Origin of the sequence: Fictibacillus sp. NRS-1165 (assembly GCF_050468105.1) — a bacterium.
GTDB lineage: Bacteria > Bacillota > Bacilli > Bacillales > Fictibacillaceae > Fictibacillus_C > Fictibacillus_C terrinigri.
This window is the reverse complement of sequence record NZ_JBDPNU010000060.1, coordinates 1-57,671: the sequence shown is the minus strand read 5'-3', so window position 1 is coordinate 57,671 and position 57,671 is coordinate 1. Positions and strand designations below refer to the sequence as shown.

At 44.1% G+C, this 57,671-nt stretch carries 51 protein-coding genes, 1 other RNA gene, 2 pseudogenes and 2 riboswitches (1 of these 56 running past the window's edge); of the genes and pseudogenes, 9 read left to right on the top strand and 45 right to left on the bottom strand.

What is annotated here, in order from left to right; translation table 11 throughout:
* From ABHN01_RS22125 to ABHN01_RS22090, 8 genes are all read right to left on the bottom strand, one after another.
* On the bottom strand, window positions 1–132 hold the beginning of the coding sequence (locus ABHN01_RS22125; protein ID WP_429877322.1) for a nitrilase-related carbon-nitrogen hydrolase. Its footprint begins 759 nt before the window's first position; only the first 132 of its 891 coding nucleotides appear in the window; it begins with the start codon at window positions 130–132; its stop codon lies off the left edge, out of view.
* A gap of 313 nt (window positions 133–445) precedes the next feature.
* Window positions 446–1,789: an aspartate aminotransferase family protein gene (locus ABHN01_RS22120; protein ID WP_429877321.1), complete on the bottom strand. Its 1,344-nt coding sequence runs from the start codon at window positions 1,787–1,789 to the stop codon at window positions 446–448.
* Between the two features lie 19 nt (window positions 1,790–1,808).
* Window positions 1,809–3,272, bottom strand: coding sequence for a CoA-acylating methylmalonate-semialdehyde dehydrogenase (locus tag ABHN01_RS22115; RefSeq protein WP_429877320.1), 1,464 nt, complete (start codon window positions 3,270–3,272; stop codon window positions 1,809–1,811).
* Window positions 3,273–3,448: 176 nt separating this feature from the next.
* Window positions 3,449–5,014: a PucR family transcriptional regulator gene (locus tag ABHN01_RS22110; protein WP_429877319.1), complete on the bottom strand. Its 1,566-nt coding sequence runs from the start codon at window positions 5,012–5,014 to the stop codon at window positions 3,449–3,451.
* Between the two features lie 136 nt (window positions 5,015–5,150).
* The gene (locus ABHN01_RS22105) at window positions 5,151–6,830 is read right to left on the bottom strand and encodes a NucA/NucB deoxyribonuclease domain-containing protein (protein ID WP_429877318.1); all 1,680 of its coding nucleotides are present in this window, start codon (window positions 6,828–6,830) and stop codon (window positions 5,151–5,153) included.
* A 265-nt stretch (window positions 6,831–7,095) separates the two neighbouring features.
* Window positions 7,096–7,404: a DUF4870 domain-containing protein gene (locus ABHN01_RS22100; protein ID WP_429877317.1), complete on the bottom strand. Its 309-nt coding sequence runs from the start codon at window positions 7,402–7,404 to the stop codon at window positions 7,096–7,098.
* A gap of 99 nt (window positions 7,405–7,503) precedes the next feature.
* Window positions 7,504–8,556 (bottom strand): anthranilate phosphoribosyltransferase, encoded by a 1,053-nt coding sequence (locus tag ABHN01_RS22095; protein WP_429877316.1) that lies wholly within the window; start codon window positions 8,554–8,556, stop codon window positions 7,504–7,506.
* A 143-nt stretch (window positions 8,557–8,699) separates the two neighbouring features.
* Window positions 8,700–9,434 (bottom strand): L,D-transpeptidase family protein, encoded by a 735-nt coding sequence (locus ABHN01_RS22090; RefSeq protein WP_429877315.1) that lies wholly within the window; start codon window positions 9,432–9,434, stop codon window positions 8,700–8,702.
* Between the two features lie 208 nt (window positions 9,435–9,642).
* On the opposite strand from ABHN01_RS22090, the gene ABHN01_RS22085 reads away from it, so the two are divergent.
* Window positions 9,643–11,730, top strand: coding sequence for a molybdopterin oxidoreductase family protein (locus ABHN01_RS22085; RefSeq protein ID WP_429877314.1), 2,088 nt, complete (start codon window positions 9,643–9,645; stop codon window positions 11,728–11,730).
* Window positions 11,699–11,884, top strand: a complete 186-nt coding sequence (locus tag ABHN01_RS22080) for a ribbon-helix-helix domain-containing protein (protein WP_290400599.1) — start codon at window positions 11,699–11,701, stop codon at window positions 11,882–11,884. Before ABHN01_RS22085 ends, ABHN01_RS22080 begins: the two co-directional genes overlap by 32 nt.
* Before the next feature lie 115 nt (window positions 11,885–11,999).
* On the opposite strand, the gene ABHN01_RS22075 is transcribed toward ABHN01_RS22080, so the two are convergent.
* From ABHN01_RS22075 to ABHN01_RS22065, 3 genes are all read right to left on the bottom strand, one after another.
* Complete coding sequence (locus ABHN01_RS22075) at window positions 12,000–13,793, bottom strand: ABC transporter ATP-binding protein (protein ID WP_429877313.1); 1,794 nt, start codon at window positions 13,791–13,793, stop codon at window positions 12,000–12,002.
* 215 nt (window positions 13,794–14,008) lie between these two features.
* Window positions 14,009–14,971 carry a bile acid:sodium symporter family protein gene (locus ABHN01_RS22070; RefSeq protein ID WP_429877312.1) on the bottom strand — a complete coding sequence of 321 codons (963 nt, stop codon included), beginning with the start codon at window positions 14,969–14,971 and terminating at the stop codon, window positions 14,009–14,011.
* Between the two features lie 177 nt (window positions 14,972–15,148).
* A riboswitch (SAM riboswitch) is annotated at window positions 15,149–15,249 on the bottom strand.
* A 283-nt stretch (window positions 15,250–15,532) separates the two neighbouring features.
* Window positions 15,533–16,018, bottom strand: coding sequence for a DinB family protein (locus ABHN01_RS22065; protein WP_429877311.1), 486 nt, complete (start codon window positions 16,016–16,018; stop codon window positions 15,533–15,535).
* 151 nt (window positions 16,019–16,169) lie between these two features.
* On the opposite strand from ABHN01_RS22065, the gene ABHN01_RS22060 reads away from it, so the two are divergent.
* Window positions 16,170–16,454: a WYL domain-containing protein gene (locus ABHN01_RS22060; RefSeq protein WP_429877310.1), complete on the top strand. Its 285-nt coding sequence runs from the start codon at window positions 16,170–16,172 to the stop codon at window positions 16,452–16,454.
* Between the two features lie 38 nt (window positions 16,455–16,492).
* Here ABHN01_RS22060 and splB read toward each other — a convergent pair.
* The 4 genes and pseudogenes from splB to ABHN01_RS22040 form a co-directional block, all read right to left on the bottom strand.
* Window positions 16,493–17,520 (bottom strand): annotated as a pseudogene (gene splB / locus ABHN01_RS22055) (spore photoproduct lyase).
* A gap of 15 nt (window positions 17,521–17,535) precedes the next feature.
* Window positions 17,536–17,778 (bottom strand): transcriptional regulator SplA domain-containing protein, encoded by a 243-nt coding sequence (locus ABHN01_RS22050; protein ID WP_290400603.1) that lies wholly within the window; start codon window positions 17,776–17,778, stop codon window positions 17,536–17,538.
* Window positions 17,779–17,885: 107 nt separating this feature from the next.
* Window positions 17,886–18,392 (bottom strand): annotated as a pseudogene (locus ABHN01_RS22045) (GNAT family N-acetyltransferase).
* A gap of 67 nt (window positions 18,393–18,459) precedes the next feature.
* The gene (locus ABHN01_RS22040; RefSeq protein ID WP_429877309.1) at window positions 18,460–18,741 is read right to left on the bottom strand and encodes a hypothetical protein; all 282 of its coding nucleotides are present in this window, start codon (window positions 18,739–18,741) and stop codon (window positions 18,460–18,462) included.
* A 137-nt stretch (window positions 18,742–18,878) separates the two neighbouring features.
* On the opposite strand from ABHN01_RS22040, the gene ABHN01_RS22035 reads away from it, so the two are divergent.
* Window positions 18,879–19,307 carry a DUF4395 domain-containing protein gene (locus tag ABHN01_RS22035; RefSeq protein WP_429877308.1) on the top strand — a complete coding sequence of 143 codons (429 nt, stop codon included), beginning with the start codon at window positions 18,879–18,881 and terminating at the stop codon, window positions 19,305–19,307.
* 39 nt (window positions 19,308–19,346) lie between these two features.
* Here ABHN01_RS22035 and ABHN01_RS22030 read toward each other — a convergent pair whose 3' ends face one another.
* The 13 genes from ABHN01_RS22030 to ABHN01_RS21970 form a co-directional block, all read right to left on the bottom strand.
* A complete protein-coding gene (locus ABHN01_RS22030; RefSeq protein ID WP_429877307.1) occupies window positions 19,347–19,847 on the bottom strand; it encodes a metal-dependent hydrolase in 501 nt (166 codons plus the stop codon).
* A gap of 77 nt (window positions 19,848–19,924) precedes the next feature.
* Window positions 19,925–22,363 carry a DNA topoisomerase IV subunit A gene (gene parC / locus ABHN01_RS22025; RefSeq protein ID WP_429877306.1) on the bottom strand — a complete coding sequence of 813 codons (2,439 nt, stop codon included), beginning with the start codon at window positions 22,361–22,363 and terminating at the stop codon, window positions 19,925–19,927.
* Between the two features lie 3 nt (window positions 22,364–22,366).
* Entirely contained in the window at window positions 22,367–24,343 is a 1,977-nt protein-coding gene (gene parE, locus ABHN01_RS22020) for a DNA topoisomerase IV subunit B (RefSeq protein ID WP_290400608.1), read from the bottom strand.
* 177 nt (window positions 24,344–24,520) lie between these two features.
* On the bottom strand, window positions 24,521–24,937 hold the full coding sequence (locus ABHN01_RS22015; RefSeq protein ID WP_429877305.1) for a CoA-binding protein: 417 nt from the start codon (window positions 24,935–24,937) through the stop codon (window positions 24,521–24,523).
* 107 nt (window positions 24,938–25,044) lie between these two features.
* Window positions 25,045–26,562 carry a carboxypeptidase M32 gene (locus ABHN01_RS22010; protein ID WP_429877304.1) on the bottom strand — a complete coding sequence of 506 codons (1,518 nt, stop codon included), beginning with the start codon at window positions 26,560–26,562 and terminating at the stop codon, window positions 25,045–25,047.
* Window positions 26,563–26,664: 102 nt separating this feature from the next.
* Complete coding sequence (locus ABHN01_RS22005) at window positions 26,665–26,859, bottom strand: hypothetical protein (protein ID WP_429877303.1); 195 nt, start codon at window positions 26,857–26,859, stop codon at window positions 26,665–26,667.
* 98 nt (window positions 26,860–26,957) lie between these two features.
* Window positions 26,958–28,094: a THUMP domain-containing class I SAM-dependent RNA methyltransferase gene (locus ABHN01_RS22000; protein ID WP_429877302.1), complete on the bottom strand. Its 1,137-nt coding sequence runs from the start codon at window positions 28,092–28,094 to the stop codon at window positions 26,958–26,960.
* Between the two features lie 110 nt (window positions 28,095–28,204).
* Window positions 28,205–28,594: RNase P RNA component class B (gene rnpB / locus ABHN01_RS21995), an RNA gene on the bottom strand.
* A gap of 79 nt (window positions 28,595–28,673) precedes the next feature.
* A complete protein-coding gene (gene gpsB / locus ABHN01_RS21990) occupies window positions 28,674–28,982 on the bottom strand; it encodes a cell division regulator GpsB (protein ID WP_290400613.1) in 309 nt (102 codons plus the stop codon).
* Window positions 28,983–29,133: 151 nt separating this feature from the next.
* Window positions 29,134–29,706, bottom strand: coding sequence for a DUF1273 domain-containing protein (locus ABHN01_RS21985; RefSeq protein WP_429877301.1), 573 nt, complete (start codon window positions 29,704–29,706; stop codon window positions 29,134–29,136).
* Between the two features lie 376 nt (window positions 29,707–30,082).
* Window positions 30,083–31,342: a ribonuclease H-like domain-containing protein gene (locus ABHN01_RS21980; RefSeq protein WP_429877300.1), complete on the bottom strand. Its 1,260-nt coding sequence runs from the start codon at window positions 31,340–31,342 to the stop codon at window positions 30,083–30,085.
* Window positions 31,311–33,617 carry a DEAD/DEAH box helicase gene (locus ABHN01_RS21975; RefSeq protein WP_429877299.1) on the bottom strand — a complete coding sequence of 769 codons (2,307 nt, stop codon included), beginning with the start codon at window positions 33,615–33,617 and terminating at the stop codon, window positions 31,311–31,313. Before ABHN01_RS21975 ends, ABHN01_RS21980 begins: the two co-directional genes overlap by 32 nt.
* A 179-nt stretch (window positions 33,618–33,796) precedes the next feature.
* Window positions 33,797–34,483 carry a carbonate dehydratase gene (locus tag ABHN01_RS21970; protein WP_429877298.1) on the bottom strand — a complete coding sequence of 229 codons (687 nt, stop codon included), beginning with the start codon at window positions 34,481–34,483 and terminating at the stop codon, window positions 33,797–33,799.
* Window positions 34,484–34,670: 187 nt separating this feature from the next.
* On the opposite strand from ABHN01_RS21970, the gene ABHN01_RS21965 reads away from it, so the two are divergent.
* Window positions 34,671–35,234 (top strand): glycerol-3-phosphate responsive antiterminator, encoded by a 564-nt coding sequence (locus ABHN01_RS21965; RefSeq protein ID WP_429877297.1) that lies wholly within the window; start codon window positions 34,671–34,673, stop codon window positions 35,232–35,234.
* 42 nt (window positions 35,235–35,276) lie between these two features.
* On the opposite strand, the gene ABHN01_RS21960 is transcribed toward ABHN01_RS21965, so the two are convergent.
* The 4 genes from ABHN01_RS21960 to ABHN01_RS21945 all read right to left on the bottom strand — a co-directional run bounded on the left by ABHN01_RS21960 (window position 35,277) and on the right by ABHN01_RS21945 (window position 39,079).
* The gene (locus tag ABHN01_RS21960; protein WP_429877329.1) at window positions 35,277–35,978 is read right to left on the bottom strand and encodes an MgtC/SapB family protein; all 702 of its coding nucleotides are present in this window, start codon (window positions 35,976–35,978) and stop codon (window positions 35,277–35,279) included.
* A 23-nt stretch (window positions 35,979–36,001) separates the two neighbouring features.
* Window positions 36,002–36,814, bottom strand: coding sequence for an HAD-IIA family hydrolase (locus ABHN01_RS21955; protein ID WP_429877296.1), 813 nt, complete (start codon window positions 36,812–36,814; stop codon window positions 36,002–36,004).
* Window positions 36,815–36,954: 140 nt separating this feature from the next.
* Window positions 36,955–37,731, bottom strand: coding sequence for a sugar phosphate isomerase/epimerase family protein (locus ABHN01_RS21950; protein WP_429877295.1), 777 nt, complete (start codon window positions 37,729–37,731; stop codon window positions 36,955–36,957).
* A complete protein-coding gene (locus ABHN01_RS21945; RefSeq protein ID WP_429877294.1) occupies window positions 37,715–39,079 on the bottom strand; it encodes an MFS transporter in 1,365 nt (454 codons plus the stop codon). The genes ABHN01_RS21950 and ABHN01_RS21945 overlap by 17 nt, the downstream gene beginning before the upstream one ends.
* Window positions 39,080–39,594: 515 nt before the next feature.
* Here ABHN01_RS21945 and ABHN01_RS21940 point away from each other — a divergent pair.
* Window positions 39,595–41,535 (top strand): lamin tail domain-containing protein, encoded by a 1,941-nt coding sequence (locus tag ABHN01_RS21940; RefSeq protein WP_429877293.1) that lies wholly within the window; start codon window positions 39,595–39,597, stop codon window positions 41,533–41,535.
* Between the two features lie 46 nt (window positions 41,536–41,581).
* Here ABHN01_RS21940 and ABHN01_RS21935 read toward each other — a convergent pair whose 3' ends face one another.
* The 7 genes from ABHN01_RS21935 to mutM all read right to left on the bottom strand — a co-directional run bounded on the left by ABHN01_RS21935 (window position 41,582) and on the right by mutM (window position 49,247).
* A complete protein-coding gene (locus ABHN01_RS21935; RefSeq protein ID WP_429877292.1) occupies window positions 41,582–42,715 on the bottom strand; it encodes a Gfo/Idh/MocA family protein in 1,134 nt (377 codons plus the stop codon).
* A 19-nt stretch (window positions 42,716–42,734) separates the two neighbouring features.
* A complete protein-coding gene (locus tag ABHN01_RS21930; protein ID WP_429877291.1) occupies window positions 42,735–43,757 on the bottom strand; it encodes a Gfo/Idh/MocA family protein in 1,023 nt (340 codons plus the stop codon).
* A gap of 23 nt (window positions 43,758–43,780) precedes the next feature.
* On the bottom strand, window positions 43,781–44,905 hold the full coding sequence (locus ABHN01_RS21925; RefSeq protein ID WP_429877290.1) for a GntR family transcriptional regulator: 1,125 nt from the start codon (window positions 44,903–44,905) through the stop codon (window positions 43,781–43,783).
* A 103-nt stretch (window positions 44,906–45,008) separates the two neighbouring features.
* On the bottom strand, window positions 45,009–45,839 hold the full coding sequence (locus ABHN01_RS21920) for a carbohydrate ABC transporter permease (protein ID WP_290400627.1): 831 nt from the start codon (window positions 45,837–45,839) through the stop codon (window positions 45,009–45,011).
* 11 nt (window positions 45,840–45,850) lie between these two features.
* The gene (locus ABHN01_RS21915) at window positions 45,851–46,705 is read right to left on the bottom strand and encodes a carbohydrate ABC transporter permease (protein WP_429877328.1); all 855 of its coding nucleotides are present in this window, start codon (window positions 46,703–46,705) and stop codon (window positions 45,851–45,853) included.
* A 102-nt stretch (window positions 46,706–46,807) separates the two neighbouring features.
* Window positions 46,808–48,190, bottom strand: a complete 1,383-nt coding sequence (locus ABHN01_RS21910; RefSeq protein WP_429877289.1) for an extracellular solute-binding protein — start codon at window positions 48,188–48,190, stop codon at window positions 46,808–46,810.
* A gap of 247 nt (window positions 48,191–48,437) precedes the next feature.
* Entirely contained in the window at window positions 48,438–49,247 is an 810-nt protein-coding gene (gene mutM, locus ABHN01_RS21905; protein ID WP_429877288.1) for a bifunctional DNA-formamidopyrimidine glycosylase/DNA-(apurinic or apyrimidinic site) lyase, read from the bottom strand.
* A 104-nt stretch (window positions 49,248–49,351) separates the two neighbouring features.
* Between mutM and ABHN01_RS21900 the strand changes: the two genes are divergently transcribed.
* Window positions 49,352–49,708, top strand: coding sequence for a DUF2512 family protein (locus ABHN01_RS21900; protein WP_429877287.1), 357 nt, complete (start codon window positions 49,352–49,354; stop codon window positions 49,706–49,708).
* 67 nt (window positions 49,709–49,775) lie between these two features.
* On the opposite strand, the gene ABHN01_RS21895 is transcribed toward ABHN01_RS21900, so the two are convergent.
* From ABHN01_RS21895 to fdhF, 5 genes are all read right to left on the bottom strand, one after another.
* Window positions 49,776–50,975 carry a phosphoglycerate dehydrogenase gene (locus ABHN01_RS21895; protein ID WP_429877286.1) on the bottom strand — a complete coding sequence of 400 codons (1,200 nt, stop codon included), beginning with the start codon at window positions 50,973–50,975 and terminating at the stop codon, window positions 49,776–49,778.
* 101 nt (window positions 50,976–51,076) lie between these two features.
* Window positions 51,077–51,155: riboswitch (ZMP/ZTP riboswitch) on the bottom strand.
* An 86-nt stretch (window positions 51,156–51,241) separates the two neighbouring features.
* Window positions 51,242–51,364 (bottom strand): hypothetical protein, encoded by a 123-nt coding sequence (locus ABHN01_RS21890; protein ID WP_429877285.1) that lies wholly within the window; start codon window positions 51,362–51,364, stop codon window positions 51,242–51,244.
* Window positions 51,351–51,608, bottom strand: coding sequence for a heavy-metal-associated domain-containing protein (locus tag ABHN01_RS21885; protein ID WP_290400633.1), 258 nt, complete (start codon window positions 51,606–51,608; stop codon window positions 51,351–51,353). The genes ABHN01_RS21890 and ABHN01_RS21885 overlap by 14 nt, the downstream gene beginning before the upstream one ends.
* A gap of 16 nt (window positions 51,609–51,624) precedes the next feature.
* Window positions 51,625–52,122, bottom strand: coding sequence for a DUF1641 domain-containing protein (locus ABHN01_RS21880; protein ID WP_429877284.1), 498 nt, complete (start codon window positions 52,120–52,122; stop codon window positions 51,625–51,627).
* The gene (gene fdhF / locus ABHN01_RS21875; protein WP_429877283.1) at window positions 52,097–55,072 is read right to left on the bottom strand and encodes a formate dehydrogenase subunit alpha; all 2,976 of its coding nucleotides are present in this window, start codon (window positions 55,070–55,072) and stop codon (window positions 52,097–52,099) included. Before fdhF ends, ABHN01_RS21880 begins: the two co-directional genes overlap by 26 nt.
* Window positions 55,073–55,220: 148 nt before the next feature.
* Here fdhF and ABHN01_RS21870 point away from each other — a divergent pair, with 148 nt between their 5' ends.
* Entirely contained in the window at window positions 55,221–55,439 is a 219-nt protein-coding gene (locus ABHN01_RS21870) for a hypothetical protein (RefSeq protein ID WP_429877282.1), read from the top strand.
* Window positions 55,440–55,535: 96 nt separating this feature from the next.
* On the opposite strand, the gene ABHN01_RS21865 is transcribed toward ABHN01_RS21870, so the two are convergent.
* Window positions 55,536–56,033: a metallophosphoesterase family protein gene (locus ABHN01_RS21865; RefSeq protein WP_429877281.1), complete on the bottom strand. Its 498-nt coding sequence runs from the start codon at window positions 56,031–56,033 to the stop codon at window positions 55,536–55,538.
* A 201-nt stretch (window positions 56,034–56,234) separates the two neighbouring features.
* Here ABHN01_RS21865 and ABHN01_RS21860 point away from each other — a divergent pair, with 201 nt between their 5' ends.
* Window positions 56,235–57,623, top strand: coding sequence for a peptide MFS transporter (locus ABHN01_RS21860; protein WP_429877280.1), 1,389 nt, complete (start codon window positions 56,235–56,237; stop codon window positions 57,621–57,623).
* Window positions 57,624–57,671: the final 48 nt, after the last annotated feature.

The following is a 57,671-nucleotide window of genomic DNA, read 5'->3' as shown; positions in this document are numbered from 1 at the left end:
TCCTTTTTCTGCGGCTTCCTTTACGAGTCTGATGTGCTTCTCAATCGCCTGTTCTTTGTGTACCGAAACGGATTCATTTCCATCTGCTTCGTTGGAAGCTTGAATGAGACCAATCTTAACCACGTTTGACATCATATCTCCCCTTTATTAAATTGGATGGTGAACTGGAAATACAAATCGAATGTGAAAGCTTAATCGATGCAAAGTGAGGCATGAAACAAAAATTTCATGTAAGTGGAAGGGTAGTTCGTCTTACTTACTATCATTCGCCATGAGCACTATGTAATCATTCTAAATTTTTGAATATTTTTACTATACATGCATTAAAATAATTTTTCATCATACATACCGTCAAATTGTAAAGCGGCGATTTTGTTACACCTCGTTAAATTCAGTATGAGGGAAACATCATGGCTCCTGTGAAGTGGGAGCCATGATGTTCGCTCTAAAGGGTATAAATAGCTTCTTTCAACGTTTTTACAAGAAAAGCTGCATCCTCATCTGTTATATTCAGAGGCGGCGCAAGAGTCAGCACATTATTAAATCCTGAGACTGTATCGCCATTTTTGCCGATCAGCAGCCCTTTCGCTTTGCACGCGCCGATTACTGCATTCACTTGGTCAGCAGGCAACGGCTCTTTCGTTTTTTTATCTTGAACAAGCTCAATGCCGAACAACAACCCTTTTCCACGGACGTTTCCAACAAGAGGATGTGCTTCCAGATCAATGAGCGCTTTTAAAAGGTCTTCTCCCTTCTCTCGAGAGCGCTCAATCAAGTTTTCCTTCTCCATGATCTCCAAGTTCTTCAGTGCAACTGCACAACAAGCGGGGTTGCCGCCGAATGTATTCACATGTCGAAAGTGATCATACTCCCCTTCTCCTTTAAATGATTCATAAATCTCACGTTTTACGGCTGTTGCTGACAGCGGAAGGTAGGAACTTGTAATCCCTTTTGCCATAGTGACGATATCAGGCTGTACGCCATAGTTCATAAAACCGAACGCTTTACCCGTTCGCCCAAACCCGTTGATGACTTCATCAGAGATCAGCAGCGCCCCGTGTTTTTCACAGATGTTTTTTACTTTTTTCATATAGGAATCATGCGGTATGAGAACACCGCCTCCTGTGATGATCGGTTCCATGATAACACCGGCAATGGTCTCAGAAAGCTCCCATGTCATCACACGGTCAATTTCTGAAGCACAATGTTCACTGTAAGACTCCGCATTATGGTAATCCGGAAACCGGTAACTGTCAGGCGGAGCAACATGAATAAACCCCTGTCCGAGCGGTTCATATTTGTATTTTCGCTGAGCCTGCCCGGTCGCGGCGAGAGCTCCCATCGAGTTTCCATGGTATCCCCGGTAGCGCGCGATGAATTTATATCTACCTTGCTCGCCTTTCTGCTGATGGTACTGCCTGGCGATCTTAAAAGCGGCCTCATTTGCTTCTGAACCGCTGTTTGAGAAGAAAATAACATAATCTCCACCAAGCCACTGGTTCAGTTTTTCACCAAGTTCAATGGCTGGCTGATGGCTTTGGGTCAGGGGATAATACGGCAGCTCTTTTAATTGGGCGTAGGCTGCTTCCGCAAGTTCTTTTCTGCCATAGCCAACATTCACAGACCATAGCCCAGCCATACCGTCCAGGTATTTTTTCCCTTCATTATCGACGATCCACGATCCGTCAGCGGATTTTACGACCATGGTTGAAGGATTATACCGTTTCATCGAATGCCAGATGTACTGTTCATCTTTTTGCTGCAGTTGATCCTTCTGCTCAATTTGCATCACAGTCTCTCCTTTCAGATTATACAAAACGGGAGGTGATCATCTTTTTTCTAGTGAAAAAGTTAAGTCCGTCCTTGCCGTTTGCATGAAGATCTCCATAGAACGAATCCTTTGCACCGGAGAACGGAAAGAATGCCATTGGTGCCGGCACCCCGACATTCACGCCGAGCATGCCCGGCTCTGCCTCCTCACGGAACTGCCGAACGGCCTTTGCATCCTGTGAATATAGGGTCGCAGAGTTTCCAAACCTTGATTTGTTGACGATCTCCAAAGCTTCCTCCAAATCCGCAGCACGAAGAATACTCAGAACGGGAGCAAACAGTTCTTCCCTTGCAATCGTCATGTCTGCTGTTACTCTGTCGAAAATCGTTGCTCCAAGGAAGGTTCCATCTGCATGATTTCCCATATCCTCCCTTCCATCCCGAACTAAAACAGCACCTTCTTCCTTGCCCTTTTCAATCAATCCTAATACTTTTTCACGATGGCTATGGCGGATAACCGGAGTCAGCAACACATCATCGTCTAAACCGGACCCCATCTTCATTTCGTCGGCTTTTTCCTTTAACGCCTGAACAAAAGTATCCTGATGTCCGACTAAAACGACAGCACTGCACGCCATACAGCGCTGGCCCGCACTCCCGAACGAGGAACTGAGTATATTTTGGACAGCTTTGTCGAGTTCAGCATCCGGCATGACGATGTGATGATTCTTTGCCCCTGATAATGCCTGAACACGTTTCCCTTGAGCTGCTGCTTTTTCATAGACATACTTCGCCACCGGCTGGGATCCAACAAATGAAACCGCTTTCACATCTTCGTGCTCGATCAGTCCATTAACGACATCATGGGCCCCGTGGACAATATTAAAAACTCCTTCCGGCAATCCTGCCTCAGAAAGCAGCTCTGCCAGACGGTTAGCCAGAATTGGAGTACGTTCTGAAGGCTTCAGCACAAACGTATTTCCGCATGCGATCGCCAGCGGGAACATCCAGCATGGAACCATCATCGGGAAGTTAAACGGAGTGATCCCTCCTACAACCCCGAGCGGGTAACGGAACATCTCAGAATCAATATCTTCAGCAATGCTTCCAAGGGATTCACCCATCATCAGAGAAGGTGCCCCACAGGCGAACTCAACACATTCAATGCCGCGAAGCACTTCGCCATGTGCTTCTTTAAAGCTTTTCCCGTTTTCCATCACAACGAGTTGAGCCAGCTTCTCATGATTTTCTGTTAACAGCTGCTGATATTTAAACAATATTCTGGCGCGCTTCGGCACGGGAACCTTCTTCCAGGTTTTGAACGCTTCTTTTGCGGCCTGAACCGCCTGTCCTACCTCTTCATTTGTTGAGATTGGGACACTCGCCAGCACTTCTCCAGTAGCCGGGTTAGGGACATCAAGGAATTCAGAGGCTGAGGAATCCACCCACTTGCCCTTTACAAAATTTTTGAGCGTTTGGGCTTTATTCGTCGTCACTGTCACAATAAAAACCTCCCGTATCCATTTTTTAAATATTCTAAACTTTCTCTATTCCATTATAACCCGATAACTGCGGACATTCATTAGACATATCGTAAAATCATTTACCTGATACGTATACATAACGGTAAATAAAAGAGGCTGAGCCCCAATCTCTATGTGGAATTGGGGTTCAGCCTCTAAGGCAGTTCCAGGTATTCATGTGCCATTGCGGCAAATTCCACAGCCTGGCGCTTTCCGGGTTCCATAAAATCTTTGCCGAGCAGCTCCTCCAGCTGCTTAATCCTGTGGTACAAGGTCTGCCTGACAATATATAGCTGACCTGCTGTTTCTTGTTTGGATCCACCGCACATCAGAAAGACCTTCAGTGTGGTCAGAAGCCTTGTATTATTTTTTGCGTCGTACTCAATCACCGGTCTGAGATAATCTTGAATAAAATCTTCGAGCTCGTGCTTGTCCTGAATCATGGAAATCAGGCGGTACATATGGAGGTCATCGTATAGCGGACTGATTTTCCCGTTCGGCAGTTTGGTTTGAACCATTAAAGCCTTCAGGGCTGTATTATAGCTTTTATCGAGTGATCCGAGCCTGTTTATCCGTTTGCCGACCGCCATAAAGAGGGATGGTAGCTTTTGATTTTCCCTTGCCAGAAGAATCCCTTGGCGCACCCTTTCTTTGTAAGACATGACTTCCCTTAAGTTGATGAGGATAAAAATGAGATGGTCGCTTTTTACATAGGGGAGAATATAAAAACCGAGCGGTTCGAAAATGGACCTGATAACAATCTGTATATATGGATATTGTGTTTCAGAGACACCTGCCTCTCTATTTTCCATTTCTACACAAAAAACAGATGCTCCTTGATGCCGGCCCTTCATCCCCAAGTAACTGAGATGCTTTTCGATCTCATCGTCACGATGGCGGCCTTCCAGCCACTCTTGCATCCAGGTGTTTTCTTCCGCCCTCTTTTTTTCAGCAGCATACATCTCCCGCAGAAGCTGGTTGGCCAATGCGGTAGCTGTCCTGTCTGCCAACAGGACGTGCAGATCAGTCATGGGCCGATCTTTCGAACAGAGAATCAACTCTGCAAATGGATGGTCCAGCACCTGAACGGGCTGCCTTACTACAAAAGAGGTTTCCTGTTCCTGTTCAATAAAAACAAGCAAATTTTCCTGTTCTGAGGAATCCAGGGCAGGGACTAGTGTCACATTTTTCTGGCTATGTATAAAAACCACCTGCATGTTAGTGGAATTGTGAAGAAGATTCAGTATGTTTTCCTGAGGATTTGGGCTCAGCAGAATCTGATTCAACGCTTGTGAAAAACTCTCAAGCTTTGTGATCATCTCATAATGCTGCTGGATGAGATAGGTATGCAGGTCTTGGGTAATATCAATGAAACGGACTTCTTCTTCAAACAGGATAATGGGAAACCCGTGCTTTTCAGCTGTTTCAAGAATGCATGAAGGCACAGCCGAGAGCTGGGTTCCAAGTTCGATGCACAAACCAGAAACATTTAATTCAATAAGCTCCAGCACAAAAGAAAGAAAGACTTGCTCGTTGTCTTTCCATGCCATGCCCGTCGAAAGAATCAGCTCATTTCCGTTCAGGAGATTTCCGATCTGTGTGACCTCCATCACATGAACCCATTTGACCAGACGGTTCAGTCCCTTGCTGCCGGCAGCTATTTTCGCCTTGGAAAAGGTGTTTCTCTTCAAAACATCATTCATCGTAATATTCAGATGCAAAACGATACCGGCACCCCATTTCTGTCGGAATTTACTTATTATTCATTCTTTTATTTTACAACAGTCCTTGCCGGGAGGCACTTTCTTTTCAAAAAGAAAAGACCTCTTGTTCTAAAAGAGGCCCTTAGGCTTTGCTTTAGGGAATGGCATAGATTTCTACGGTAAATTCTTGATCGTTTGTTTTTTCCGGGTTTGCAAGGTAGATGTCGTCCACAGTTTTTATATCCGTTGTAGATCCGTCTCTCAGATCATTAAAAATGGTCTCATCGAAGCCGAATTTGTCATCATGCATTACATCAAACTGTGCGCCTGCCGGACCTGAGGTGACTTTCCATTGGAGTTTGCTGGCATAGGCAGGAATGTTTTTCAGTGAAAAATTATCGCTGGATCTATGATCCTGTCCGGGCTTGGGAGTACCATAGGATGAAATGGTCCCCACTTTTACAGGAGCTTTTACTTGTACGTAAAACGGATCATTGTCCAAAATCCGGTCATACGCATACCATGCCGCCAGCCATCTTCCTGTCGCATTATTGGATTCCTTTGGAATAAGTCTTACCGAAAACCAATCCTGCCCATTGGTCGATGACCCTTCCCAAGTTGAAGCAAAAGGAAATTCATCGCACTCCTTTCCCGTCCGATCTTCATCCTTAAATTCCTTGTTGCAGACGGATCTCGTCTTTGCCCGGTTTTGTGCATATTCCTCAGGATGCCTTTTCGTATACATACGTGTCAGCGGGCGGTCCCCCAATGCTCCAGGTATTTTTTTCCCCAGCTTATAAGGTTTCGTCTTCTCTGGTTGATCCATGGCAAACTTCCAATGTTCACCCGCTTCTTTTAATGGAGCGAACCCTGGCTGGGTGACGGGTACATTCAATACCGCATCTGTTTTACTGAATATAGCCCCCTGCCAAAAATGCTGGTCGGGAAAAGCAAACATGTATTTTGCTGAATCAAACCGGACTCTCTGTTTGATTCCATCGATCGTTTTAGTAAATTTCCTGGGTGCATGCTTTATAGTGAGTTTGGGCCAGAAATCCATGTATCCGATTTGATCCGGGTTATTATCAGTGGCCGGGGGAGCGTCTGAAAGGAAAGTTTTCAAACCATAGTTTGTGTTTTTCCACTGGGCGATCGTACGTTCTATGGCTGGGGTCTTTGAATCGGGTTTGCAATCACCTGGATTGATTTTAGCCTGACAAACGAGGTCGATTTTCAGTTTTGCACCGTTTAATGAAGGGTTGGTAACAAGAATATCATCAATGCTGTAATAGACTCTCATTTTCCGGCTCTGATTAGATCCGTATCCGATTTCAGTAAACTGAATTTGCACACCGTCATACGTACAAATACCAAAGCGGCATGACCTTGGTATCTGGTATGTAGCCACATGGGACCAGCAGAAAGAGTAATGATTTTTAATATAACCTGTTTCTGATCCGCTGGATGGGTTGTTTCTGCACTCTTCCACGGTACTGATATGATCATAATCGAATGCCGGCGGCTCCCAGCCCAATGCAGTGAACCTTGGCGGTCCCATCTTTGATTCATAAACAGAACTGCTTTGCTTGTCTTCGTTTCTAAGATCCTCTAACGTCTGAACCTCTTTTTCTGTTTTTTCCTTTATTGATTTCTCGCTGTACCTTTCAACAGATTTCCCTTCCTTCATGAGCTTTGTTGCCTTTTCCATGTTTGCTCCTCGAAGCCAATAACCGCCTCCTTCTGGATTGGATTGTGCCTCTGCTGGTGTAATAAGGCCCATGATCAAAAATAACATGAGTGAAGCGGAAACGATCAGCCTGTACGATCTGGACATTTCATAACCTCCTCTATTATTTTGATTTGGAAATTAGGATTTAATAGTTCCTCCACATATCGGCCTATTGTTTCCTTTTTTACATCTCCCAAATCGGAGACATGTTACTATACAAATCTATCATTTACAATACATCCCATAGAAAATACTTCCAAAATACTAATGGAGTTTTTTAAGATATAAGGAACTGGGTAGATAGGTGAACGGCAAATGTCATACTTAAAAAGCATTCTCCAATAGAAAGGGAGAATGCTTTGCTGAAAAATTATTTGACCCATGAACCGACAATGGGGTATCGGTATGCCCGCTCATTTAAAGCTCGCACAATGCCCATTAAAGGCGCAATGATAGCCATTAATCCAAAAACAATAAGGAATGGCAAGCCGATGAGCACCCATGAGAAAAACGCCGAGATACCGATTAACAACCCGATAACAATGTGGAAGAGCGCAGCTTGCAGTGCCAGGCTTTTAACCTCCCGATCGGATATGAGCAGGTAAACGATGAGCGGAACCAGCAACGGCGCAAACCAAGTACTGGCGTGAATAAGAATTCGAAGTCCTTTATGTTCCAATTATCAAAATCTCCCTTTTCAACAGTAATAGAGTATATGGTTAGTTTATAAGAATTTTTCCCTTTTGCAACTCGCCTCGAGTCCAATTTTACGTACGCCTCAAGACCTAGGGCTATAAGCAGCATTAGCCTGCTGCTGCCAGGACTGCAGCTGCTCCAACCCTTTGCGGTCGTTCAAAAGCTGTTCCGCAAGAGCTGTTCCTTTGGCTACGGACTGGGTATGCCCAAGTATATAGAAACGGAGCCCGGCGTTAAGAACGACCTGATTACGATATGGAATAAGCTTCTCTGACCTTTCGCCTGCCAGTACACTTTCGATGATTGTAGTTTGCTCAGCTGGAGTAAGTCTCTCTTTGTTTATTTCCTTTGCATGCTTTATTCCATAGTCTTCCGGATTAATAATGATCGATTCACTTTTCTCCTTGGTTACTTCATATATAAAGCTGCTTCTGTGTACAGGAAGATCTTCTGAACCTTCCGCCCCTTGTACGATAAAGGCTTTTTCATAGTTTAACTGCTGAAGACTCGGTATGATTTTATTGACTGCGGTTCGATGAAAGACACCAAGGATAATGTATGCTGCACTCGAAATATCCAGGAGCTTCTCAACCGTATTCATAATTGTCCTCACGCCGATTTCTTTGCGTATATCCCTTAATGAACTGAGCGGTGGACAAAGCTTTTCCGTCCATCCAAACCCGATCGCTGTTCGATCAAGCGAAGACTCTATTTCTTTTAAATTCTGAGCGACCGGAACTTTTAGATGCTCCAGTATGGTTTTTAATGAAGTTCCGTGTTTGGGAGGAAGCGATTCATCAGCATGCAAAAATACCGGCAAACCCTGCTGCGATAAAAGAATGCTCACAGGAATTGTCGCCGCAAATGAGTTTCTGCCGTTATAAGGTCCTGCACAGTCAAGTATCTTTCGGGTATTCCGAGTCAAATGCCCGGTATGGTTTCGGAACTCGTGAATAAAAGCGAGAAGTTCATCCGGAGTTTCCATTTTTATGCGTTCAGCCATGAAAAATGCGGCGATTTGGGCATCTGTTGCCTCCCCTTCAGTAATACAGGCAGCCGCTTTCAGCGCTTCTTCATACGTCAGGTCTTTAGCCCCCCGCTTGCCTCGTCCAACTTCTTTAATCCATTGCTGCATATCCGACACCTCTCATATCTGTTAATTTTAGAATTATCTCATTTTTCACCGTGAAAATAAACCCTAATAAATCTCCAATGAATTTGGCTGATCAGGGTTAAATATAAAAGAGATTCTTATAAAGAATCTCTTTTGTGTTTCCTTTATAGCATTCCGAGCATCTTTTTGGTTGCCGGACCCACAATCCCGTCAACTTTCAGTTTCTTTGCTTTCTGGAACTTGCGGACAGCCGTATCGGTATTCTTCCCGAAGATGCCGTCGATTCCCTTCGTGCTGTATTCTTTATTGGTAAGAGTTCTCTGCAGCTCTTTCACTTCAGTTCCTTTGCTGCCTAGCTTGAGGTTTACAGAAGAGTTCGCAGGAAGTGACGATGATTTCAGACCGTATGCAGCGGCGATGAAGTCATAAGATTTGCTCGAACTTACGATAACAACAGGTGTATTGACTTTCACTTTGCTGAAAAGCCACTGTACTTCGTTGTTGTACATTCGGATGCATCCGGCACTCGCATAGGTTCCAATGGAGCCCGGGTTGTTGTTTCCGTGAATAGCATAAGTGGTCCCCCATGTCCCTCTGGCATTCAGTCCGAGCCAGCGGTTTCCAAGCGGGTTCCTCGGATCTCCACCAGGAATATGGCCCGAATAGTATGGCCTGTTGACGATTTTGTTTACAATTTTAAACTTACCTTCAGGCGTAAATGATTTTTGCCGGCCTGTAGCTACTTTGAACACACTGTTCAGCCTGCTGTTTTCATAGTATGCCAGCTGATTCTTCGATTTGTTGATGATAATGAATTGGCTTGCTCCGGCTGCACGGGCAGGCTGGGCAAAAAAAAGCACAAAACTGAACGTTAAGAGGAGCACTAAAAGTTTCTTCATCTGTTCCCTTCCTTACTTTAAATTTACGTTTGTCGCCAAACAATAAATCATATGCTCCTCAGCAGGAATAAGATTACATTTTTTACAATTTTATTTCATTTTAATTAAATTCAAATGGCCGTCACTTATTTCATTTGGAAAGAAGTCATTGATAATCTGGGGAAATGAACTTATCCTTAGATAAACAAGAGGTTGAAAGGAGAAAATGATGAGCACCTATACGAAACAGCAGAACGGCATCTTCCCCTCCGTCTGCCCTCTGGATTGTCCGGATCAATGCGGTCTGATTCTCCATAAAACAGATGGAAAAATAATAAAAGTTCAGGGAGATCCAAACCATCCGGTTACAAAAGGGAACATTTGCAACAAGGTAAGAAATATGCCGGAACGAATCTATGATTCTAACCGGCTTACCACTCCTTTAAAACGGAGCGGCCCTAAAGGTTCCGGGCAATTTGAGCCCATTACCTGGGAAGAGGCGATTGGCTCCATCACTTCCAAATGGAAGAATCTGATAGCAACTGAAGGCGCTGAAAGCATCCTGCCCTACAGTTTTTATGGCAACATGGGAATTTTGAGCGCTGAAGGTATGGACAGGCGTTTTTTTCACCGGCTGGGTGCCAGCCGTCTGGACCAGACCATCTGTTCTGTCGCAGGTTCTGTCGGCTACAATTACACCATGGGCGGCAGTTTTGGAATGGATCCTGAAGACACCATTCATTCCAAGTTAATCATCTTTTGGGGAATCAATGCGGTCAGTACCAACATGCATCAGGTCGCGTTGGCACAGAAGGCACGAAAAAAAGGTGCAAAAATTGTCGTGATCGATGTGCATAAAAACCGGACCGGTATTCTGGCAGACTGGTTTATTCCCATCCTTCCGGGCACCGACAGTGCACTCGCCCTAGGCTTAATGAACATTCTTTTCGAAAAGCGGTTTGCCGACCTCGAATTTTTGCGTAAATATACAGTAGGCTATGAAGAGCTTCAGGAGCATGTTAAACAGTATGATCCCCATACCGTATCTGCCATCACCGGTGTCTCTGTGGAAGAGCTCCAAGAACTTGCAGCATTGTATGGCGGAATTTCACCGTCATTCATACGCATCGGAAACGGTCTGCAGCATCATGACAACGGAGGCATGGCTGTGCGTACCATCGCATGCCTTCCAGCCATAACGGGGCAATGGCTAAAAAAAGGAGGAGGCGCGATAAAAGGAAACTCAGGCTACCTTGCTCATAATAAAGCTGCGGTTCAACGGCCAGATCTGCTAAAAGATAAAGAGACACGCGTCATCAACATGAACCAGATCGGAAATGCTCTGCTTGACGCAAAGCCTCCCATATCCTCGATGTTTGTATACAATTGCAATCCGGCGGTTGTAGCTCCGGAAGGCCAGAAAGTACGCAAAGGGCTGGAAAGGGAAGATCTTTTTTTAGTGGTTCACGATCTCTTTCTGACCGAAACGGCAGCTTATGCAGACATCGTACTGCCTGCTACCTCATCGTTCGAGAACACGGATTTTTACACGTCCTACTGGCACAAATATACACAGATTCAGCTGCCGGTGATCGAACCCTTCGGAGAAAGTAAATCCAATCCCGATGTCTTCCGCCTTCTGGCCGGAGCGATGGGCTTTGAGGAGGATGTGTTCAAGGATTCGGATGAGGATATGATTGATCAGGCATTCAACCATCCAGCCAATCCTTGCCTTGCGGACATCGATCTCCAAATGTTAAAGACAAATCAGTATGCTAAAGCAAAGGACTCATCCCTATTTTCAGGGCCATTACCGACACCGAGCGGTAAAATAGAGCTTTTATCCAAAAGGATGGAGGAAGATGGCTATCCGGCACTGCCGACATATATCCCGCTGATATCCGACGGTGATCATCCCTTCTTGTTCGTACCGGGGCCAAACCATAATTTCTTAAATTCGACGTTCAACAATAACGAAAAACATATACACCTAGAAAGAACACCTCAACTTCATCTTAATTCAATGGATGCCCAAGAGTTGAAGGTTGAAAATGGAGAAATGGTTCGGATTTGGAATGACCGCGGAGAATGTTTCCTTCAGGCAGCCGTTGGTGACAATGTATTGCCTGGTGTGGCCGTTACCCAGGGCCTGTGGGCCGATCTGCCGGGGACAAAACAACTCGTCAACACGCTGACCCCGGACCGAATTGCGGATATGGGCGGCGGGGCAACCTTCTTCTCTGGTCGCATCAGCATTGAAAAAATGAGACTAATAGGAGGAAACGATGTATCAGAGCAGCATCCGGCCAAAAAATGATGACCGAAAGAACGTCAATACGACCTTGAGCCAGTCACTGTATAAAGAATTAAAAGCATTGGCAGCAAAGCTTGACAGACCTGCAAACGACCTTTTAGAAGAAGGCATGCGGCATGTACTTGAAAAATATAAAAGTCAAAGGATTCCAAAGTAAGATAAAAAGGATGTACGCCCCAGGTGAGGTGTACATCCTTTACTTGCTTTTGACCGATGAAATATATAATGAGAGGTTGAATTCCTGAATTCCTCGTGTATTTTTGCTCGTGATTCTACACTGTCTGCGTCTGCAGGAGCTGATAATAATCTCCTTCACCGGCGACCAGCATTTCATGGCTGCCTTCTTCCTGAATTTTTCCTTCTTTCACCACAATAATTTTATCGGCGTTTCGAATAGTCGATAAACGATGAGCGATGATGATGGTTGTGCGGTCTGTTGATAACTTATCCAGTGCAGCTTGTATGGCGTACTCAGTTTTAGTGTCCAAAGCGGATGTCGCTTCATCCAAAATTAAAATCGCCGGGTCCTTTAAGAACATGCGGGCAATGGAGATTCGCTGCTTTTGCCCTCCGGATAACTTCACACCCCGTTCCCCAATCATCGTATCAAGCCCTTCCGGAAGGCTCTCAATCAATTCTTCAAGCTGCGCACTTATGATCGCATCAAAAAGCACCTCTTCACTTGCTTCAAAGTCACCATACATGATGTTGTCTCGAATGGTTCCATCAAATAAGTAAATATCCTGCTGCACGATTCCGATATGGCTCCGCAAAGATTGTAACGTTAAATCGCGGACATCCATCCCATCGATGGTGATCTTTCCTTCTGTTACATCATAAAAGCGGGGGATTAAACTGCACAGCGTCGTTTTTCCCCCTCCTGAAGGACCGACCAGTGCCAGTGTTTCTCCAGCTCGTACATTGAAAGAAATATCTTGAAGTACATGCTGATCTGTTTCGTAATCAAAGCATACATCTTTAAAGGTAATATCTCCACGGAGGCTTTCCACTTCAATTGCATTTTTCCTATCTTTGATCGACGGCTCCAGATCAAGCACTTCAATATAACGCTTAAACCCGGCATAGCCTTTCGGCAGTAATTCCAAAATCTGGTTGATATGCTTGATCGGCGCGATGAAGACATTCGACAGCATCACAAACGCCACGAATTCTCCGTATGTCATTTGGTTGTTAATGACATACCAGGAGCCGCACCCTAGGACGAGTATAAGGATCACTTTCATCAAGGCAAAGTTGATCGAACTGCTCCAAGCCATAATTTTATATGCCACCAGTTTGGCACTCCGGAAACCTGCGTTTGTATTTTTGAATAAATTAATTTCGTGCTCTTCTTTGGTAAACGATTGCACAATACGGATTCCGCCGATATTGTTTTCAATCCGGGCATTGTAGCCTGCAATCTTTTCATACATCGTGTGGAAGGATTGCGACATCTTTTTGCTGTAAAACAAAGAAACAAAAATGATAATCGGGATCGCTACGGCTAAAAGAAGCGCAAGCTGCCAATTGATGTTGAACATAATGGCAAACGAACCAAGAATCGTCATCATCGCGATGAAGAGATCTTCCGGTCCATGGTGGGCTACCTCACCAATGTCCATCAAGTCATTCGTCAGACCGGAGACAAGGTGACCGGTTTTATTATTGTCAAAAAACGAGAAAGACTGCCTTTGCAGCTTGGCAAACAAATCTCTTCGCATATCCGTCTCTATACCAACACCGAGCTTATGGCCGAAGTAGGTAACCACATAGTTCATAAATGTACTGAGGATAAAAACAAACAGCAGTACAATACACGCAATCGAAATCCATTTCCAATTATTGGTCGGCAAAAGGTCGTCAATGACGCGGTTCATCGCTAGCGGAAAGGCCAGCTCCAGCAAGGCCACAAAGACCGCACAACTAAAATCTAAAACAAACAGCCCTTTATATGGCTTATAGTACGAGGCAAATCGTTTAATCGTATCGATGGATGCCCCCTCCTTCTTGCTGAAAATAGGAATCTCAAAAAATTGAGAAGGAGAAAATTCTGCTTCTACTATCATCCTATCCTGATTGAGAATAATAATCAATTATAAGATACAAAAACAACCTTTACAAAAGTCCGCCTTCTCTTGAAGTATAGATTCTCACGCTGCAAACCCCTCCTTCTGGCTAAGGGAGGGGTTTACGATATTTATACCTACTAAGCAGTACATCTATGGTAAGGGGCTAGGGGCAAATAAACAGCCTCCATGCCTTCCCCACCTTGCATAGAAGATCATTTGTTAATTGTAAAGTTTGATATTTTCTCTTTTTTGTCTCCCAGACGGCTGAAAATAAATGCGAGAATAGAACCAGAAATATTGTGCCATACACTAAAAATCGCACTCGGTACAGCAGCTAATGGCGAGAAATTAGCTGTTGCAATGGCTACACCCAATCCGGAGTTCTGCATCCCTACTTCCATTGCCACAGCCTTTTGTTTTGCTAAATTCATTCCAAAAAGACGGGAGAGGAAAAAACCAAGCAAAAAGCCCAATACATTATGCAGGATAACGACAGCAAAAATAAGCGGCCCTGTGGTGGCTAGCTTAGCCTGACTGCCTGCTACTACACCAGCAACAATCAAAACAATAGCGACGGTAGATACAAGGGGCAATACCTTTACACTCGCTTCCGCCTGTCTGCCAAAGAATTTCTTAATGAGAAACCCGAGGGCTAACGGAATGATGACCACTTGAAGAATAGAAACAAGTAATGACCACATATTGATGTCCACCCACTTACTTGCTAGCAGCAATATAAGCAGCGGAGTCACAATGGGTGCAAGAATGGTTGAAACCGATGCAATGGACACAGCAAGGGCCACATCCCCTCTTGCCAGAAAAACCATAACATTCGATGCCGTTCCACTTGGACAGCATCCTACCAGGATGACGCCAACAGCCACTTCCGGCGGCAGGTCCAGCCCCCAAGCCAATAAGAACGCCAATCCCGGCATGATGATATAGTGACAGACCACACCTATCGCTACATCCTTTGGCCGGCGGAAAACTTCTTTAAAATCTCCCGCGGACAATGTAAGTCCCATCCCAAACATTACAATTCCTAACAAGGGAACTACATAGCCTCCAATCCAATTGAAATTGGCGGGGAACATATAGGCAATAATTGAAAAAAGAATAACCCAAAACGTAAATGTTTTCCCTGCAAAAGAACTGATCTTTTCGATAATCATCATAAAGCCCCCTCACTATTATGTTCTGTTCTTCCCTGTTCGTTGGATGGAGCTGTCATCAATACTGTCATTCAAAATACACCCTTTTCCCACGTTTTAAATGTGTCGTCTATTCCATAAAAAAACTCTTCCTCAAAGGAAAGAGTAAATGATTTTTTTCATAAAAGATCATGTGATTCTTTCCTATCTTTGCTTTCAAGCCTCAGCTTGCTGGATTAGGCAAAATAAAATGTGTTGCCAAGGCTTCAAACGGCCAGTCCCTCCACCTCTCTTGATAGATAAATCAAACATATGGAATTTTCTTAACATTTTAAATATAGCAATCATACTAAAGAACTTAAAACCTGTTGTCAATACACATATTCATACGTTTTTATGAGGATTTGGTAATAAAGCCAGACATAACAAAGGCAACCCTCCCTTACCAACAGGGGTGTGGTTGCCTCTTGTTATGACTATATAAAGATTGTATGCCACCTGTTGCTCAGCGGGGCAGCTGATCGCTTCAAGGTCCATTCGCTTGGTATCGCGGGCCGCCAGTCGATAGATAACGGCACAGCTCAATCAATACAGATCGAACATATTGACTTCATATCCCTGCTCCTTTAAATAGTTAAACAGCTGCGCCCTGTGATGCTGAGCGTGCGTAACGATCTCGATCAGCCATTTGGCCTGCACCGTTCCATGATCTAAATAAAACGGCTTTGTTTTTTTTTGCAGAAATTGTTCATCCGGCAGCTGTTCCATATAGCTTCTTACATCTTGCAGCCCACTTTTCATCCTCTCGATCCATTGATCCGGCTCTTGATCGTTGGCAACCTCAGCTTCGAGTTTCCCAACCTCTTCCTCGCCTTTCTCCTGCAGGATGAGAAGGTCAGCAGAAGGGACGGAAACGAGGTGCAGCACCAGTTCATGCAATGACCTCATGTTTTCTCTTGGCCTGTAATCCAAGTGGTTGGTTGATATTTTACCGATTAAATTTGTAGAAGTTCTTACTATCAGCTCCAACTCTTCCAGAAGCAACTCTTTCATTTCTTTTATTCCCTGCATTTTGCCCACTCCCATTCAGTTATTTGATTTCTAGCTGCGCTTATGTACTTGCTGTCGTTTTATTGTAGCTAATAAGAGTGACAGATAAATAAAATAAATAAAAATTCGGGAAAAATAAGATGTCAAAATCGAAACGTATCCTGGAACTAAGATGACTGTCAACCGAAACCAGCCTGGGGAAAAACTGGTCAGGCTCTATGGTGAACTGAGCAAAGAAGGTGTCCAGCATTGTGAATCTGAGATTTGGACGGCGCCCGAGCTAAAGACACGAAACGATGGCACTGGATGGCTGGAGTGCTCCATTCCTAACACCGACCTAGACTACTTTACGGAGTTTTTTATAGGAATGGGCAGAAAAGCGACGGTTAAACGGCCTCATGAGCTGTTGGATCTCAAAAGGAAACGGCTGACAGAATTATCGGACGTTTACAGATGAAAAAAACCAGGGTCACAAAGGGAGCCCGGTTTTTGGCTTTACGTAAAATATTCAATTTTAGCGTTAGGAAAGAATCGGTCGATATCAGACTCCAAGCTCTCCCGCAGTGCATGTTCCTCTTCCTTGCTGTAGATATATTTTCCGATTCCGTAACGCCCCCATTTATACCTCCGCTCTTCTTCGTTCATCTCAAGCTTTGTTTTTGGGTAGTTTTTCTCGATTACGCGTTTGGCAGGCTTTGTGAAGCGGTGCTGAATCATCTCGAATGTAATATCATCCCTGGCGCTTTGCGGAAGTGCCGCATCAAGCTTTTCAAACAGCTCGCGATAGCCTTCCTGCCAGCCTTCATGAATATAGATGGGGCGACAATAAAACCTAGCGGATATCCGGCCTCGGCGACCTTTTTCGCAGCCTCGATCCGCATGTCGAGGGGTGATGTTCCCGGTTCAAAATATTTGATCACATAATCCGCATTCACACTAAAACGGAACCGTGTGCGGCCGTTATGCTCTGCATCGAGCAGATGATCGACATGATGAAATTTTGTAACAAACCTTAGCCGGCCGAGATCGGACTGTCCGAAATATTCAATCGCGTGCTTCAATGTATGAGTCAGATGGTCGATCCCAACAATATCAGATGTACAGGAAGCTTCAAAACGTGTGATCTGGGGGGCACGTTCTTCCATGTAATTTTGAGCCTGATCCAATATTTCTTCGACGTTTACATAGGTGCGGATATATGGTTTGCTTCCCATCGTTGTCTGCAGATAACAGTAGTGGCAATGCCCCATGCAGCCAGTGGCAAACGGAATGGCATATTCCGCAGATGGTTTGGACGAGTCAAATTTCAAAGTCTTCCGGACGCCGACCACAAGGGTTGATTTGGCGTTCCTGTATTTTTGCAGGTCGTTATCTCCCGGAATATTTCGTACCTGATTATGTGAAGTTGTTTCCCGGATCTCGAGTCCCATATTTTCAAATTTCTGTTTCAGCTGGACTCCTAGACGGTACTCCAGCGCCCTGGGTTCAATGTAAACCAGCTGCGGGACAAAAGGTTTTATCAAAAGTACACTCTCCTTTTACTGGTATTGGTCATAATCAAAGATTTTTTTATAGTGCTGTTCCGCTTCTTCAAATGTGTCATAGACGGCATCATCATCAGCCAGAAGATGATAGGACTCGTGCAAAAACAGAGCCACCTGATTTTCATGTTCAGGGTGCTCTACGATTTCAGCCTCTGTGATATTAGCTACATTTGGAGTATGCGGGTTTCTATAAATAACAAAGACTTGATCCCCCGCTTGATATTCCCTTTTTCCCATGTTGGCCCATTCCTTCCTGATAAATTGCACTCCGTTACTATCCTTGCCTCTGCCTCCTCATTTTATGTTAAGAGGCCCATTAAAAAAGACTCTCCCATTGGAAAGCCTTATTCATCGTGAGGGTTTATGATGGCCAGTACCTGGTGATCCTCCCACTTCTTTATGAAAACCTGCCTTTTCCAAAACTCTGATCGATCCAATGTTATGCGGCATAACACCCGCTTCGATGCGGTGAAGTTTAAGTTCGGCAAAAGCATACTGTACGATCAGCTTGGCCGCTTCTGTCGTGTAGCCTTTCCCGTTATGCTCCTGATCCAGAAAATAGCCGATGAACGCACTTTGAAGGGAGCCTCGCAAAACTTGAAAGAGATTAATGGTGCCGATTAACTCATGCTTGTCCATGGTAAATATCCCAAATTGATAGTCGGAATCATTTTTTTCCATTTCTCATAATCGCTGATCCTCTTCTTCTGGCCTTCTAAACTGTAAAAATCGTCCGGGCGCCCCATTGAAAATTCTTCGAAAAAAGCTCGGTTCTTCTCCTGCAATTGAAGAAGCACCTCTGAATCCTTTAACTCGAACGGCCTGATGTATACTCTCTTACCTGTCAACATTGATCTCCCCTTTTACTGCTTTACCTCTATTAACAACCACTAAATATTACCACGAAAGGATATTTTTTCACACTGGAGCTTGTTTCCTCCTTTTCCTGAACACTGTGGCTCCTATGAACCCGATGCAGCAGACGGCCGATGCCGACACCAAGATACCTGCCCAGATTCCAAACGGTGGAACGGCGTGAATCGATTTATATAAAAGCAGTACACTGAAAGAAAAAATAAATAAGGTCATTGAAAACAGAAAGAGGAAGACATAATGCACGATATAAAAGACCGTGAACCGGCTTGCAGGCAGATGTTGAAGCGTCAGCCCCTCCCAAACAAAATCAATTAATCTTTTCATTTTGATCCTCCTTTATAACCATCATAGACGTTCATAGGATTAGTTATTCGTCTATTTCGTATATTCTTACTTTCAGTGTCTTTTACTTAACAATTTCGCTATAATAGGTTTATTCCAATCAGAAAGGTCGGATAAACATGCGCAAGCCTCAGTTTTCTGTCCCTCGTCCATTAGTCCGGCTTAATCAGTGGTTTATCGTATTGTCAGTGGCAGCCGAATGGATCACAAGCGCCGAGTGGCTCCTTCTTCTCCCGTTAGCTGCTGGACTGTCTGGACTTTTGTTCAGGTTTAATCCTGTCATGCAGTTTGGGAAGCTGTTTCTTCAGAAGCCGTCTTCTTCTTATATTCCGGAAGAATGGAAACAGCAGCAGTTTAACCAAGTGATTGCTGTAGCGTGCCTTTTCCTGGCTTATCTTTCGTACCTTTTTCATTACTCAATCGCTGCGTATGTTTTTTCAATCATTGTTTTCTCCGCAGCGCTTGTCGCGATCCTCGGATTTTGCGTCGGTTGTTTTATCCGATTTCAGTGGCAGCAGTTCCAATACCGCAGATCATCCAGCCGTTAAAAAAGCAGTGCTCCTATGAAGGGAACACTGCTTTTTTTGTTATATGTTAAAGATATGCTGTTTCGCCAATAAAAGGAGAGCTGCAATCATTAAGATACCTGAAACAGCGGTTTCTGTACTTGATCCCGTCTTGGTGTACAGCGGAGACCGAAACCGCAAAGGAACGGGATACAAAAATTGTATGCCTCTTGATGTACAGGCATCCAGTATGAGATGGCTGATCGCACCAGACAGCAATCCATACTTTAGATTCAAACTGTATGCTGAATGAAGAGAATTGGTCAGCCAGATCACAGCTGCGATGAACAGCCAACTGTGAGTAACTGTCCGGTGCCCGAATGCTTTGCTAACAAACTTTGAAAATAGCTTTGTTTTCCGCCCCGCCCAAGAATTTGGATGGCACAGGTCTGGAAGCAGGCTGCCTAATAGTCCAGCTCCATAAAAAACGAGTTGGTGGTCAAGCGATGCCGGTCCATCCACCCATTCGTTTACGAGGGCAGCCGCAGCCAATCCTCCCATTAAATGTGTGTTTCCTTTCATCGTTCACCTTTTCCCTTGATGTTAGTTTACATAATGTTATGTAGGTTAACTAGTTTGAAAACAAAGAGCAGCCAGTGCTACTCCTTGTTTTCTTCCGTGCGGATGTGTTCCCAAACTTCCGTCACTTCTCCAGTATCACTGATATCTACCACATACGAACCGTTATTATACCTATCTGCATTTTTCAGCTTTGCTGGATCAACAAGTACGATACTGTTGTTCTTTGTCTTCACTTCATAAGTTACACCGGTGCTTGCCAGCTCCAGATCAATAATCCGGTGAGGATTGCTCTTCAGTTCCCTAAGCATCACTAGCCCCCGCTTCGCTCTTGAGGATTTGTCAAACTCAGTAATCTTCATCTTCTTTACGGAACCTCGATGGGTGATTAAGACGAGCTGGCTGGCCTCTTTGTCATGCAGTGCTTTTCCGCTTACTACATAATCCCCGTCTTTCAGGTTGATCCCTTTCACTCCTGCAGCTCGCTGTCCGACCACGTTGATTTCTTCCTCGCTGAACCAGAGGCCATATCCGTAGTGAGTAGCAATGAATACATCCCCACCGCCATTCGTCAGGTGAACATCGACAACTTCATCGTCACCTTTAAGTTTAAGAGCCATGAGCATCTTGTTATACCGCTGTGCTTTATACTGCATTAATTCGGTTTTCTTTACCATCCCCTGCTTCGTGAAGAAGAGGAGGAATTGATTCTCTTGAAATTCTTTCACAGGTATCACTTTAATCAGTTCTTCGTCCCGGTCCAATCCTACCAAACTCGCCAAGTGCTGGCCCGAATCCTTCCAGCGGGCTTCTGGAAGTTCGTACACCGGCATGAAGATGTAGTTCCCTTTGCTCGTGAAAATCAGGATGGTATCCGTTGTGTTCAGCTGAGAAGCCATGAGCAGCCGGTCTGACTCCTTCATACCAGGCGCTTCACCGTTCGAAGCAGAATAAGAACGAATGGAGGAACGCTTGGAATATCCATCCTTCGTAACTGTAACCATTACGTCCTCTGATGGGATCATAACTTCCATATTGATCTTAATTTCTTCAATTTCATCTTCAATTTTCGTTCGCCGTTCATCACTGTATTTCTTTTTGATCTCGGCCAATTCTTTCTTGATGACATTGAAGAGCTTAGCCTCACTGTTCAGGATGCCCGATAAATGGGAAATTTTCTTTTCAAGCTCAGAAGCTTCGTTTTCAAGAGTCGTTACGTCTGTATTCGTCAGCCTGTATAGCTGCAAGGTAACGATTGCCTCCGCTTGTGCTTCTGTGAATGAATACTGCTGGATCAGATTGTCTTTGGCATTGCGTTTGTCTTTCGAACCTCGGATGATCGCAATGACTTCATCAAGGATCGAGATCGCTTTAGTGAGCCCTTCCACCACGTGCTGCCGTTCTTTCGCTTTGTTCAAATCATATTGCGAACGCTTCGTGACAACTTCTTTCTGATGCTCGATATAAGCCGAGATGATCTGCTTAAGTCCCATTAACTTTGGCGTTTTATTGTGAATAGCGACCATGTTGTAGTTGAATGAAATTTGAAGATCTGTGTTCTTGAACAAGTAGGCCAATACTCCTTCAGCATGGCCATCCTTTTTCAGTTCAATGACAATGCGCAAACCCGTACGGTCGGTCTCATCCCTGACCTCGGAAATTCCCTCGACCTTCCTATCCAGACGAAGCTCATCAATTCGCTTGACCAGGTTGGCTTTGTTTACCTCATACGGGATCTCGGTAATGACGATCTGCTGCCTTCCGACCTTTAGATCTTCAATCTGAGTCTTTGCACGTACGATCACGCGTCCCTTTCCTGTTTCAAACGCTTTTCGAATACCTTCTTTACCTTGAACAATCCCACCTGTAGGAAAATCAGGTCCTTTCATCACTGTCATCAAATCATCAAGGCTTACATCAGGATCCACGATCTGCATCGTGACCGCATCAATGACTTCTCCAAGGTGATGCGGAGGAATATCTGTTGCATAACCCGCGGAGATGCCTGTAGAACCGTTCACTAGAAGATTCGGATACCTCGCTGGCAGAACAACGGGTTCATCAATCGTATCATCAAAGTTTGGCGCAAACTCCACGGTATTCTTTTCAATATCACGCAGCAATTCAGAAGCAATGGAAGCAAGCCTTGCCTCGGTATAACGCATCGCAGCTGCCGGGTCCCCATCAACACTGCCGTTATTGCCGTGCATCTGAATAAGGACATTTCTTACTTTCCAGTCCTGGCTCATCCGCACCATTGCTTCATAAACCGAGGAATCACCATGCGGATGGTAGTTACCGATTACGTTACCGACGGTCTTTGCCGATTTTCGGTACGGTTTATCCGAGGTGTTTCCTTCCTGAAACATTGCATACAGAATTCGGCGTTGAACCGGCTTCAATCCGTCCCTTGCGTCAGGCAGTGCACGGTCCTGAATAATGTATTTACTATACCTCCCAAAGCGGTCTCCGATGACCTCCTCGAGCGGCAGATCCATAAATCGTTCTAATAATGACAAAATCTAAACCTCCTCGGAATACTGCTGATCTGATAAATTTTCATTATCCAGAATGTTCGTATCCTCGTTTAACCCAAACTCAACATGCTCTTCGATCCATTTTCTGCGGGGCTCTACTTTATCTCCCATCAGGACGGAAACCCTCTTTTCCGCTCGAGCAGCATCATCAATTTTCACACGGATCAAGGTTCGTGTCTCAGGATCCATCGTTGTTTCCCACAGCTGGTCGGCATTCATCTCTCCCAGACCTTTATAGCGCTGGATCACGTAACCTTTGCCGACTTTTTTCATTGCCGTTTTCAGTTCATCATCATCCCAAGCGTATTCGATAATTTCTTTCTTTCCGCTGCCTTTGCTGACTTTATAGAGCGGCGGAAGAGCGATATAGACTTTTCCGTTCTCGATCAGCGGTTTCATATATCGGTAAAAGAACGTCAGCAGCAGAACTTGAATGTGGGCGCCATCCGTATCCGCATCAGTCATGATGATCACTTTTTCGTAGTTAAGGTCTGCAACCGCAAAATCAGAACCTACTCCTGCTCCCAGAGCATGGATGATCGTATTGATCTCTTCATTCTTGAAGATGTCTGCAAGCTTCGCTTTTTCCGTATTTATCACCTTACCCCTGAGCGGCAGGATCGCCTGAAAACGCCGGTCGCGCCCCTGTTTGGCCGAACCGCCAGCAGAATCACCCTCTACGAGATACAATTCGTTCTTGGCGGGGTTCTTTGAAGTTGCCGGGGTTAATTTTCCACTCAGCATCGTGTCTTTTCGTTTGTTCTTCTTGCCGTTTCGCGCATCCTCCCTCGCCTTGCGTGCCGCTTCGCGCGCCTGGGCGGCTTTTATGGCCTTCCTTATCAGCATTTCACTGATCTGAGGGTTTTCCTCCAGGAAGTACGAGAGATTGCCTGAAACGACGCTGTCGACGCTTGATCGTGCATCACTGCTGCCCAGCTTGCTTTTCGTTTGGCCTTCAAATTGAAGCTTTTCTTCCGGAATACGGACCGAGATTATGGCAGTCAATCCTTCACGGATGTCGGATCCGTCAAGGTTTTTATCGCGCTCTTTTAAAAGAGATACCTTGCGGGCGTAATCATTCATGATCCGTGTAATCGCGGTTCTTGCTCCTGATTCATGTGTGCCTCCGTCCTTTGTCCGGACGTTATTAACGAATGAAAGAACATTTTCTGCGTATCCGTCATTAAACTGAAACGCAAAGTCGACTTCGATGTCATTCTGTGAACCTTCAAAGCTGACGACAGGATGCAGTACATCTTTATCCTCGTTCAAGTAAGTCACAAAGGCTTCAATGCCTGACTCATACTGATACGTATCGCTCTGTCCGCTCCTTTTGTCTGTCAGTTCTATCTTTACGCCTTTTAGGAGGAATGCCGCTTCTCTTAACCGCTCGCTCAGCGTTTCATAGTTATAACTCGTCGTGCTGAAGATCGAGGCATCCGGTTTGAAATGGATGATTGTTCCGGTCTTTCTGGTCGTACCGATCTCCTCGAGCGTTGTTACCGGCTTCCCTCCGAATTCAAAACGCTGCTGATAAACGGTTCCGTGCCTGTGGATGGTTACTTCGAGCCATTCAGACAACGCGTTGACGACTGATGCGCCTACCCCATGGAGTCCGCCGGACGTCTTGTATCCGCCCTGTCCGAACTTACCTCCCGCATGGAGAACTGTCAGGATAACTTCCGGTGTGGGCTTGCCCATTCTGTGCATACCCGTCGGCATCCCCCGTCCTTCGTCCCTGACGCTTACACTGTTGTCTTTATGTATCGTGACATATATATTATTGCCGTGGCCCGCCAGCGCTTCATCTACGGCATTATCTACGATTTCATAAACAAGATGATGCAATCCCCGGCTATCGGTGCTGCCGATATACATACCAGGACGTTTTCTGACCGCTTCAAGGCCTTCTAATACCTGTATGGCATCATCGTTATAATCTAATTGTGGTTTACTAGCCAAAACACTTTCTCCCTTCAAAAAACTTGCAGTATAACTAATCATATCAGAACATTTGTTTCTATTCCACAAAACAAAAAAAGAGTAGACCGCTTTCTATTTTATCTTTTCTGCTTCAATCGTGCAAAAACCTTTTGACTCTACACAAAAAACCACCCCCTGAGAGCGGGTGGTCCAAGCTTATCTGACTAACCTTGCGTACTCGACTTTGATGCATTTGTCCATGATGGAAACCGTATCATGCGCCTTAAGATAATCGTATGCTTCATCGTTCGCAAGTCCCAGCTGTGCCCAGAAAACATCAGCTCCAATCGCAACAGCATCCTTCGCGACTTCAGGAAGATACTCGCTTCTGCGGAAAACATTCACAATATCCACATGCCCGTCGATATCCTGCAAGGTCTTTACCGCTTTCACTCCGAGGACTTCATCAGCTGACGGATTTACCGGAATGATCTCAAAGCCGGCATCCTGCATAACAGCGGAAACCATGTAAGATGTTTTCATCGGGTTGTCTGAAAGCCCTACAACTGCGATTCTTTTTTTTGAGATAAGAATTTCTTTGATTTCTTCATCCGTCGGATTTTTAAAATGCATGTTGATTTCCCCCTTAAGATATCGTCTACTACTCTATATATGGACCTAAAATCGGATTTTCAAACACCTGAAAATGCCAGCCGTTATCCGGCTGGCACGTTAAACGACTAATTCAGCTGGTAGATGGAGGAATACTTCTCTTCAAAATATTGGATCAGATAGTCCGGATTTAAGCCCTCGCCTGTCACATCTTGAAGAATTTCCATCGGTTTTTTCATTTTTCCATATTGGTGAATATTTTTGCTGAGCCACTCCTGAACCGGTTTAAGATTCCCTATTTCAACAAGCTGATCAAATTCAGGAAGTGCACGCACAAGAGCTTGTTTGAGCTGGGCAGCATAGATATAACCCAGTGCATAGGAAGGGAAATAACCAAAGCTTCCTCCTGACCAGTGAACATCCTGAAGGACACCTTCGCTGTCTTTCTCAGGTGTTACTCCCAAGTACTCCTGCATTTTCTCATTCCATATGCGTGGCAGGTCTTTTACTTCTATTTCGTCATTGAACAAGCCTTTTTCAATTTCATACCGAACAATCACATGAAGGGGATATGTCATCTCGTCCGCCTCAATACGGATCAAGGAAGGTTCTACAATATTGATCGCCTTATAGAAGCTTTCAAGGTCTACACTTTCAAACTGGCATCCAGCACATTGTTTGAGCGAAGCATAATGATGGTTCCAGAACCCTATATGGCGTCCCACAAAGTTTTCCCAGAACAGGGACTGTGACTCATGGATACCCATGGAGGTACCTGTGCAAAGAGGCGTACCTACAAGATCTTCTGACAGGTTTTGTTCATAAAGAGCATGTCCGCCCTCATGGATGGTGCCAAAAACCGCAGTGCGGAAATCATTTTCCACATAGCGGGTCGTCACACGGACATCTCTGGGGTTTAATCCGATAGCGAACGGATGAACCGTTTCATCCAGACGACCGGATTCAAAATCATAACCCATCTCTTTTAAAACGTGAAGGCTGAACTCTTTCTGTTTCTCTTTAGGGAACGGCTCAAACAAGAATGACGTCTCGGGCTTGCCTGCGTCCGTCACCTTCTGAAGAAGAGGTACGATGCGGTCCCGGAGTTTAGCGAACGTTTCATCCAGGATTTCTACTGTTACTCCCGGCTCATACATATCTAAGAGGGTGTTGTACTTGTTGCCTTCATACCCCCAGTACTCAATGAAACGTTTATTGAACTCTACAAGCTTTTCCAAGCAGGGCTGGAACATCGCAAAGTCTGACTTCGCTCTCGCTTCTTCCCAGATGCTTTCTGCTTTGGACTGCAGGATCACGTATTCCTTAAATTCATCAGCCGGAATCTTTGTATTGCGGTCATATTCTTTTTTAACCTCTTCCAGCGTTTTTTTCGTTACTTCCGCAAGTGAATCGAAAACGGACGGTTCAGAAAGTTCTTCTATGTATTTTTTCATTTCTTCCGATGTGGACATGGCGAATACGTCTGCAGACAGAGTGCCGATGACTTCGGAACGCTGGCTGACACCCTTTTTAGGCGCACCTGTACGGAGATCCCAATACATTAATCCGATGGCTTCATTCAAATGCGCCATTTTTTTCAAATAATCAAGAAATTTCTTTTCTACCGATTGCAAGGTTTGTGACATTATGTTCTTCCTCTCTAACTTAAGTAATTTAACCATACCACCTCACTATTCGGCAGAAAACAGAAAACTCCTTCAAAGGAAGAAAAGCCCGCAACAATGCCCTTAATGCAGCCGGTCCAGAAAAGAGCAGGTTCCATGTTCTCCACTGATGCCAAATTCGTAAGACAGCGCCTGTTTTAATGCATGATCCGCTTCTACTAAAGCGTGTTGATACCGTTCGCCGTATTGTTCATTCAATGCCTTTATCGTTTCATATGCATGTTTCAGCTGCAGGATATATTCCGTTTTTTGATCCATTGTCCTTCACCTCTGCTCACAGTATGGCCGGTTCACACGTTCCTCATTACTTGCCGAACAAAAAAAGGATCTCCCTCATCTGGAGGGAGATCCTTAGTTTAGCTCCGTGGCGGTTTTTTTCCGAAGTACTGGTAATAATCGGTCTTAATATGCCCATTATACAGTTTTCTTTTTTTTGTTGCTGCTTTGCCGTAGAGCTGCTCAAATTGCTCATTGGAGGTAATGACATATACCGACCAAGTATCGAGCGGGCGGAAGACCTCACCCATGTCTTTATATAGCTGTTTTACTTCTTCTTTTTCACCAAGCCGTTCCCCGTAAGGCGGGTTGCTGACCACATAGCCGTACTCTTTTCTTGTGGTAAAGTCTCTGACCTGCATCTGTTTAAACGTAATAAAATCGCCAAAACCCGCTTCTTCAGCATTATTGATCGAAAGGTCGATCATTTTATGGTCAATATCAGAGCCCTGTATATCAAGCGGTGTATCATATTTTGCGAGATCATTCGCTTCTTCTACAGCCCCGTACCATACTTTTTTATCGATCCAGTTCCAATTTTCAGAAGCAAATTCCCGGTTTAGTCCCGGTGCCACATTCTGCCCGATCATCGCTGCCTCGATCGGTATGGTTCCCGATCCGCAGAACGGGTCGACCAAAGGCTTGTCCGGCGTCCAGTTCGTTAATTTGATCAAAGCGGAAGCCATCGTTTCTTTTAAAGGCGCTTCACTGTGGAGGGCACGGTAACCGCGTTTATGGAGGCCTGTCCCGCTTGTATCGATCGTCAAAGTAGCCACGTCTTTCAATAGAGCGACTTCAATACGGTAAAGAGCACCGTCTTCCGGAAACCACGTTTCTCTTTGATAAGCGTTCTTCATTTGGTCAACTACCGCTTTTTTTACGATGGCCTGACAGTCGGATACACTGAATAATTTGGACTTCACCGATTTTCCGATAACAGGGAATTCCCCATCTTCAGGGATAAAATCTGACCAAGGCAAAGCTTTTGTCTCTTCAAACAGTTCATCAAAAGTTTCTGCTTTAAATTCACCGACCAGCAGTTTTACACGGTCTGCAGTCCTCAGCCAAAGATTGGAGCGGCAGAGAGCAGATTCATCACCCTTAAAAATAATCTTGCCGTTTTCAACTTTTACATCCTCATAGCCGAGCTCCCGTACTTCCTGAGCGACGATGGATTCCAGGCCCATGGCCGCTGTTGCAATATACGTCAGATTCATAAGTGATCTCCTTATGTTTGTTTTCCAGTATTAATATACCCAAAATAACTTATGTAAAAAGAAAAAAGGCCACTAGGGCCCTCTCACATTCTCAAGTGTCACCAATAACGTTCTGTAAGCCATGTTCTGTTCCATTGTACTGCATTCGGCTTCCGCCTCGTACTCCGGTGGTAATCATCTATCTACAGATGAATGATCATCTGTTCTTCTTCGCGTTCAATTCCGCTCAGAAAACTCCCCTACCATAATTTGGGTTTCTCGCTCGTGGGGTTTACCGCGTTCCACTCTTGCCGTTTCCGGAAAGACTACGTCACTGTGGCACTTTAAAGGTAGTGTCACCATATCCGAAGACTTAGGTGAGTTCCCTGCCGTTAATCCAGTCGAAACCGGAATACCCTGGCTTATCTTTTCGCCAGGCACGAACACTACGGCCATCTCAGACCGTGCGAGCATGGACTTTCCTCAACATCCTTAAAAAGATGCCGCGATTACCCGAACGTTATTAGTTTTTAATTTGTCAAAGCAAAATTCAGTATAACAGGAAGCTGTTTAAAAATCAAATGGATAATAATGACTAAATCAGTCGTACAGCTTGCTTCCGAATACGTGCTTTTCGAGATTGGACAAACGCTGAAGAATGTCGGAATTAATGTTCATAGAAGAAGCAGGAACTCTTCTTGTTTGTTCAGATGTGTTTTGAACTTCTTTGCGGAGCCTGTTGTTCTCCTGAATCACTTTGTCAAATTCCTTCTGGAAGTTCTCATAATCTTTGATGATTAAATCAAGGAATTTATCTACTTCATCCTGATCATAACCTCGAAAACCCTGTTTAAAATCTTTTTCAAGAATTTCTTTTGCAGTCAGATTCAATCGTTTTTCTCCATTCATCCGGCTCACCTCAATGTTTAACTTCTTTTTTACTGCATTCGCTGCACGGTTAAAACCAAAACACCGTTCTTCATTTTACTTGATAACTTTTAACTTAAATCTAGCCTATATTTTTTCAAATTCAATAGAAAAAGTCAATTTCTTATCCTTTTTATTCCCAAAATTCCCCGTTGGCTTCCTGCTCATCCTGATAGATCAGTTCAAGGTCATACGGTGTGATATGTATTACTTCGTATGAAGGGTCTTTTTCTTGCCTTAATTGAGCAGGGTCAAGATAAAAACGCGGGGTTCCCGGCGTATCTTCATCATATACAATGAGCATTCCGTCCGTTTTCTGCACAAGGAACCCATTTTTGGCAGCGAGCTGCTTGGGGCTGAAATAAGGCCTATCGGAGATCGATTGTACAAAGTCCGCCTGTGCCAGCAGTTCATGATACTGCTCTTGCCGTGCCTCGTTCCAATTCGCCTCCTGATCCAAAAACGGCGTAAGCACAGCCAGTTTCAGCTCCGGGAACCTTTCTTCTCTCATCTCAACCGCTACTTCTCCTGCCCAAATTTCAACACCGGGCTGACCGCTGATGATCACCCATTCCAATCCTTCTTCCAGGAGGGCCGTCAGCTGCTTCTCGATGGCTTTTTTTATATAGTGTACCCCCGGATCCTTCTCTCTAAAAATCCCGAGTTCATGGGATTTATATCCAGTAACCAGCAAGTTTTTCACCATGAACATCGCTCCCAGCTTTTCGATTACTTCGAAAAAAGGAACCAATCAAAATGATCAGTTCCCTTACGTCACATGACTAAATTCATTTGCAATAAAAAACGTCAGACCCAAAACAAGAAAAAATGCAAATACTACCCATTGCCTCACGGTTACATCTCTCCATCGCTTAATATACTAGCATATTTTTACAGGAAAATGGCCAATTCCCCAAATTTCTACAGCACGTGTAACCTAATAGCGACTATCGTCAAAGCGGCGCACATTTTGCGCTTGCCTGGGGAATAAATTATGATTTTCCTATGAAAAATCTCCTTTTTCATTCTACACAAAAAGTGTCCAAAATTAAATACATTTATCGGCCAAAATTTATATTTTTTTAGGTGATTTCACATTTTTTTCTTAATCTCTGAATTCTCTTGTCAAACGCGGCATTTTCCTTAACCTCCGTCCTTTTCAAAAGCCTTTTTTTCCTCTTCCAGATCCCATAAGCGGCTTCCGCATAATAAAGTGCTCTTTCAAAATCTTTTTCCTGATGTTCATGCCATTTTGCCAACTCGACGAAAGGTTCTTCATCATTTTCCATCGGGCTGTTTTGACAAAGTTCCTGCCAGAGCGGAACAGCGAGATGTTCCTGCTTCATTTTTTTGTAAAGAGCGGCGGCAGCCTTCTTGGCCATTTTGCTTGGACTGCCTTCCCCATTCATCATTTCCGTGTATTTTTGGAGAGCGACGCCAAACTGCCCGGCAGATTCATACCACCTGGCCGACTCATATTGTTCGATACTCGTCACGGCTGATGAACCCTGAAGGATCTTGGAAATGTGAATATACAGGGTGATCAGCGATAGAACATCCCACTCATTATGAATCATGACCCCCTTTACGAGTTCCGGATCATTTTCTTTTAAGTATTGAAAATAGAGCATCGGTGCAAGATAACCAGGAGTATCATGCTCCCGCTCCACACCAAGGATCTCTTTTTCAACGACAGAGAGCCTCACGGATTCAAGACTCTGTTTCCACAGCCTCCTGGAGCCGTGGAGAAGATCAAAATGGCCGAACGCTGGCAGTGACGGTACAAAATCCCGGATCAGTGTATGTCTCGTTTTGACTTGAGGCCAGTCAAACGATTTTCCGTTGTACGTGACCAGGTTCTTCAGTTCCTTCACTTGTGTTAGAAAATAGTGGTACATCGCGATCTCGGAGCCCGGTCCGGGAAGAAAATATTGTTTTACTTTAACTTGCTCTTCTTCCACTTGGCTGTGCCCGAGCAGAAAGATCGTATTACCCGCTCCACCGCTTAATCCTGTCGTTTCTGTATCAAAGAACAGTAAATCTGCTGGGGAAAGGTTATGAGAAGATAGAGGATGGATGTCCCCAGACTTCATCCATCCCTCCATGACACTCTCGAGTTCTTTAAAGGAATAGTTCCCCCAGCGCTGATCTAATGGATAGTGGACTTCCCTGACGAGGCAATACTCCTCATCATAAAAATAAGGGGCAGTCTGAAGACTTTTCCAAGCTTCATGATGCTGAATGGCCTGACGTTGCGGAGTGAATTCGACCAAAGGTTCCGCCTTGTTTTTCTCGGTGACGAGATGCTTTTTAAAGCGATTCAGTTTGGATTGCATCGACATGTTCATCTCTCCTGACTGCATCCAGCAGCTTTAATGCAAGAACCTTCGCATTCTCACCTTCCAGCATCGTCCCTGTGCAAGAAGGGCACCCAGCTTCACAAGGACATGATTGAATTACATGATAGGCTTCATGAATGACCGTATCCCATATTTTATACACATTCTCACTCAATCCGATGCCGCCTGGATAGCGATCATAAAGGAAAATCGCCGGCTTGCCGGAATGGACTGCTTTGATCTGTGGAACGACATGCAAATCACTGGGGTCACACATGACAAAAAGCGGTGCCACATGACGAAACACGTTCGCCACCCCGATCAGCCCCTGTTCAATGGAGCTCTCACTTACATTGTGAAGCTGTTCTCTTTCAAATTCAAGCCAGGTAGCCGACGTGTGAAGCTCTTCTTCAGGGAGATGAATTGGCCCTGACCCTACGTTCTCGTGCGTTTCAAATTTGATCTTCTTGAAAATGGTAGCCATCGCATTTACCGTTACTTCCCCATACGCCCGTTCCTGATCTTTCATCTTCGTATTTTTGTCAATTTCAAGCACCTTTAAAGAAACGGCAAGATTGGCATCGGTAAAATAGTCCACATCTACTTCCCGAACGAAGGCCTTCTTCTCTTCATAATCCAGTTTTTCGACCTGATACTGTATGCCCTGATGAAGATAAATCGCTTCCTCATGCAAAAGGGTCATCGAGCTGAAACGGTCCATTTCCCCAATGATTTTGACATTTGCCACATCACTTTGGTCAACGATTACCACATTTTCCTGTGATGCGGACCGCAATGAGATGTTATGTGCAGGGAATGAGTCGTTCATCCAGAAATATCGTTTTCCCTGGTGATGAAGAACCTGTTCGTCTGTCAGAAATTCAAGAATCTCTTCAAGCTCTACTCCGCCGAATGAATCCCCCTCTTGAAAAGGAAGCTCATACGCCGCACATTTGACGTGATCGACAAGGATGATCAAGTTATCCGGATTGATCCGTGCAGATTCAGGAGAACGGTCAAAAAAGTATTCCGGCTGCTGGATGATATATTGATCCATCGGACTGGAGCTTGCAACCATGATCACGACTGATTCGTCCTGACGGCGTCCCGCTCTCCCCGCTTGCTGCCACGCACTAGCAATCGAACCAGGATACCCTGTTAAAATACAAGCGTGGAGCTGTCCGATATCGACACCAAGCTCAAGGGCATTCGTACTCACTACACCCATGATCTCTCCATTTCGCAAGCCCTTCTCAATGGCTCTCCGCTGAGTTGGAAGATAGCCCCCCCTGTACCCTTGAATGGATTTCATGCCGAATTCCTTTTTGGCCAGTTCCTGCAGATATGTCAGCAGGATTTCAACTCTTACACGGCTTCTTGCAAACACAATGGTCTGTATCTTGTTTTTGAGAAACTGGCTGGCAAGGTCTCTCGCCTCAAGAGTCGCTGATTTTCTCACGTTTAATGGCTTATTCACGATTGGAGGGTTATAGAAGATAAAGTGCTTCTTCCCGCTCGGAGCGCCGTTGTTGTTAATGAGTTCCATAGCGCTTCCCGTCAGCTTTTCCGCAAGCTCTTTCGGATTCGCGATGGTCGCAGATGTACAGATGAAGATCGGCTGGCTTCCATAAAAGGAACAGATTCTCTTTAAACGGCGGATGACATTTGCAACATGGCTGCCGAACACCCCTCTATATGTATGGAGCTCGTCGATGACGATGTATTTCAGGTTCTCGAACAGGGACACCCATTTCGTATGATGAGGCAGAATCGCTGAATGCAGCATATCTGGATTCGTCATAACAACATTTCCGGCTTTTCGTACGACCTGCCGGATGTTTGCCGGTGTGTCGCCATCATACGTATAGCTCTTGATATCGAGACCAATCGCATCAATAAACTCATTGATTTCTGCTTTTTGGTCCTGTGCGAGCGCTTTGGTCGGAAATAAATATAGTGCCCTGCTGTCCGGGTTGTGAGCGATTTCCTGAAGGACCGGCAAGTTGTAGCATAGGGTTTTCCCTGATGCCGTCGGTGTGACTGCGACAAAGCTATGGCTGTGTTGAGCTGTCTGAAACGCGGACAGCTGATGGGAGTAGAGAGAAGATACCCCCCTGTCCTGCAGAGCTTGTTTTATATGTGGATGAAGCGTTTCAGGGATCGGCCCTGTCACCGCATCTTTTTCTTCAATCGTTTTCCAGTGAACTATCTGTTCGTTGATGGAAGGTTCCGTTCTTAATAATGCAAGCAGTTCCTGCATCGTTTTTTTCGTTTCCATATCCGTCACCTCACCCCCTATTTTATCGAATAAACGTTCGTAAGAAAACAAATATCTCGCGTGAAAGGGGTTGATGTACGAAAAACCGCGGTGCCTGGCACCAAAAAAAGAAAAAACAGCATACCCGCGGGCTTGCTGTTCCACTTTGGTCCTCGTCGAAAAAAGGCCATCAGCTGCTTTTAATCATTCTGCTCCTCTTTACTGCGGCTGTCATATGCAACTCCACAGGAGCAGCGGCTTTCACCGAATAATAAATTATAAGAAGCTGGGAATTCCTGATTGACTCGCTGCACTTCTCTAGCAAATTCTTTGCTGTCAGAAGGTACTCTAGAAAGGGCATCCGCTTTTTTTTGAGAATCAATATAAGCCCCGGGAGGAACGAACCTATTCATAGCAATATGAACACCATTGGTCACCACCGCATTATTGGAAATAAATACTCCGCTTTGTACGATTGCGTTATATACAATGGCTTTAAATCCAACAAACACCTTCTTACCTATATAACAAGGACCATGGACAAGAGCTCCCTGAGCTATGGTGACTTCCTTGCTGATGAAGATGGAATATCCCTTTCCACCTACAGAAATCCGTTTATTTAATAAACCATGTAAAATAACTCCATCCTGAAGAATTGTATTGGACCCTATATAAAATGGGGTTCCTTCATCCGCACGTATACTGACATTCGGTGCGACATACACATTATTTCTTATGGCTACATCCCCAATCACACTTGAGAAAGGACTGAGGAATGATGTTTTGTCAATCCTCGGGAAACTTTGAACCGGATTAAAGGAAGTAATGGGATTAGGACTGATAAATGGTTTAAAACAATTACCTGCTGATTCATCATTGCTTTTCAAACAGATCACCCCTTTGTTCACTTTATCCATTCAAATTATGCAAGATGGGGATATCCGCAACATGGCCATTTTATAAAAATACAGTCAGTCACTTTAAAAAGGAGAAACCACACCTTTTATCGAATACCTAGTGCAATCCCCCTATATTTTAAAAACCGATTTAAATTTTGGTTAAGGAGTGCACAGTATGAATATCGTTGATCTGGTTCAGTCACAAGTCATTGCTTCGATTAAAAGTGAAGGAGATATTGAAAAAGCGATAACGAGTAAATCCAATATCGTATTTCTTTTAACGGGAAACTTGCTGAATATGACGGAATATCTTGATAAATTAAAAGAGGCTCAAAAAAGTATTTTTATCCATATTGATTTTATTGAAGGCCTTTCCAATACAAAAAGTGCCATAAAATATATTGCTCAAAAATGGAATCCTTCAGGCATCATTACTACAAAAAGCTCCTTGATTAAGTTTGCAAAAGAAGAGGGATTAATGGTCATTCAACGGATGTTTCTCATTGATCACAGTGCCATTAACAAAGGAATCAACATCTGCCAGTCTTATTATCCAGATGCAATTGAGGTTCTCCCGGGACTGATGCCAAAAGTGATCGATCATCTTACACGACAGGTTAACCTGCCCATCATTGCAGGAGGCTTAATCAGTTCAAAAGAAGATATTATAAAAGGACTGGAAGCGGGTGCCCTTGCTATGTCCACAGGAGATTCTTCCCTATGGAATTTTGATATCTAAAGTGCACAAAAAAGGGGGAACACCCCCCTTTTTTGTATGATATTAACCGCTGATTTCTGTCCGGTATATTTTGTTTATCTCAGTTATGCCTCTGTATATATCATAGATTGTGTGTTTGTTAAGGACTGTTACTTTTAGCTCCAGGAGAAGTGAACAGTCCTCTAAATCCCGGATATGGACATGGTCGACTCTAAGCCCTTGTTTCTTTACTTCAGAGATCACCTCACCAATTTCTTCTCTATATTTTAAGTTAAGTTTAATGGAGATTTCCTTCGCATGTACTTTTCTCCAAAAACCAAGTTTATTCAAAAAAATCGGAAGGAGCTCGACGCTAATCATTAATAGGATGACACCTGCAACAGCTTCGATATAAAAACCAGCACCTGTCGCAATACCAATCCCTGCCGCTCCCCATATCATTGCAGCCGTTGTTAAACCAGTAATGGTATCATCCTCTTTCCTTAAAATAACTCCTGCTCCCAGAAATCCAATTCCCGAAACAATTTGTGCCGCTAATCGAAGCGGATCCATTTGTATTTTTATCAGATCAGATGATGGAAATGAATAGGAGGATTGTATGGAAACGATGGTTAACAGGCAGCTAATAATGGATATGACCAAGCTTGTTTTTAACCCCAACGGTTTCCTCTTTAATTGTCTTTCCAAGCCGATTGCCAGCCCCAATATGGCAGATATGAACAGCTTCAACAGCATCCCTTCGTCAAAGGTTTTTGCCCATTCCATCATTTCGATCAACCTCCTTCACTTCAATTACTCGTTATTGGCAAATGCCTGTTAAATTGTAATTGGTGGATATCTTTGATGCTTTGAAGAATATAGGAGGGTTTGTGCACAGATTCCTTCAACATTGCTTTTGTTGAAATTCCAGATAGCACAAGAACCGTTTGTATTCCATTATCATTTCCCATTCGAATATCGGTCTCTAAACGGTCTCCGATGATGTAGCATTCTTCAGGTTTTAATTTTAGAACATCTCTTATAACGATATCCGCCGCTAATTTAGAAGGTTTGCCCATTATATAATCAATTGGCCGGCCAATCGTTCCTTCCATGGCTCCAATTATTGACCCGCAATCAGGAAGCTGACCGTCAATTACCGGACATGTGCGATCCGGGTTGGTGGCCAGAATCGTAGCCCTGTTTTTTGCCCAAGCTTGGTAGGCAAGGTTCAGTTTCATATAATTAAATTGCCGATCCCAGCCTAAAACGACATAAGTAGCCAGATTGGGATCCTCTGTAAGTCTTATTCCTTCAAATATTAACTCTTCGAATAATGCGTGCTCCCCAATGACATAGACTGCGTCATTACTATTCATGTTTTGCTTTAGAAACTTGGCGGTAATGTAATTTGAGTTGATCACTTCTTCTATCGACACGTCAATACCCAATCCCTGCAGTTTTTTCACATAGTCATTACGAGTAGAAATGGATTTATTCGTAAAAAAAACAACCTTATGCCCACCATCTCGTAAATATTGAATCGCTTCCTTTCCCCCATCAATAATCTGGTCTTCTACATAAACGGTTCCGTCCAAATCAAATATAAAGCCTTTCACCATTCGATTACCTCCATTTTGGATCCAACTGAATGAAAAAAACCCCCAGCTATGGAAGCCTTATTCGCAAAGGCAAAAATAGCTAGGGGTTTCTCTTATTCTCTTCCCGCTGATATTCATTTGTACAAGTGCTTAGATGCCTGCTATCTTACTGTAGAATTATAGTTCGATAGATGATTGACAATGTCCTGGATTGAATATCGATAAGGATTAATTTCATAGATGATCGGTCCGCCAAAGTGACGATCCTCTAAATAGCTCTCCAGCCCCACCGTGAAATGATTCCCATCACCAGGAAGCAAATGAAGATCCGATCTCCCATCATTCTCTGATACATGGACAGCTCCTAATGTTCCAGCCAGCTTATCAATGGCTGCTTTCAAATCATTCCCCATCAAATCCAAATGACCGAGATCCAAGCACGCCTTTATATTTGCAGCAGTGATTAGATCGATCCATTCTTCTAGATTCGAAGCAATGTGATGGCAATAGTTTAGTTTATCGGGTATCAGGTTTTCTAATAACAAATCTATTCCATGGTGCTTCGCCACTTCATTTAACTTAATAATGCGCTCTTCGACCCTGAACAGGGACTCATTTCTTTCTTCAGAAAACCAGGCATATCCACCATGAAAGGTGGCATGCTTCCCATCATATTCAGCGAGATTTGCAATCCATTCAGTTAATACAGACAATGTCCTTTCGTATACAGCCGCATCAGGAGTAGCCAGATTTAGATCGTGGAAAGGGAGATGCAATCCAACTTTTAGATCCAAATCACTGGCATACTTTAAGTATTGAACAGCATTCTTCTGTTCTGCCAATATTTCGATGCCCTCAAACCCAGCTTTTTTAATCATCGTAAAGTCGTTTAAATCAGCGGATAGTCCCAGGGACCAGCTATTAAGCCATTTTTCCATGATTTTCTCCATTCGGTGAATGATCAAAATTTGAAGTTGATTCATTATTTAGGTCTTCTAATCTTTTCCCTTTTGTTTCAGGGGCTAATAAAGCAGATATAATTAAGCCTATTAAACTAATAACGGCAAAAAACCACAGTGCTTTACTATTCCCCCATGCCGCAACCAGATTAGGGAAGACTAAAATACCCATGATCGAACCGATCCGGCTGACACCTGTTGCCAAACCGGAAGCACTCGCCCGAATACTTGTAGGGAACAATTCTGTCGGATAAACAAAATTAAGAATTCCTCCACCCATATTCGCAAACAGCACAGCCAAACTGAAAAGTATGACTAAAAATGACAGCGTTGGGGTGGGATTAAGGGCCAGAATAATCAGTGCTATTGATAAGCCTGTAAATGAAGTGATAATAAGAGGCCTTCTCCCTATCCTTTCAACAAGATTTGTTCCAACGATTGCCCCCAGTAAACCCAATAGACTAACTGTTCCGGATCCCATGTAAACCATCATTTGTGATCCATCGGTAAAGGGTTTTAATATCGTTGGTGTATACATGGAAATCCCATAATAGGCAACCGCGTAGCAGAACCAGAATCCGCAAACAAAGAACGTGCGCTTAAACAGTGTCTTTGAAAAGACATGACTGAATTTTGTTTTCGAAGCAGAGGCCAGTGGAATCGCCACTTTTTGACCTGTAATTTTCAGCATGATCTCTTCCGCTTCTTTCTCACGCCCTCTTGAAGCTAACCATCTCGGAGATTCCGGAAGTGTGACTCTGAAAAAGAAAACGATCAATGCAAATACAGCGCCTACCATAAGCATGTATCTCCAGGCGCTCGGACCAACCGGCACTAACAATATCCCCACGAGGTAGGCTGTAACAGCCCCGACAAACCACATGGCTCCAAGAGAAGTACTATGTTTTCCCCGGCTTTTCGTAGAACTGAATTCCGATACTAGAGTAGCAGAAATAGGATAATCTGCACCGATTCCTATTCCCAATAAGAAGCGGAATAAAATCAGCTGCCAGGGAGCCTGTGCAAATGCAGTTAAGGCTGCAAAAACAACAAACGCTAATAGATCAACGACGTACATCGCTTTTCTGCCAAACTTATCTGTTAAATTACCAAGCCATAAGGCACCGATTAATGAACCAATGACGGCTGATGATGTAATTAACCCCTGTAGCCCTGGTCCTATGTCCCACTGGTTTAAAATTAAAGGCATGGCAACAGCAATAACAGTTAAATCAAAGCCATCAAGAAACGTACCGGCCGCGGACAAGAGTGTGACCTTCCTTTGAAAGCGCTTTAATTTTGGAGAATCCAAATGCTCAAAACTCATAACCCTTCCCCTTCCCTTTTGATTACGTAACAATTATGGGAGCAGAAAAAATAAAAGCCATAGCCAAAAAACATGTACCATGTTTTTAATGACTATGGCTTCTCTTCATCTCCGGCCATAAAGCTACACAACTTGATATTTTTTTGTTTGCTAAACAATTTATACAATATTCAAATGATTCTGTCAACTGTTTTTGTAAGACTGATCAGCTGACTGTCACAGCGAATATTGGCAAATCATTCAGGAGTTAATATAAAAATATTCTGTAGATCTTCGGAATATGTTCCAGTTTTTATTTCCAATACCATTGCTATCCTTCCGGAATTTATGTATTATTAAAAATAATCAGATAATTCAAACCTGCTTTATGGGTAGAGATATGGAGAACCCTGTGCACATAGTTTGTACTGCATTTGCAGTATATGTTATGTCATGGGGTTTTTTGTTTTTCTATGATCTATAACAGTCATCTGAGAAACAAGCGAAACAAAAATAGTTTAGGGGGAGGAGAAAAAATGAAAGATTTTAATGGCAATAAGTGGCTGATCTATGCTGTATCGCTGATTTTGGCAATATCCAGCGATGTATTATTCATTGCTTTTCCATCCAGTGCAGCCGAAAATACGGTAGCCCGATTACTGATCACAGAGGTGGTCCCAGATACCGATAACTATGCCGGTTATGATGCGTTTGAGTATATCGAAATTTATAATAACAGCGATCAAGAGATCAATCTGCAAGGCTATCACATTCAATCCGGTCGATGGAACGCCGCCATTGAAAATTCAGCCAGGATCGGCCCGTGGGATTCGATGCTGTTATGGACACGACGGCAGGAAACTCAGCCGATGACATTGGAAGGCTTTAATCACCTCTACCTTTCCTCTTATACTAGTAAATACATTGAGGAATATCATATCCAAAGATTAGAAAATGTGGGCGGCTTGGTGAACAGCAAAAATCAGACCGTGTCCGTATTGGATCCGAACGGAAAAGAAATCGTTAAAGCAAATTACACCGGTGACCAGGTACGCGTGAATAGGTCGATTACTTTCAGCTTTCCAGCCGATGGAAGCAACACGATGAAAACGTTATCCGGCAATCAAAATGCAACGCCTGGCTGGACCGAACCAGGACAAGTACCTCCAAGACCAAAACAAGATGATGCAGCACCTGAAATACCAGCCAATGTAAGAGTGGATGCTGGTAACGGGGAAGTCTTGTTATCGTGGGATCCAAATTCCGAATCAGACCTTTATCGTTATAATATCTACAAGAATGGGAATTTAGAGTTCTCCGTTACACCCTCCAAGCATGAATTCAGGTTATCTTCTCTTATCGGCAATCTCAATTTTAATCTGCAAATGACAGCCGAAGATACTTCAGGAAATGAAACCGCAAAATCTCCCCCTTTTACTGTTAGACCTGGACATCAACTTATTACACAGGCAGAAAGGTCTTTAAACGATAGAAATCCGAAATATCAAAGTCTATGGGATATCAGCAAGGATGGCCCCATTATCCCCGGATTGGTGCAGGATCTTGTCCCGCAAGGATTGGGTTATTATAAGAAAAAGGATTGGTTATTTACCATAAATTATTTGGATGACGGACGACCTGGAACGTTATGCGTTATTGATGCGGAGACTGAACAATTAATTAAATCCATTGTATTATACAACCAAGATGGAACACCCTACACCGGCCACGCGGGAGGCGTTACGGTAAGCCGCGAACACGTTTGGATCTCCTCTGAACAATTCCTCTTCACATTAAACATCAGTGACATCGTCGCAGCGAATAATAATGAGGAGCTTGCGTTTACGAACCAGATTCCTGTCCCCGTTGAGGCTGCTTATGATGTCTACGACGATGATAAAGGCATTCTTTGGGTAGGTGAATTTTATGAACCCACCAGTTATCCAACCGATCCATCACACCACCTCGTGAATCGTGCCGGTGAAATGCAATACGCCTGGATGGTCGGTTATAAGCTTAAAACGAATACTGATATGCTTACAAATGAGCAATGGGAGGAAGGATCAAGTGAGCCTGCAACTCCTGATTATGTCTTTTCAACCATTGGGAAAGTTCAGGGAGCCATTGTTCAAAAGAAGGGAATCTCATTAGTTACCTCCTATGGCCGTGCGAACGATAGTGTTCTCTATCGATTTGAGGATCCGCAAAAGGAGGAACCTAATGAATACGTCAGGATTGGGCAAAAAGAAGTTCCACTCTGGTTCCTGGATGGCGAAACAGCGAAACCAATAGAAAGTATCACCGCTATTCCAATGAACGAAGGAGCCGTGTTAGTAAAAAGTGATCTTTACGTCTCCTTTGAATCCGGAGCTAACAAATATCGTTATACCGGGTCATATCCTAGAGATCGCATGCTAAGAATTGATATGAAGACATTAATGAAAGATGACAGGAATACAGAGAAAGAAGAACGGTGAGAAGGAAAAAAGGCTGCTGGTGTACCTGCAGCCTTTTCGTTTTATTTTATTGTAGGATTTTATCTGTTTGAACGGATGGGTCTAAATCTTTCTCTTCTTCGTCGAAATAAACCGCCTTGCCCGTTTTGGCAGATTCATAGATTGCTTCCAGGATCTCCGTAACAACAAGCGCTTGTTCAGGCTTAACGACCGGTTCTTTATCATTCAGAAGAGCGTCGATCCACAGTCTCGCTTCGTGATCGGCATCGCTCTCTTCATCCGCATCGTAAAAGGCGACTCCCTTTCCATCCACCTGGATTTTATTGGAATACAGCTTGCCGAAGTCTTCCCCATTTATTCTGAGGCCGTCCATCATGTCGGCTCCGCCTTCCGTTCCGCAAAGGGTACACATTGCTTCACCTGTCTGTAAAGTATTCAGTGCCCAGCTCGTCTCCAGAGAAATCGTGGCTCCGTTCTTCATGGTGATCATGCCGAACGCTGAATCTTCCACCGTAAACTTATCAGGATCCCATGAACCCCAGGCATTTGCAGCATCCTTCTTTTTCCCGAGTTTATGGAAAGTGGTCCCTAACACCGCCTTTGGCTCGTAATTGTTCATCATCCATAATGTCATGTCGAGGGAATGTGTGCCTATATCAATCAGAGATCCTCCACCCTGCTTTTCTTCATCTAAAAACACTCCCCAAGTTGGTACGGCCCGACGGCGGATGGCGTGTGCTTTCGCATAATAAATCTCTCCAAAATCTCCGCGCTCACAAAGTTTGTGAAGATGCCAGCTGTCGGCGCGGTAACGGTACTGATACCCAATCGTCAGCTTCTTCCCTGTTCTTTTGGCGGTATCAACCATGCGGCGTGCATCTTTTGCTGTCTTGGCCATTGGTTTTTCACACATGACGTGCTTATCCGCCTCGAGTGCATCAACCGTTATGTCTGCATGTGAGTCATTCGGAGTACAAACATGAACGACATCAAGACTTTTATCTTCCAGCAGTTCTTTATAATCGGTAAACACTTTTGCATCCGGTGTTCCAAATTCCTGAGCAGCTTTTCGTGCCTTTTCTTCCTCTAAGTCACAAAAGGCAGCCAGTTCCACTTCGTCAATCTTTGAAAGGCTTGGCATATGCTTTCCGTTGGCGATTCCGCCGCATCCGATAATTCCGATTCGTATTTTCTTAGGCATTTGAAAGTTTCCCCCTTGATTATTGGTTTAAGAGAACTTCTTTTACTTCAGAAATCAAGACCTTTCTTCCTTCAGCATGTGATAGCGCAGCTGCTTCGTTGATCAAGGTCAGGCTGCAAACGTCTTCTTTCCTTATCGTCGTTTCTTTTCCCTTTACAATCGATTCCACCCATTGCTCCATCGGCATCGGAAGGGCTTTCGGCAACACCTCAGGGATAATCCAGCCCTCTTGCTCAAGCTGACTGCTATTTAGACGGATCTCGTTTTCTTCTATAAGCAGCGCTCCTTTCGTCCCGTAGAGTTCCAGCTGAAAGGGACTTCCATACGATAAAAATCCGGTTTCCACCGTTCCGAGTGCACCTGATTCATATTCGACAAGAACCACTGCATTCTCTTCAACCGTCCTTTGATCATTCTTTTGAAAAATGGACGTTACCGCAGATGCCGGACCCGCCAGCCGGTTGGTTAAATAGATGGGATGGGCACCAAGGTCGATCAACGCCCCCCCTCCGCACTGTTCCTTGTCAAAAAAATGCGGGGGTAGCCAGCCATTGACACTGCCGCTTACGGGGACCGCTCCATTATGCGCGAGACGGCACCGGATGGAGGTTAAGTCACCGAGCCATCCCTTATCGAGAGCATGCTGTGCATATAAATAGTAGTTGGCCGTCAATCTTGGCAAGGAGACGGTAAGCTTGACTCCATTTTTTTCCGCAGCATCATAAATTTCTTCACACTCGGCAGTGGTAAACGCCAGAACCTTCTCTGTAAAAACATGTTTTTTATGTGCAACAGCTGCCAGGATTACTTCTCTATGCCGATTGGTTGGTGTGTTGACAATGACTCCATCAATCTGTGGATCTCGCAGAACTGTTTCAAGTTCCCGTATAAAAGGAACACCGAGCTCACTGGACCACTTTTCTCCTCTCGCTGTATCCTCATCCCAGATGCATTTGATCGACAGATCTGGGTGATTCCCAGCCTCACGGGCATAATCATCCGCATGGACATGCCATCTGCTTAAAAGTGCCACTTTCATCATTTCATCACTCCTCAAGAGTTTGATTATTTTACATACGGTTTTACATTTAGAGGACTTGTTGAATCTCCTTCAACTAAAGTTACGTCTAAAAACTCCCTCTTTATCGAAGAATGGCCGTTGATCATTTCAAGCAGCCTTGTGACGGCAAGCCGGCCCATCTCTTTTTCATTTTGGCGGAGGTGGGTAAACTCCCAGCCGCTCAGATTATTATCATGGGCATCAAAACACAGGATGGAAAGATCTTCTGGAACACGCAGCCCTAACTGTTCGGCTGCACGTTTCGCCAGAACAGCAATATTGTGTTCAATGGCAAATAGTGCTGTCATCTCAGGGTGCTGTATCAGGTGTTTTTTTATCGTTTCGATATCTTGCTCGGGTTTCGTTCGCGTCTCAAGCGGCGACGGAATGGAATTCCTTAATTCCTTGCACCAGAGCTGACGGTTAACGATTTTGTTCTGATCTTCATATGCCCGCAGGATTCCTGTAAAACGGTCTACAACAGTTGTAGTATCACTTGCGGGAGACAGGACTCCAATATTTTCATGGCCCAAGCTGAACAAATAGTCCATTCCTTCCTTCGCAGCCTTAATGTTGTCCGTAGAGACGAAGGCTGCTGCAACACCCCTGAACGTCCGGTCGATCAAGACGAACGGGTACTCGGCGATAATCAGCTTCAGTATTTCAGACCCATAATGCTCGGCTTTTGCTGGATAGAGAATCAGACCGTCCACATTAAAGTCGATGAGCTGCCTGATCGCTTCCGCCTCTTTTCCAGGAAGCCCTTTCGTGCGTTTTAATATGATAAAACACCGCCCGTTTGAAGCTTCTTCAATGCTCGCAATTACTTTAGAGACATAGCTGTCATCAAGATCCGGAACGATGAGTCCGACTAGACATTTATTCGTTTTTACTTCGTGGAGGCCAGGTTCTTGCGATGGTTTCGCAGACACGAACGTCCCCTTCCCCCGCTGCCTGAAAACAAGTCCCTCATCTTCTAATAGATCCAGTGCTTTTTTACTTGTAATTCGGCTCACTTGAAAGGTATCAGACAGTTCTTTTTCAGAAGGCACACGGTCTCCCTCTGTATATTCTCCGCTGACAATATTATTTTTGATTGATTGGTAAACTTGTCTGTATAAAGGATTCATGGTTCCACCCCAAGAAACTAAAATATGCATACTATATTATGGAAAACAAAGTATACATATTGATTATACCTAAAAGGTCAGACAATTCTAATCCTTTCGCTGCTTATCCTTTGGAAGCTCCACCCAGGCTGAATCCTTGTGACATGAAACGCTGGGAGAAAATATACAACACAATGGCCGGGAAGGTATACAGGATAGAAAAAGCGGCGAGTTTGCCGTACTCCACCATTCCAAAGTTGCCAAAGAATTGATAGATCGTAACGGAAGCCGGCAGTTTTTCCGGGGATTGAATAAGAATATAAGGAACAAAGAAATTACCCCAGCTTCCGGAAAAGGTAAAAATACCGACCGTACAGATTCCAGGAATCATCAATGGAGCAACGATTCTTCTCAGCCCTTCCCAAACCGACGCACCGTCGATCCATGCGGATTCCTCCAGTTCCAGCGGCACAGCGTCCATGAAGTTTTTCAGCATCCAGATTGCATAAGGAAGTCCGGCTGCTGTTAAAAATAACATCGTCCCCCAAAGCGAGTCTTGCAGTTTCAAATAAATAAACAGCTGATAAACTGGCACCATAACGGCAGTAATCGGCAGCGATGTCATAAAGAGGATTGTAAACATAAAATGCTTTTTATATTTCATCTGGTAGCGGGAAAGCGGATATGCAGCCAGACCTGCGACAAGCACCACAAGCAGCCCTTGTCCTAAGGAAAGGAGCAATCCGATGATAAAGGCCCGTATGTTGACGGGGTCGGTTAACACGCTTTTAAAATTATCCGCCGTAAAGGCAGACGGTACCTTGATGGAAGAGTTGGCATTAGGATCGACTGATGCGATGAGCACCCAAAGCAGCGGAAGGAGAAACAGTACACCTATGGCCGCTAAAATGATGTATGGGATCGATCTTTCCAGCTTTTTGGATTTTATTTTCATCGGTCTCTCTCCTAAACTTTGACTTTCATTGATTTTAAGTACAGAAGGCTTACAAGCACCCCGATTAATAAGAGGATCAATGAGATGGCTGTCCCGTAACCCAGCTGATAGTTAACAAAGGCCTGATTGTACATAAAGATCGGCAGGGTTTGTGTTGATGTGCCTGGGCCTCCGCCTGTCATCGCGTAGATTAGCGTGAAAACTCCCAACGTTTGAAGGGTAACAAGGATCATGTTGGTTACGACTGAACCTTTGATCATCGGCAGCACGATCCTATAAAGAACTTGGAACCTTGAAGCACCGTCCACAACCGCAGCTTCTTCGATGCTTTTTGGCACATCATCCAATGCAGCCTGAAAAACAAGCATGGAAAACGCCGTACCGTGCCAGATGTTCGCGATGATCACACTTGTCATCGGAAAAGCGAATAGCCAGGCAACAGGTTTTAAACCCATATGCTGCAGAATCACGTTCAGGGTCCCGCTGTCATTTAGGAATGCCACCCAGCAAAAAGCGACAACAATCTCGGGAGTCACCCAGCCGGCAATCACAATGATGCCGATCACTCGTCGAAAGGCTGGATTTTTCTCTTTCATAAGCAGCGCCAGAATAAATCCAAGAACTTGCTGGCCTATTATGGCTGAGAACAATAGATACAGTATGGTCTTGATCACACTGATCCTAAAGTTAGGATCTTGAAACATGTTAACAAAGTTACTAAAGCCAACGAATTGGGTCGCCTGTGCTTCACTGCCAGTTAGCGACAGATTGGTGAAAGCAAAATAAAAGGTTAAAAGGATTGGCCCAATAAAAAAGATGAGCAGCAAGATCCAGGAAGGCAGTAAAAAGAGAAGCGATGACAACAGTTTTTTATTTTTACGTTTATGAAGCGATGATTTGCTGTCAACCGATGTTGATGTAGAAATTATAGGGTTTGCATCCAAAGAAAACACTCCTTTCAGAAAACGTTACCTTTCGATCACTTTATCTTCGCCTACCACACGCGTGACATTTTTTTGATAGGTTTCAACAGCCTGTTTTGGAGAAAGCTTTCCGGTTACGACATCTTCTACCGTTGACTGAATGACTGTGGAAACAGAAGGATATTTATCGACAGATGGCCTGAAATGAGTATTTTCCAGGAATTCAGAAGCCTCTTTAAACATCGGCAGGTTCAAATATTCTGGTTCTTTTGACACGTCTTCACGAGGAGAAAGATTGTTTTCTTTTAACAATAGTTTGAGGTTGTTTTCTTTTGTTGAGATGAATTTAATGAATTCCCATGAAAGATCTTTGTTATCTGATTTTTTAGGAATGGAAAACGCCCATCCGCCTGACATGGAGGTTTTTCCCGGTCCCTCACCGTTTTGGGTTGGCATGGCTGCATAGCCCAGTGTCTTGAACGCATCCGGCCAAGGTGCAGGACCGTCTTTGCGGTAGTTTCCTGCCTGCCAGATCCCGTCTAGCCCAATGGCTATTTTTCCTTTTGGAAATAGCTGAGTATAAGCAACAGTGCCCCCTTGCCCGTTCAATACTTGTGATAAGCCGGGACCGAGTTTTTCTTTATAAATGGTATCGATGAAGGAATACGTATCAAGCAGTCCCTGACTGTTCACGATCCATTTTCCCTTGTCCTCATCGTATAACGGATCTTTTGTACCATACAGCAGCATCTCGAACGTTTGCATGGAAGTGCCTTCACCCGTGGCTTTGCCAGAGTTCATCCACAATGGAATAACACCTGGATCTTTCTTCTTAATGGTTCTAGCAGCCGTTAAGATATCGTCCCATGATTTTGGTTCCCATGGTACCGGCAGCCCTGCTTTCTTAAAAAGTTCTTTGTTGTACCACAGGCCTCGCGAATCTGTATTAAAAGGGACACCATACGTTTTGCCGTCCTGGGCTTTAACACCATTCTTAACATTGTCAATATATTGATTCCACTCATCCCAGCCTTTCAGCTTATCGTCCAGCGGTTCAAGATAGCCCGCACTCGCATCCGAATTCACCATAAAAGTATCTTCCGTGACGATATCTGGCGCTGACTGATCAGACTTGAGCATTAGAGCAACTTTGGCAAAATAATCGCCTTCCGATGCGCTGATTGGAGAGAGTTTGATATTCGCTTTTGGATGCTCTTTTTTAAACTCTGGAATAATGTCATTGTTTAGCCAATCGGTCAGTCCTTTGTTCGTTCCTCCCCCATCTCGGAACGTAATGCTAATCGTGTTGCTGTCTCCCGACTTTTTATTCCCCGAAGTGGAATTGGCGTCTGTGCAAGCTGAGCTAAAAAGAACACTTCCTGTTATAACCGAAATGGCAGCCAACTTTTTATAGCTTTTCACTTTCATATCAACACCCTCCTCAAATTTTCAAAAATAAAATGGTATGTAGGATCTAGATGCAAGAATGACAGCGTTTTCAAAAAACACTTTTAAAAAGAACCCTTTCTGAATTTTCGGTAAATTTATTTCTATTTATAATTTAATTGATATATATGATATATGTCAATATGTTATTTGATATATCTTTTAAGTTTTCTCTTCTAGCATCTCCGCGCATAAAAACAGAGCCTGTCGGCTCTGTTCTGCACATCTGTTAAACCTGACAGTTCGGACAAGAAAAGGATTTACGTGAGGAAATTTCCATTTTCCTAATCTCGGTTCCGCAGCGGAGGCAGGGCTGGTCTTCCCTGTCATAAACAAGCAGGTGGTTGTTATATCCGCCTGTTTTTGCATCTCCAGCATATATAGGATTTACGATATATCCTCCAAATTTAATCCCATTCTCTAATACGGGTATAATCGCGTGATACAGTGTAATCACTTCGTCCGGTTTTAGTTCGTTGGCTTTCCTTGCAGGCTGCAGCCTCGCCTGCCAGCATATTTCATCTGAATAACAGTTCCCGATGCCGGCCATAAATTTCTGGTCGATCAGAATGGATTTTAATGTACCTCTCTTTGTACCAAAACGTTTCTGGAACGTTTCGAGTGTAAAGCTGCGATCGAACGGTTCAGGACCCAGTTCCTCCAATTTTTCTTTCAGCTCTTTTCCATTCAGTAGATGAAGAAAACCTAACCGTAATCCGATAAAATACAGTTTTCGTTCACCGAAGGACAGGATGACTTGTTTTGTACGGTCAGGGTTATCCTCATCATTTCCAATGTACATCCATCCACCGAGCATCAGGTGGAGCAGCAGGGCATTGCCGGTGTTCAACTGAAAAATCAGGTGCTTTGCCCGCCTTCTAATATCGGTAATAACCGATCCCTGCAAGTGAGCTTCAAAGATCTCTGTTTTTTTATTTATGGATTTTTCCCTGTTGATGTCCACCTCTGTGATCGGCCTTCCTTTCAATTGGCGGCATAAAACAAGCCGGTAGTTCTCCATCTCTGGAAGTTCGGGCATGTCCTCCACTCCTGTCCTTTTTAGTCGACGTTTAGTATGTCTCATTTTTACTGTATTGAGACATAAGATCCTGGATAAAATATCAGCAAGACAGGAGGTATAACATGACAAGCTTGATCCTAAAGCTTATTGCGGTTCCGATAGTTTTACTCATCTCGGCTTTTTTCTTTCCTGGTGTTCATTTCGAAAGTTTTTGGCAGATCATTGTAGTTGGAATTACACTTGCTGTATTGGGTGTCGCACTTGAATATTTTATTCTGAGAAGAGGGGCGCTATGGATCAGTGTACTTGCCGATTTTGCGGTCTCCTGGATCATTGTCTATTATGCCTCAAACTTCCAGTGGGACGCTTCTGTTACATGGTACGGAGCGTTGTTAACAAGTCTGTTGCTGGGCATCGTTGAATATTTTACGCACCGATATCTCTTAGCTTCTCATAAAGCGCATAGCGAACCGATCTAACGCAATACTTAACATGTAAAAAAGCCTCAATCCCTTAACGGAATTGAGGCTTTTGCGTATCCACCCATTAAATCACACGAGTGGTAATGATGCCGTCAATTTGTTTAATCTTGTCTTCTAACCCGGGAATCACATCACCGTTAACTTTATTATCAATATCGATCATTGTATAGGCATATCCACCGCGGCTTCGGTTCACCATGTCCGCGATGTTCATATGGTAGCTGGATACGGCCTGCGTGATCTGCCCTACCATATTGGGAATGTTTTCGTGAAATGCGGCCACACGGAGTTTACCTGTATAGGGTAAAGAAGCATTTGGAAAGTTTATTGAGTTTTTAATGTTGCCTGTTTCCAAGAACTCCTTCACCTGACGAGTCGCCATGATGGCGCAGTTTTCTTCCGATTCTTTTGTTGATGCGCCAAGATGTGGGATCGGCACTGTATTTTTCATCTTCAGAACTTTTTCATTCGGAAAATCTGTGATGTATTGGCCGACAGTTCCGCTCTCAAGTGCCGCCTCCATATCATCTTCATTGACCAGCTCTCCGCGAGAGAAATTCAGAATATGGACGCCAGCCTTCATGACACTAAAGGCTTTCTCGTTAAACATGCCTTTTGTATCAGGTGTTAAAGGCACATGAACCGTAATATAATCGGATTCAGCAAATAACTGTTCAAGCGTCATGGCACGCTGTACATTGCGGGACAGATTCCAGGCGGTATCCACTGAGATGAAGGGATCAAATCCAATGACATCCATTTCCAAATCCAATGCATCATTCGCGACTAATGCACCGATTGCTCCCAAGCCAATAACCCCAAGCGTTTTTCCTTTAATTTCTTTTCCAACAAACTGTTTTTTTCCGGCTTCTACAAGTTTTGGTATTTGTTCGCCTTCCCCTTGTAATGATTTCGTCCAGGCCACGCCGGCAAAAAGGTTTCGGGATGAAGCCATCAACGTCGTAAGAACCATTTCTTTTACTGCATTTGCGTTCGCACCCGGCGTATTAAAAACGACGATTCCTCGTTCGGTGCACTGATCAACCGGAATATTATTCACTCCCGCGCCGGCCCGTGCGATGGCTTTTAGCTGATCGCCAAATGTGATCGAATGCATGTTGAAGCTGCGGACAACGATGGCTTCCGGATTTTCATTATCATTGTCAATGATGTAATCGCCCTTGCTGAATACCTTTAACCCCCTTTCAGCAATGTTATTTAACGTTTTGATGGTTCTGCCTTTTTCTAATGTAGTTGCCGTCATTATGTTCTCTCTCCTCTTTTATGATGGTTTCTCTTCATCCAAAACAAAGAACTCGTTCACAATCTCTAATAAACAGAAAAGAGGTAAGGGAACTAACTCCTTACCTCTGCCCAGGCGAACGGCTGCGACACTATGTGCTCCCTCACGGTGATCCGTGTTTCGCCAGTTACACATAGCCTTTTGATTTTTTTCATTTTATCAGAATTTTCAGTGGCCATCAACCACTATTTTAAACTTTATTTACAATGCACTCTTTGATAATGGTGTCATAAATGGTCGAGCTTGCGTTCCTTTTGACAATCCTCACAAACATGGAGGATTTTAGGTGAACTATCGGTCTGGTCGTTATTCTGGCTTTCTTCAATACCGCAGATTTCACATTTCTTCATCCTGTACCTCCTCTCTCATCCCCTCGTATGCATCAATTTCTTCAACCGAATATCCTCTTTCATGGATCGCTTGAATGAAATCTTCATAGGACGCCATTTTCTTATCGAAGCTGATACTTGCTTCTCCCCGTTCGTGGTTGATGTGGAACGGCCCAATGCCCCATACATGCTGAAGGGCTTGAGAAATCTTATCTGCATCCTGCTCGTTTTTACAATCTTTGATCTTAATCATTCTTGTTTCCATGACAAGCTACCCCCTCCTATTTTTTATTTGTTGGGACATTTGCCATCCCTTCGCCCATACCTTGCATAAAATCCATCATCATCGATATAGTCGCTCTCGTATCTGGATTTCTCATGGCCTTTCCCATTTGCCAAAGACTTTGATTTTCCTTTTTGCCAACAGATTCCGATGCTCTCTCAAGTCCTTTCGTAATCCCAAATAGCATGGTACGCAATTGCTCCGGATCGATCGTTCCTAAGAAATTGAAGGTGTTGATTCCATTTTTTATGGTCTTGTGCATCTCAGGCTTATTGATTTGCTGAATCGCAATAACGCCTACGTCATTTCGTTTCTCGATTAGTGCTGAAATGGTATCCAGCGCACCCATTTCATGAAGGTTTTTTACGATTCCGATCATGGTCAGGATCGCATCACTATTGTTTGCGATTTCTTTTACAATCGAAGCAACAGCGCCTGCCTGCTCTTCTTCTTGGTTATGGTTCTTCTTTTTAATTTGCTTGATCGCTTTGGCCATATTCATCCCCCCTAAAAAGATCCTGTATAGGTGTAAAATCATCCCGTTTCCATTTTTCTTCCACCCTGACACTGATTTGGGGAATGCGGTTGCCAAAACGGTGGTTGACTTCAGGAAGTGGTGGTTCTCCCTTCAATTCCAGCACCTCCATCTTCACATCCATTTCCTTAAACGCAGGGGTATGTGTCACCTTGTCATGGTAGCTGCTCGTTAATTTGTTGACGGCTTCATTGTCTTCCCGAGTGTTCATTGTCAAATAAAGCTCATTCCCTTTGACTCGGTCGGTAATGATTGCGCGCACTTCAACATTTCCATAGGGTGATGTCAGGCTTACTAATGATCCATCTTCAATATTGCGTTCTTGAGCAAGCTCCAGAGAGATTTCAACCCAAGGGTGCGGGACTTTATGAGTGAGGCCTTCTGATTTATATGTCATGTTGCCTTCATGGAAATGTTCGAGCAAACGGCCGTTATTTAAAAACAGGTCATATTCTTCTCCAGGCTGGAAAGGCTCAGTCCAGTCAACGGCCACTAGTTTTGCTTTGCCATCAGGAAAACCAAATCTTTCCTCGAATAATAGCGGAGTATCAGTCCCATCCGCCGTCACCGGCCATAGCTGGCTATTCCAGCCTTCGAGCCGTTCATAGCTTACACCTGAGAACAATTTCGCAAGACTGGCAGCTTCCTTCATGATTTCACCCGGGTGAGTGTAGGCCCACTTTGCACCCATCAAATTGGCGAGATCCCGGAATATTTCCCAATCAGGCTTTGATTGTCCAAGCGGTTCAAACACTTTATAAAAGCGCTGAATACGGCGTTCCGTATTTACGAACGTGCCGTCCTTTTCAAGGCTTGGCGCCGCCGGAAGTACAACGTCTGCAAACTGTGCAGTTTTACTGAAAAAAATATCCTGCACCACAAAAAAGTCCAGCTTCTCAAGGCATGAATCTACATAGTTTGAATTAGAATCCACCAATGCCATATCCTCACCAAACAAATACAGCGCCTTGAGTTCTCCCTTATGAATTCCCTCTACCATTTGGTGATTATCATATCCCGGCTCCTCTGGCAATGACACGCCCCACGCTTTTTCGTACCGTTCGCGCACCTCCCGATCCTGTACGGGCTCGTAGCCAGGGAACCAAGCGGGCATCGTTCCAAAGTCACAAGCGCCTTGCACATTGTTATGTCCCCTAAGCGGATACGCCCCTGTACCTGTTTTTCCATAGTTGCCAGTGATTAATAGAAGGTTCGAAATCGCTGTGCTTGTGTCGGTCGCGCCCATATGCTGGGTTACGCCCATAGCCCATAGAGCACAGACGGATTTAGCCTCATGGATCATCGCAGCGATTTGAATCATTTCATCTTTCGTTAGCCCTGTACGCTCCTCAGCGTACTCTAACGTGAATTTTTCCAAGGATGTGAGATAATCATCCAGCCCGTTCACTCGGTTTTCCAAGAACTTTTTGTCTTGCCACCCTTGATCAAGGATGTACTTTGTAACGGCGGATATCCAAATGAGATCTGTGCCCGGCTTTGGATGGAGATGAACATCGGCCCGTTCTGCGAGTTCATTCTTTCTTAGATCAGCCACAATCAGCTTTTGCCCATGCAGCTTGTGCGCTCTCTTAATCCTTGTAGACAGGACAGGGTGAGACTCAGCGGGATTGGCTCCCACAACGATCACAAGTTCAGCAGCCGCAATATCCTTAATCGTACCCGCATCACCGCCGATGCCAACAGTCCTCATCAAACCGGCTGTGGCCGGAGACTGGCAGTAACGAGAGCAGTTATCCACATTGTTGGTCCCCATCACGGCACGAGCAAATTTTTGAAAAAGATAATTCTCTTCATTTGAGCACTTGGAGGAGGCGATGTAACCTATGGAATTTGCGCCATGCTGATCCTTGATCTCTGTCAGCTTGCCTGCGATGAGGTTCAATGCTTCTTCCCACGTCGCTTCAACAAATTCTTCTCCCTTACGGATTAAAGGATGTGTCAGCCGTTCTTCGCTGTTCACAAAATCCCAGCCCCATTTACCTTTTACACAGGTTGAGATGCCATTAACAGGAGCTTCTTCAGTCGGTTCAATTTTTAAAATCTCCCTGCCTTTTGTCCATACTTCAAAGCTGCAGCCCACTCCGCAGTAAGTACAAACCGTTTTTGTCCTCTTGATCCGGGCTTTCCTCATGGCTGCTTCCATTTCGGAAATAGCGAAGATTTCTTTGTATCCTGGTTCAACTTCTTTCGTGAGATCGATCATGGGTCCAAGCATATTGGCAGGGATTCCCGTGAGATATCCTGCTTCTCCAAGCATTGATTTTTCCATCAGCGCGTTGCATGGACAAACGTTAACGCAGTGTCCGCAGGAAACGCAGGAAGATTCATCAATGGGTACATCATTATCCCAGATCACACGCGGTGCTTCCCGTTCCCAATCGATGGTCAGCGTCTCATTGACTTGCAAATCCTGGCACGCTTCCACACAACGTCCGCACAAAATACACTGATCCGGTTCGTACCGGTAAAAAGGATGAGAATTGTCTGGCGGATATGGCTTTGCTTCGAATTTGTATTTTTGATGCTCGATCTCCAAATATTCCGCTGTATTATGAACGACACAGTTTCCATTGTTATTATCACAAACCGTGCAATACAGCTCATGGTTCTTCAAAATACGCGACATGGCCTCATACTGGGCATCCTTCACCATTTTGGATAAAGTATCTACTTCCATTCCTGGCTCAGCTTTTGTAGCACAAGCTCTTACCAGTTCGCCTTTAACCTGAACAAAACAGGTATCGCAAGTTTGGATGGTTCCTAGATTAGGATGATAGCAAATACTCGGTATTTCGTAATCCTGAGATTTAGCCACTTCCAAAATGGTTTGTCCCTGTATAGCGTCAAAGTCTTTCCCGTTGATCTTGATTGGGAATTTTTGATTGTCCATTAAACGATTTACCTCATTTCATAGTTTGTTCTGCCTCAACATCATTTCCAATAATGAATAAATTAATAAATTTTTTTTTGGCAGCTGAATATGAAATGTACAGAATGGAAATCTTTCTTATAAATAGGAATGAGAAGGAGTGTTGAAAATGGAGAAAGAAGCTTTATTTTTACATATCAGGTCAATGATTGTTTCCTCAACAAAAGTTCCAAAATGGATGGCGGTCTCCACCGTTAAGGTTGCCGATTTGTATGGTGTAAACCTCATCGAGGTCGAAGAAAGCCTCAATGCCTTGGTAGATGAAGGAAGGCTTAAGAGAGAGAAATTGCAGAATCCTCCCCATTACGAAGTTTATTTGCTGCCATAAGGTTGCTGGACAGTTAATGGTTGCACTGACCAAGTTGTCCAATCCAATTATTTGAAAAAGCGGTTTGATCAGAGTAAACTTAAATAGTTAATAATATTAATTTTTGTCACTATAAAATACATGCTGAGCATGCAATACTTGATCTATTGTGATGATTCCATGAGAAAAATATTTTTCTCTTCGTTTGTCGGTGGGCGAGCCCGGGTTAAACATGAGGACGCCGTTCCTATGATATAGCTTCGGAATATGAGAATGGCCAAAGATAATGCAGTCCACGCTTTCATCCGAAAACGCTGAGATTGCTCTTTTTTCTGTGGTTTGTCTTTTTCCGTGTCCGTGAACAACTCCAAATGTAAATCCTTTAAAATCAAACATTATTTTTTCACTAAGAATGTCTTTCAGCTCCGGATCATCCACGTTTCCGGTCACACCTTTGACGGGTGCATAGAATTGAAGCTGACTGAACAATTCGGGAGTTTCCCAATCGCCGGCATGGACAATGAGATCAGCCGTTTTCAGGTCGGCAAGGAGCCTTCCCGGCAATTTTTTAGACTTTTTAGGCATATGGGTATCAGAAATCACGACAATTCTCATAAAATTTTTCTCCTGATTTTTCAAATTTAGTTGTTCTTTCATAGGGCTTAATCACTAGTTTAATCAACGAAAACGGTTTTTATTTTAATATTCAAAGTTTTCATAATTAATTTATAATAGTTTTTTCCTATAATTTTTGTTGACTACTAAATATTTAGTAAATTAAAATATTTATAGATTAAATAAATTGGAGGCATCAAGATGGAAGCAACAGTTAAAGTGGAGCAAGACGTTCAGCTCCAAACTAAGAAGAAACATCCACCTGGACTTTATTTGCTCTTCTTCACAGAAATGTGGGAGAGGTTCAGCTATTATGGCATGAGAGCCATTCTTGTCCTTTATTTGACTAAATCGCTCATCAGCGGCGGATTAGGAATGAATGAAACACTTGCACTTAGCATTTATGGATTCTTCACCGGTGCTGTTTATTTTACTCCTTTGATCGGCGGTTATTTATCCGACCGTTTTCTTGGCAGAAGGCTCGCCATTACGCTCGGCGGCGTTACCATGGCGCTCGGTAACCTGGTATTGTTCGCAAATCAAAGTAAACCGGCGTTTTACATTGGACTTGCCTTGCTAATTATCGGTAATGGATTCTTTAAACCAAATATCTCAACTCTTGTCGGTGAATTGTATCCGATGAACGATTCTCGCAAAGATGCAGCCTTTACCATTTTCTATATGGGTATCAACATCGGAGCATTCTTCTCCCCATTAGTTGTAGGATTCCTTGCTGAAGACTATTTCAAAACGACGGTCAATGGTGTCGAGCATTTCGGATTTAAATTTGGATTCTTGGCGGCAGCCATCGGAATGATCATCGGACAGCTGTTGTTCAACCTTCTTGGCAATAAATTCTTGGGGGACATCGGCAAAAAGCCAGTCGGTGTTTCACAAAATACCATCAGTGCAGCAGAGAAAAAGAAGCCTCTGACGAAAGCTGAAAAGAGCCGAATTAAAGTTATCTTCATCCTTACATTCTTTGTTATTTTCTTCATGGCTGGTTTTGAACAGGCCGGAAGTTCGTTAACTCTTTATACAGATAAGTTTGTTGATCGAACCGTATTCGGCTGGACCGTGCCAACTTCCTGGTTCCAATCATTGAATCCATTGTTCATCGTAATCTTTGCTCCAATCCTTTCTGTATTATGGGTAAAATTATCAAAATCAAAACGCGGAGACCTGCCGACTCCAGCGAAGATGGCAACAGGTATGATTTTACTTGGCCTCGGATTTGCAGTCCTTGTTCCTGCCCTATTACAAACTGGAACGGATGCATCCTCAGCCGTAAAAGCAAACATGATCTTCATGGTACTGACTTATTTCCTTCATACGATTGGAGAACTTTGCCTCCAGCCGGTAGGTTTATCCATGGTCAGCAAACTCGCACCAGTGAAACTAGCTTCGCTGTTGATGGGTGTTTGGCTTGCCGGTTCTGGATTTGCCAACATCCTTGCTGGACAATTGGCATCTACCACTGAATCTTTAGGATACTTTGAAGTATTCATCCTTATCGGCGGAGCAACCATTTTCCTTGGCCTTGTACTGCTTGGCCTTTCTAGGAAGCTTGTGAAAATGTCAGCTGAATAAATAACAGAACACACAAACAGGCAGCCTGAGTGAAGTGACCCCTAAAAG

Excerpts from the sequence above, each read along its gene's own strand:
- ABHN01_RS21860 (WP_429877280.1), top strand. The coding sequence starts at position 56,235 with ATGGAAGCAACAGTTAAAGTGGAGCAAGACGTTCAGCTCCAAACTAAG.
- ABHN01_RS22060 (WP_429877310.1), top strand. The coding sequence starts at position 16,170 with ATGACTGTCAACCGAAACCAGCCTGGGGAAAAACTGGTCAGGCTCTAT.
- mutM (WP_429877288.1), bottom strand. The coding sequence starts at position 49,247 with ATGCCCGAACTTCCAGAGATGGAGAACTACCGGCTTGTTTTATGCCGC.
- ABHN01_RS22050 (WP_290400603.1), bottom strand. The coding sequence starts at position 17,778 with ATGGGAAAAAGGGAATATCAAGCGGGGGATCAAGTCTTTGTTATTTAT.
- ABHN01_RS21870 (WP_429877282.1), top strand. The coding sequence starts at position 55,221 with ATGGAGAAAGAAGCTTTATTTTTACATATCAGGTCAATGATTGTTTCC.
- ABHN01_RS21865 (WP_429877281.1), bottom strand. The coding sequence starts at position 56,033 with ATGAGAATTGTCGTGATTTCTGATACCCATATGCCTAAAAAGTCTAAA.
- ABHN01_RS21890 (WP_429877285.1), bottom strand. The coding sequence starts at position 51,364 with ATGAAGAAATGTGAAATCTGCGGTATTGAAGAAAGCCAGAATAACGAC.
- ABHN01_RS22080 (WP_290400599.1), top strand. The coding sequence starts at position 11,699 with ATGTATCAGAGCAGCATCCGGCCAAAAAATGATGACCGAAAGAACGTC.
- ABHN01_RS21940 (WP_429877293.1), top strand. The coding sequence starts at position 39,595 with ATGAAAGATTTTAATGGCAATAAGTGGCTGATCTATGCTGTATCGCTG.
- gpsB (WP_290400613.1), bottom strand. The coding sequence starts at position 28,982 with ATGAATGGAGAAAAACGATTGAATCTGACTGCAAAAGAAATTCTTGAA.
- ABHN01_RS22065 (WP_429877311.1), bottom strand. The coding sequence starts at position 16,018 with ATGCAGGGAATAAAAGAAATGAAAGAGTTGCTTCTGGAAGAGTTGGAG.
- ABHN01_RS21920 (WP_290400627.1), bottom strand. The coding sequence starts at position 45,839 with ATGAAAATAAAATCCAAAAAGCTGGAAAGATCGATCCCATACATCATT.
- ABHN01_RS22075 (WP_429877313.1), bottom strand. The coding sequence starts at position 13,793 with ATGATAGTAGAAGCAGAATTTTCTCCTTCTCAATTTTTTGAGATTCCT.
- ABHN01_RS21895 (WP_429877286.1), bottom strand. The coding sequence starts at position 50,975 with ATGACGGCAACTACATTAGAAAAAGGCAGAACCATCAAAACGTTAAAT.
- ABHN01_RS22090 (WP_429877315.1), bottom strand. The coding sequence starts at position 9,434 with ATGAAGAAACTTTTAGTGCTCCTCTTAACGTTCAGTTTTGTGCTTTTT.
- ABHN01_RS21955 (WP_429877296.1), bottom strand. The coding sequence starts at position 36,814 with ATGGTGAAAGGCTTTATATTTGATTTGGACGGAACCGTTTATGTAGAA.
- ABHN01_RS22120 (WP_429877321.1), bottom strand. The coding sequence starts at position 1,789 with ATGCAAATTGAGCAGAAGGATCAACTGCAGCAAAAAGATGAACAGTAC.
- ABHN01_RS22005 (WP_429877303.1), bottom strand. The coding sequence starts at position 26,859 with ATGGATCAAAAAACGGAATATATCCTGCAGCTGAAACATGCATATGAA.
- ABHN01_RS22040 (WP_429877309.1), bottom strand. The coding sequence starts at position 18,741 with ATGAAAAGATTAATTGATTTTGTTTGGGAGGGGCTGACGCTTCAACAT.
- ABHN01_RS21960 (WP_429877329.1), bottom strand. The coding sequence starts at position 35,978 with ATGGAATGGGCAAAAACCTTTGACGAAGGGATGCTGTTGAAGCTGTTC.
- ABHN01_RS21945 (WP_429877294.1), bottom strand. The coding sequence starts at position 39,079 with ATGAGTTTTGAGCATTTGGATTCTCCAAAATTAAAGCGCTTTCAAAGG.
- ABHN01_RS21930 (WP_429877291.1), bottom strand. The coding sequence starts at position 43,757 with ATGATGAAAGTGGCACTTTTAAGCAGATGGCATGTCCATGCGGATGAT.
- fdhF (WP_429877283.1), bottom strand. The coding sequence starts at position 55,072 with ATGGACAATCAAAAATTCCCAATCAAGATCAACGGGAAAGACTTTGAC.
- ABHN01_RS21910 (WP_429877289.1), bottom strand. The coding sequence starts at position 48,190 with ATGAAAGTGAAAAGCTATAAAAAGTTGGCTGCCATTTCGGTTATAACA.
- ABHN01_RS22085 (WP_429877314.1), top strand. The coding sequence starts at position 9,643 with ATGAGCACCTATACGAAACAGCAGAACGGCATCTTCCCCTCCGTCTGC.
- ABHN01_RS21935 (WP_429877292.1), bottom strand. The coding sequence starts at position 42,715 with ATGCCTAAGAAAATACGAATCGGAATTATCGGATGCGGCGGAATCGCC.
- ABHN01_RS21900 (WP_429877287.1), top strand. The coding sequence starts at position 49,352 with ATGACAAGCTTGATCCTAAAGCTTATTGCGGTTCCGATAGTTTTACTC.
- ABHN01_RS22035 (WP_429877308.1), top strand. The coding sequence starts at position 18,879 with ATGCGCAAGCCTCAGTTTTCTGTCCCTCGTCCATTAGTCCGGCTTAAT.
- ABHN01_RS21885 (WP_290400633.1), bottom strand. The coding sequence starts at position 51,608 with ATGGAAACAAGAATGATTAAGATCAAAGATTGTAAAAACGAGCAGGAT.
- ABHN01_RS22015 (WP_429877305.1), bottom strand. The coding sequence starts at position 24,937 with ATGCATTTTAAAAATCCGACGGATGAAGAAATCAAAGAAATTCTTATC.
- ABHN01_RS22010 (WP_429877304.1), bottom strand. The coding sequence starts at position 26,562 with ATGTCACAAACCTTGCAATCGGTAGAAAAGAAATTTCTTGATTATTTG.
- ABHN01_RS21880 (WP_429877284.1), bottom strand. The coding sequence starts at position 52,122 with ATGGCCAAAGCGATCAAGCAAATTAAAAAGAAGAACCATAACCAAGAA.
- ABHN01_RS22105 (WP_429877318.1), bottom strand. The coding sequence starts at position 6,830 with ATGTCCAGATCGTACAGGCTGATCGTTTCCGCTTCACTCATGTTATTT.
- ABHN01_RS21950 (WP_429877295.1), bottom strand. The coding sequence starts at position 37,731 with ATGGAAAAATGGCTTAATAGCTGGTCCCTGGGACTATCCGCTGATTTA.
- ABHN01_RS22070 (WP_429877312.1), bottom strand. The coding sequence starts at position 14,971 with ATGATGATTATCGAAAAGATCAGTTCTTTTGCAGGGAAAACATTTACG.
- ABHN01_RS21965 (WP_429877297.1), top strand. The coding sequence starts at position 34,671 with ATGAATATCGTTGATCTGGTTCAGTCACAAGTCATTGCTTCGATTAAA.
- ABHN01_RS21925 (WP_429877290.1), bottom strand. The coding sequence starts at position 44,905 with ATGAATCCTTTATACAGACAAGTTTACCAATCAATCAAAAATAATATT.
- ABHN01_RS22095 (WP_429877316.1), bottom strand. The coding sequence starts at position 8,556 with ATGCAGCAATGGATTAAAGAAGTTGGACGAGGCAAGCGGGGGGCTAAA.
- ABHN01_RS21980 (WP_429877300.1), bottom strand. The coding sequence starts at position 31,342 with ATGTCGATGCAATCCAAACTGAATCGCTTTAAAAAGCATCTCGTCACC.
- ABHN01_RS21985 (WP_429877301.1), bottom strand. The coding sequence starts at position 29,706 with ATGGTGAAAAACTTGCTGGTTACTGGATATAAATCCCATGAACTCGGG.
- ABHN01_RS22000 (WP_429877302.1), bottom strand. The coding sequence starts at position 28,094 with ATGAATCTGACGTATATTGCAACAGCGGCCATGGGCCTGGAATCCATC.
- ABHN01_RS21975 (WP_429877299.1), bottom strand. The coding sequence starts at position 33,617 with ATGGAAACGAAAAAAACGATGCAGGAACTGCTTGCATTATTAAGAACG.
- ABHN01_RS22030 (WP_429877307.1), bottom strand. The coding sequence starts at position 19,847 with ATGAAAGGAAACACACATTTAATGGGAGGATTGGCTGCGGCTGCCCTC.